A 57,671-nucleotide genomic window follows, 5' to 3' on the forward strand; every position below is an offset into this window, starting at 1 on the left:
CATCTCCAGGGCGGTCGCGACCGCGTCGCGGCACGCCTCGGGGTCGGTGTTCTCCCAGGTGCCGAGCCCGAGCGTCGGCATGCCGTTGGCGGACGGAACGTCGTCGGGACCGATCGACTGCTGGTCTGTCATCGATCGAACGGACGCGGCTCGCGCGAAAAGGCGTTGTGGCAGGCGCGCGGACTGCCGGTATGCGGGTGCGTCCCGTCGTCGCCGCGACCGCGCTCGATTCGCCGTGGTCGGTCTCCGTCCGTGCTCGGCCCGAGTGGGGTCAGCCGATGTAGCGCAGTTCGTCCTCGCTGGGCATCCCGCCGCCGCCGCCCTGCATCTCCTGGATCTTGCCGACGACCTCCTCCATCTCCTCGGCGCGGTCCTCCAGGTCCGAGAAGTCGACCTCGACGTCGAGCAGGTCCTGCAGGACCTCGAGCACGGCCTGCGCGCTCTTGGGGTCGACGAGGTAGCCGGAGGTCTCGCCCATCAGGCACGCCGCCGAGAGCCCGCGCCGTGCGCCAAGCCCGAGCACCAGCCCGGAGACGCCGACGATGCCGCCGGCGGGCTCGTTCTCGCGGAACTCGACGCCGGCCGCCTCCAGCTCCTCGCGGTCGGTGTCGTCGGTCCGCGCGCCGAGCACGTCGTACTCGTCGTCCTCGATGAGTTCCCCCGTGGGAACGCCGCCGAGCGCGAACGCGCGCTCGCAGCCGAACTCCTCGGCGACGTCGAGGAACGCCGTCGTCAGGGTGAAGTGACCCTCGTTGCTGGCGGCCTGATGGTCGCCGGTCAGCACGACGAGGTCCTGCCCGTCGGCGTCGACGTGGTGGAACTCCGCGTGCGTCAGCTCGGCGACGCCGTCGTCGTCGACGGTCACCTGTGGCGGGAAGTCGGTCGTGTACACGCGCCTGACGAGGTCGCCGTCGAACTCCTCGACGAGGTGCTCGGCGACGAGCTTGCCGACGTGGCCGACGCCGGGAAGGCCCTCGATGAAGACGGGGTCGGTGAGATCGGGGTCGCTCACGACCTCGATGTCGATGTCGTCCATGTGCGTGGAGACGGGGCGGGGGAGATAAAGACGCGTCGGCTCGACCCGTTCGATCCGCTGGTGTCGTCACCAGATGGTCCCGAGGCCACCGCCGCTCCGGCGACTGCCCTGGATATCACTGCGGAAGTCCCACCCGTGGGTCGGACGGCCGCCGCCGTAGCTGTCTGCACGGTGTGCACGCGCGCGGCTGGTCGGGATCGAGGTCGGCAGAAACGCGGTTTCGTTACTCGCCGCCGTCGCGGTCTCGAACCCGCACGCGTCGCCGGTACTCCCCGTACGGGTCCTCGGGGTTGAACGGCGCGGGCGCGGAGTTGACCGCGTCGGCGCCGCACTCGGGGCAGGCGTCACCGATGGTGTAGACGGGGCGCTCGTGAGCCGTCTCCCAGTCGCCGCACACCCGGATGTCGGACTTCACGCGTCGTGATCCGCGGGGGTTACTCGTCCTCGGTCTCGCGCTCGCGGTGGAAGCGACCGGTGCCGCCCGCCGCCTCGATCGCCTCGCGGGCGCGCTCGGCGGACGCCTCCAGTTCGGTCTCGGCGACCTTGTAGTCGGGCGCGCGAACGCGGATTCGGTACTCCGGGGAGCCGACGTACGACACGTCGAGTTCGATCTCGTCGGGCACCTCGCCGTTGCCCTCGGCGGCCTCCAGCGCCTCGCGCACGTCGTCGACGCCGTCGTGGCCCGGCGACTCCAAGTCGACGTAGCCGGTGACGTTCACGTACGGGACCGAGACGTTCTCGCGGGCGGTCTCGACGATGGCCGAGACCTGCTCGTCGGTGAGGTCGACGTCCTCCAGCGCCTCCTCGCCGTGGATCGCCGCGGCCTCGAAGCCGTCGTACATCGACTCGAACTCGGCGTACAGCGCCTCGGCGACGGCGGTGTAGGTGTCGTCGTCGACGTCCTCGCCGAAGGCGATGCCCATCCAGTTGTCGGCCTTGCGCTCGCTCTTCCACTCCTGGATCTTGTCCGAGCGCTGGTGGTCGTTGACGTCCTTGATCGACAGGTCGATCTGCTGGCTCGACGTGTCGACGTCGAGCACCTTCGCGACGACGCGGTCGCCGACGTTCACGTGGTCGCGGATGTTCTTGATCCACCCGGAGGCGACCTCCGAGACGTGACACAGTCCACGCTTGTCCTCGTACTCGTCGAGGTCGACGAACACGCCGAAGTCCGCGATCTCGTCGATCTCGCCCACGACGAGTTCGCCCTGCTCGGGCCAGCCGGTGAATTTCATACGCGAGCATACCCGACCGAGCCTAATACCGTTTGCCAATCGGCGGGGCCGGGACGCGCTCCGGGAGGGACGGAGGGACGAACGCACGGCTCGCGGGGCTGTCGCTCCGGGGCGGGTGAGAGCGGCGCGGAGTGAGAACGGTGAGCCGCGAGAACGCCGAGCGACGAGCGCGGCGTTACCGGGCTTCGACGGTTTCGACGACCTCGCCGGAGAACTCGGCGTCGCCGCCGGTGGGGCGCGCGAGCGTCGTCCCGCAGACGGCGCAGTTGACCTCGCTCGAGGCCTTGCTGAAGACGACCTGTTCGTTCTCGCAGTCCTGGCACGCGACGCGGAAGAAGCTTCCCGCCATGCTTACTCCTGGAACCGGAGGCGACCGGCGCGCCATCCCTCGCGCATGTGGGCCTTTCCGCAGTCGCCACAGCGGTACTTGAGGTGGGTCTTCTTGGTGGGCTTGTCGCCGCCGGGCACCTTCGAGAACTTGCCGGCGTTCCCGATGACGGACGTGCCGCGGGCCTGCTGGCGGTCGGTCCACTTCATGCCGGTCTGGCGGCCGGTTCGGACCTTCTCGACCTCGTGTTCGTGATGAGCGTTACAGTGCGGACAGTACGTGTTCATCCGGCGTGGCATCTCCATAGCGGAATCTCCTCTTGACACCTGCTTCTGCGTCGGCGCTTAAAACCCATACGGTACGGAGTTGTCGGGTGCGAGGGATCCGGTCCTCGCCGGCGGAAGATATCGGGGGAAGCGATCACGGCACGACTACGGCGGGCCCTGCGCGGCGTCAGTACTTCGGGTCCGCGCCGGAGACCGCGTACAGGTCGTCCATGAGCGAGTCGCGGTGCTCCTGCCAGCCGGCGAACGCGCTCGGTCGCTCCGGGTAGCGGTCGTAGTGGTCCTTCAGGTCGCCCGCGATGCCGCGGACCTTGTACAGCTCCCGCAGCGTGTCCCAGTGTCCGTACGTCTCGAACACCGTCTTCAGCTTCAGGCGTAGGCTCATCGAGGTCTCCCCCTTCGTCATCGCGTTCAACAGCTGCTGTGCCGGGAGCGCGGTGACGATGTCGGTGAGCTCGTCGACGTCGTGGGCCGTCCCCCAGATGTTGTACACGTCCATCGCGGCGAAGCGCTTCCCGAAGTCGGTCATCACGTCGTGGTTGTAGCGCCACAGCCGCTCCTCGGTCACGTCGCCCTCGACGACGGCGTCGATCGCGCGCTTGACCGCCCAGTGGGCCGACTTCGCGGCGCCGGGGATCCCGCCGCCGGTGGTGGGGTTGACGTGGCCCGCGGCGTCGCCCACGGCGACGAAGCCGTCGGCGACCGCCGAGTCGTACGGGCGACGGGTCGGAAGCGAGGCCCCGAGCTTGTCCTTCACGGTCGCCCCCTCGAACTCCGGGCGGCGGCTCATGTCGCGCTTGAGGACCTCGACGAGCTTCATCGGCGGCTCGGTCATCTGGAAGCCGAGGCCGGCGTTGATCTCGGTCCCCGTGCGCGGGAAGTACCAGAGGTAGCCCAGCTCCTCGGTCGGCTTGAACACGATGGCGTCCTCGTAGTCGACGGGCTCGGGAACCTCGACGACCTCGCGGTAGGCCGAGCAGAACTGGGAGTACGAGACGTTCGTGTCGAAGCTGGCGTCGCCGAACTCGCCCTTGTCCTGCAGGATCGACAGCGATCCGGCGGCGTCGACGGTGAGGTCCGCCTCGTAGGTGATCGCGTCGCCGTTCCGCTTGGCACGCACGCCCGTCACCGTTCCGTCGTCGTCCTGCAGCACGTCCTGAACGACGGTGTCGTAGTGGATGTCGGCGCCGGCGCGCTCGGTCTCCTCGAGGATCACCTCGCCGTAGCGTTTGCGGTCGATCACCGCACCCGCCTGCCCGAAGGGGACGTCGAGCTCCTCGCCGGTTTTGGGGTTCTCGAACACCGCACGTTGGATGCTCTGGTTGGTGAACGACTCCTCGCGGAGATACTCGAGGTCGATCACGTCGGGGAACGTCGACTTCCCCTTGATCGCGTCGCCGCAGGCGATGTGCCCCGCTTCCTCCTCGGGCTTTCGCTCGAGGACGACGACGTCGAGCCCCTCGCTGGCGGCCGTCGAGGCCGCGAAGGCGCCCGCCGTGCCCGCGCCGACGACGACGATATCGTACGAGTCCGATGCCGCAGACATAGCCCCTTCTTCCCAATCGGCCCTCAAAAAAGGCGCGTATCCACCCGCGGCCGATCCGGGCCGGATCGTCACGGAACCCACCGGTTCGGCTCCCTCGCCGTCGGAACGCGTGGGTCGCGGGGATCGTCGCCGTCAGAGCGCGCGGGTCTCGCCCTCGTGGTCGCCGTCGCCATCGGGCTCCTGCGGGAACCGCGACTCCGCCACCGCGAACGTCAGCGTCGAGAGGACGCCGATCAGCGTTCCGGCGGTGAGCGCGAGCGCGAGTCGCGGGAGCGACAGCGGCGTCGTCCCTCCCGACGGCAGACTCGGCAGGAAGTACCCGGACAGCCCGTATAACACGATCGCGATCGCGACGACGTAGAACGGCGCGTTCAGATACCGCCAGCGGAACCGCTCGGAGAGGTACTCGTCGGTCACCTGCCCCAGCGAGGAGGTGATGCCGGCGGCCGCGACCCACTGGACGGACGCGTAGACGAACACCGCCAGGCGCTGGGTGATCGAGATCCCGTCCGGTGCGCCCGCCGCGGCGGCCTCCAGCGCGTCGAGACCCTGCACCCCGCCGATGACGATCAGCGCCGCCGCGACGAGGTAGGTGACGATGGTGACGCGCCCGGCGTACAGGCTGGTGCGGACGCGCTCCGCGACCCCGTCGACGGTCTCCTCCAGTCCGAGCCCGCGCCACAGCGAGTACAGCCCCAGGAGCGTGGAGATCGAGCCGAACACGACGGCACCGGGAAGGTCCAGTATCCCGGCGATCACCGAGAAGGGGTACACGAGCAGCAGGACGCCCAGCGGGATGAGGATCGTCCCCCTCGTCTCGGGGTCCGACAGCACCTGCTTCATCGTGTAGTAGATCGACTCGAGGTCCTGCGCCTGCCGGACGACCACGCGGCGAACGCCGTCCAGCGGGACGCGCGAGCGGATCACCGGGAGCACCGACTCGTCCTGAGCGCCGTCGGTGATCACGATGGCCCGGACCTCCTCGCCGGTCGACAGCGCCGCGAGGACGGTGTCGATCTCCTCGCCGACGGCGCGGTTCGCCTTCACGTCGCCCTCGTTGACGCCGGTGACGGCCGCGACGGCGACCTCCTCGTCGACGGCGGGGTCCGACCGGAGATCCTCGTAGGCGTTGATCGCCTGAAAGAGGACGTTCACGTCCGAGTCCTCCGGGTCCGCGGTGGCGAGCTGCACCGCCGCGTCCTCGACGGCGTCCCGACCGATGACCGGCGTGCGCACGCCGGTCTTGCGGCCGAGATCGTCGTCGAGGTCGACGGGGAGGACGAGGATCATTGCCGTGCGGCGCGTTGTCCCTCCGAGTATATCTGCCTTCGGGGGCGACCTGTCGAGTCCGGGTTCCGACCCGGCGTCGCCGTCGACACCGTGAGTGTAGCCGAGGCGGTCGCTGCGACGGGGACGGTGGTGTTGACTTCGAAAGCCGTCCGCTCAGATACGAGCGAGAGAAGGACAACGACAACGGATCCGTGGAACCGACGCAGTCAACAGGCCGCCCGCAGAAGCGACATCCAACGACATGAGAGCGGCGCTCGTCATCCTCGACGGCTGGGGCCTCGGGGACCACGACAGACGCGACGCGGTGAAGGCCGCCGACACCCCGAACTTCGATCGGCTCCGCGAGGCGGGCGCGTTCGGGACGCTCACCGCCTGGGGTCGCGACGTTGGGCTGCCGGACGACCAGATGGGCAACTCCGAGGTCGGCCACATGAACATCGGCGCCGGGCGTACCGTCTATCAGGAGTACACCCGGATCAACGACGCGATCGAGGCCGGCGAGTTCGTCGAGGGCACCGCGATCGAGCGAGCGTTCGACAACGTCGAGGCGAACGACGGCCGCCTCCACTTCCTCGGGCTCGTCAGCGACGGCGGCGTCCACAGCGATCAGGCGCACCTCCACGCGCTGATCGACGCCGCCGCCGACCGCGGGATCGAGGCCGTCACGCACGCGTTCACCGACGGGCGCGACACCGCGCCGAGGTCCGGTCGCGGCTTCCTCGCCGAGCTGGAGGCCCACGTCGCCGACCGCGGCACCGGCGACGCCGCCACCGTCTGCGGGCGCTATCACGCGATGGATCGCGACCGCAACTGGGAGCGCACGGCGCGTGCCTACGACGCGATCGTGAACCGCGAGGCCGACCACACTGCCGCCTCCGCCGTCGACGCCGTCGAGGCGAGCTACGAGCGCGGCGACACCGACGAGTTCGTCGAGGCGACCGTGATCGACGGCGAGCCGGGGATCGAGGACGGCGACGGGGCCGTGTTCTTCAACTTCCGCGCCGACCGCGCCCGCCAGCTCACTCGCATGCTCGCCGGTATCGACCCCGCGGATTGGGCGGTGGAGGGGATCGAGACGAGCCCGCCGGACGTCGAACTCGTCACGATGACCGAGTACGACGAGGAGTTCGGCCTCCCGGTCGCGTTCCCGCCGGTCCAGCCCGAGGACACCCTCGGCGAGGTGCTGTCGGCGGCCGGCCTGACGCAGCTGCGGATGGCCGAGTCCGAAAAGTACGCCCACGTCACCTATTTCCTCAACGGCGGCCGGGAGGTGGAGTTCGACGGCGAGTTGCGCCGGATAATCGAGAGCCCGGACGTGCCGACCTACGACGCGACGCCGGAGATGAGCGCCGCGGAGCTCACCGACACCACGATCGATCTGATCGGGAGGGAGGACCCGGACGTGGTCGTACTCAACTACGCGAACCCGGACATGGTGGGCCACACCGGCGACTTCGAGGCCGCCGTCGCTGCCGTGGAGGCGGTCGACCGCGAACTCGGGCGACTCGCCGAGGCCGTCCGTGACGCCGGCGGGCACCTGCTGGTCACGGCCGACCACGGCAACGCCGACGACATGGGGACGCCCGAGGACCCCCACACGGCGCACACGTTCGCGCCCGTGCCGTTCGTGTCGGTCACGCCCGCCGGCGACGACGGGGGGATGACCGTGCGGGAGGGCGGCTCGCTGGTCGACATCGCGCCGACCCTGCTCTCGATCGTTGGGGTCGAACAGCCGACGGCGATGACCGGGGAGTCGCTGCTGCGGTGACGGGAGCGTCACCGTGGGTCGAGGCGGACGACGACCGTCTGGAAGAGGAGACCGTCGGAGTCGGTCCGGCCGTTCCGGAGCCTACGCCGACAGCAGCTGTTCGGCGGTCACGACGCGGACGCTCGCGGGCCGTTTCACGTACTCCCCCTCCGACTCGGCGACGATCCGGTCGATCCCGCGCTGGGCGGCCACGTCGAGCACGCGCTGGCTCAACTCGCCGTCGAGCACGAGCGCGACCGGCGACCCGTCGGCGCCGGAGACGGCGTCGAACACGTCCGCCGCGGGAACCTCCGCGACGACGCCGCAGTCGGCGTCCAGCAGGCGGGCACGGTTCGAGCCCTCGGTGACGACGGCCGCGACGTGGTCCCGTAGCGACCTCGGGCGGTCGTCCGTGCCCGTCGTCTCCGCGGCGGCCGTCTCCGTGGTATCCGTCTCGGAGGTATCCGTCTCGATGGTATCCGTCTCGATGGTATCCGTCTCCGCGGCGTCGTCACTCGATTCGTCGTCGCCGACCTCGTCGCCGTCGACGGTGTCGTCGGACACGCCCGGCGTCCCGGGCGTCGCCGGCGACTCGTCCCCGACGGTCGGGTCGATGTCCGGCGCGGGCGTGGCGCTGCCGTCGGTGGCGGCGACGCCGGCGCCGGCCGCGTCGTCGTCGCGCCCCTTCGCGAGGGCGTCGTCGCCGTCCCCGTCAGTCCCCTCCGCGGCCGCGTCGAGATCGAGCGAGTCGAACGGCGCCTTCTCGCGCAGCGCGGCCATCAGCTCGTGACGCGAGAGGTCCTCGACGGAGTGTCCATCGGGCGCGAACGCGACGTAGTCCACGTCGCCCACCTGCGCGAGCTCCCTGAGGATGAGCTCGCCGCCGCGGTCGCCGTCGAGGAACGCCGTGACCGTCCGCTCGGCCGTGAGGTCCGCGACGGCGTCCGGGACGTTCGTCCCCTCGACGGCGACGCCGTTCTTGATGCCGTACTTCAGCAGCGTGAGCACGTCCGCCCGCCCCTCGACGACGACGATGGCGTCGGAGTCGTGGACGCGGGGCCCCGCCGGGAGCCCCCGGTACTCGTCGATGCGCTCGACGCGGTTGGCCTCGCGGACCTCCGAGAGGATCTCCGTGGAGTCCATGACCGACTCGTCGAACGAGGACGTGAGCAGCTCCTTCGCGCGCTCGACGACCTCGCGACGCTTGGCCGTGCGCATGTCCTCGATGTCGGCGACCTCGACGCGCGCCTCGCAGGGGCCGACGCGCGTGATCGCCTCGAGGCTGGCCGCGAGGATGGAGGTCTCGACCTTGTCGAGCCCCGACGCGATGGTGATCTCGCCGAAGCTCTGCCCGTTCTCGCTGTCTATCTGTACGTCTATTCTGCCGATCTTCGACGACTGTTGGAGGTCGCGGAGGTCGAGCTCGTCGCCGAGCAGGCCCTCCGTCTGTCCGAACACGGCGCCGACGACGTCGCTCCGCTCGACGACGCCGTCGGCCGTGATCCTGGCGTGAATGAGGTATTTGGCTGAATCGTTCATGAGATGTCCCCTCCGTGGGGCGTGATGGTGATGTGAGGGCGGCTGGAACCGCCGACGAGTATATAAGTACCGGCGGATGGAAATACCTGTCGTAAGGCGGCGGAATCGGCCGGACGTCAGGGTCTCACGGGCGCGGATCGCGCCGATCGACCGACGGTCGATCCCGAGGCAGTGTGCCGGACGGCGCTGGCGCACCTCCGGGGGGGGGGGGAGTTCGCGTCGCTCTCGACGACCGACGAGGTGCTGGCGTCGCTGACGGCGGAGTGAACGTCGGCGGTTGCGTCCGCCCGATCCGCGCGGCGTCGGCTACCCGTCGTAGCTGATGTAGCCCGCGGCGTCGTCGGCGAAGTCGACCGCGCCGGGTCCGAAGGAGTCCGCATAGCGGACGACGAGCGAGATGACGACCTCCGGGCGGGCGACGCGATAGCCGTCGTCGGTTCGAAGCAGTCCGGCGTCCGCCAGCTCGCCCGCGTACGTCGAGATCGTCGGCCGGGACACGTCGAGCGAGCGGGCCAGGTCGGCGCCGGAGGCGTCGGGGTCCCGGAGCAATCCGAGGACCATCCCCCGCGGCGTCTCCCGTCGGAGGTAGCCGAGCGCGCGGCGCTCGAACGCGGAGAACCGCCCCGCGGGGAAGTACCGGCGGTAGTCGCCGTCCTTCTGTGAGACGACCTCGTCGGCCGACTCCAGTCGCTTGAGGTGGTGTTGGGTCTCGCCGGTCGCCAGCGAGAGGTCGTCCCGGAGCTTCGAGAAGTGGGCGCCGGGCGTCGTCGCGAGGTAGCCGCGGATCGCGTCTCGGGGGGCCGACTCGTCGGTGTCGCCGTCGGCCGCGCTCGCGCGGGCGCTGGCCGCAAGCGGCGTCGCGGCCCCCAGCGCGGCGAAGCGCCGGAGGGTTGCGCGCTTGTCCGCGTCGACCTCGCGTGTCACGCCGTACTGTAGCGAAGTTGCGGGCAAAAGGGTGTCGTTGTGTGGGGCGGTGACAAACCGTCGAACGACCGGTAGCGACCCTGCAACAACCGGATAACCGATGTCGCCGGGTCGGCGTCGGCGGCGTCGGCTACTCCGTTTCGGGCTCCGCCTCGGGGTCGTTCGACGCGACCGCCTCCTCGTCGTCGGCCTCGGCGACGACCTCGTCGGCGGGTTTGATCGAGCCGCCGATGTCCCCCTCCTTCACCGCGGCGGCCTCCTGTTCGAGCGCCTCCGTGTCCATCTGGGCGGCCTCGTCGATCTCGCCGAGGATGTCCTCGATGTCGTCGAGCCCGAGCATCTCGCGGGTCTCCGCGTCGAAGTCGAGCGAGTCGAGCCCCTCGGAGTCCTGCACGTCCGAGCCGGTCAGCTGCTTGCCGTAGCGGCCGACGAGGCTCGTGAGCTCCTGCGGGAGGACGAACGTCGTGGAGTCGCCCTGGCCGATGCGCTCCAGCGTCTCCATTCCCTTGTCGATGATGGCACGCTCGCCCATCGACTCGGCGGACTTCGCGCGGAGGACGGTGGAGATGGCGTCACCCTGCGCCTCGAGGATCTGGCTCTGCTTCTCCCCCTGCGCGCGGATGATGTTCGACTGCTTCTCACCCTCGGCGGACTCGACGGCGGAGCGCCGCTCCCCCTGCGCCTCGAGGATCATGGCGCGGCGACGGCGCTCGGCGGAGGTCTGCTGCTCCATCGCCTGCTGGACGTCCTTCGAGGGGTTGACCTCGCGCACCTCGACGGACTCGACGCGGATCCCCCACTCGTCGGTGGGCTCGTCGAGCTCCTTCCGGATGCGGGCGTTGATCTCCTGTCGCTTGTTCAGCGTGTCGTCGAGCTCCATGTCGCCAAGCACCGCACGGAGCGTCGTCTGCGCGAGGTTGGAGACGGCGGTCTTGTAATCCTCGACCTCGAGGAACGCCTTCTTCGCGTCCATCACCTTGATGTACACGACGGCGTCGGCGGTCACCGGCGAGTTGTCGCGGGTGATCGCCTCCTGACGAGGCACGTCGAGCGTCTGCGTGCGCATGTCGAACGTGTACGTCCGGGAGACGAACGGCGGGACGATGTTGATGCCCGGTTCGAGCAGCTTCCGGTACTCGCCGAAGACGGTGAGCGCCTTCTTCTCGTAGGCGTCGACGATGACGATCGCCTGATAGACGGCGACGATCGCGACGATCAGGAACAACAGCCCGATCACCGCCGGGCCGAGTCCGAGGAACTGCAGTGGGAGGACCATGGCTGTGGCTTCGGCCGATGGGGATTAAAGCGTTCGGCCGCTGTCACTCCGGAACCCGACGACGGCAGGTCACTCCCGTTCCGTTTCGAACTCCGTGTCGTCGTCGCGCGTCCCGTCGTCCGCGTCGAGGTCCCGGTCGTCCGCGTCGATGCTCTCGTCCGACGGCGCCGCATCGCGCCGCCCCTTCGCCAGCTCCCGATCGATGTCGTCGATTCCCCCCGCCAGCGACTCGACGGTGAGGACGTTGCCGCCGCCGGGGTCGACGACCATGACCTCGGTGCCGACGGGGATCTCCCCGTCCACCGACCGCGCGGAGTAGTACGGGCTGAACCCGCCCTCGTCGAGCTTCACCTCGCCGCCGGTCGGCGTGACGGTCTCGGTGACGCGGGCGTTCGACCCCCTGAGCGACCCCGAGTCGGAGGTCTGGGCCTGTCCCTTGCCGCCGTAGAGGTCGAACTCGTGGTAGCCGTAGAACGCCAGCGCGCCGAACACGAGCACTAGGAGTCCGAGCACGAACGGTCCGGCGAGGGGGCCGAGTGCGAGTCCGACGAGCCCGGCCGCCAGGAGCGCCACCCCGATGACGATGAACTGTGCGCCGGGAACAACGGCCTCGGCGATCGAGAGCACGAGCCCGGCGGCGACCAGCAACAACGGGAGGGTTTCGGGGGTGAGGAGCCCCGACTGAAGCAGCATGGACTGGCTTTGGGGCCGGCGGGGTTAAAGCGTCACCGAGAACACTAACAGGAGCGTCCCGAGGACGCCCGCGGCGACGAACAGCGCGTTCTCGGCGTCGATCGACTCCGGCTCGATCGGCGGGTTCCGTTCGGCCTCCCGTGCGGCCTCGGCCTCGGGGCCGACCTCGTCGATGCCGAAGCGCCACTCGTCGCCGCCGGAGTCGACATCGGGGTCGGCGGTGGCGTCCGTGCGGGGATCGTCGGGCATGGACCTGAGTAGCTGTCGGGGCGGTAAAGAGGTGTCGGGCGCTCGGGAGGACGCGGTCAGCGACGCTTCGCGTGGCCGATCACGTCGCCCTCGTAGACGACCCCGCGCTCGGCGTCGACCGTCACGGTGGTGTCGTCGGTCACGTCGGCGGCCAGCGGCGCGCCGGAGACCATCGGGATCCCGATCTCGCGGGCGACGAGCGCCGGGTAGCCGGTCATGCCCGGACGGGCGTCGATGATGCCCGCCAGCTTCTCGGTGTCGCCAGTGAACTCGGCGTCGAAGTGCGCCGGGAGGTACGCGATCGTCCCCTGGGGCACGTCGGCGAGGTCCCCGTCGGGGAGCCGGCGCAGCGGGCCGGAGACGCGCCCGCCGACGACGTGGCGCCCCGTGGCGATCGTCTCGGCGGCGACGTGGAGCTTCAGGGTGTTCGTCGTGTTCGTCCCCTCCAACTCCGTCATCATGCCGGAGAGCACGACGATCGTGTCCCCGGACTCGGCGGCGCCGGTCTCGAGGGCCGCCGACACGGCCGCGTCCATCACCTCCTCGATGCTGCCGTGGTAGTCGGCGGACATCGGCTGGACGCCCCACGACAGCGCGAGTTGGCGGCGGACGCGGTCGTTCGGCGTCGTCGCGACGACGGGGACCGCCGGGCGGAACTTCGCGGTCTTGCGGGCGGTGTAGCCCGACTCGGAGGCGGCGACGACGGCGGCGGCGTCGGTGTCGCGCGCGAGGAAGCGCGCAGAGCGCGCCAGCGGCTCCGTCCGCGACTCCGTCTGCGCCAGCGGGACGCGGTCCTCGCGCGTCTCCGCGTACTCGTCGCTCGCCTCGACCCGGCTCACGATCCGGTCCATCGTATCGACGACGTGTACGGGCTGGTCGCCGATCGCGGTCTCGCCCGACAGCATGACCGCGTCGGTGCCGTCGAGCACCGCGTTCGCCACGTCCGACGCCTCCGCGCGCGTCGGCCGCCGCGAGCGGACCATCGAGTCGAGCATCTCCGTCGCGGTGATGACGGGTGTGCCCGTCTCCATGCACTTGCGGATGATGCGCTTCTGCACCATCGGCACGTCCTCCAGCGGGCACTCGACGCCGAGGTCGCCGCGCGCGACCATGACGCCGTAGGCGGCGTCGATGATCCCGTCGAGGTTCTCGACGGCGTCGGCGCGCTCGATCTTCGCGACGACGGGCACGTCGCCGGCGCCCCGCTCCTCCAGGGCGTCCGCGACGGCGTAGACGTCGCCCGCGTCGCCGATGAACGAGGCGGCGACGAAGTCGACGTCGTGCTCGGTGACGAGGTCGAGTTCGCGCTCGTCGGCTTCGGTGATCGTCGGGAGGCCGAGGTCGACGCCGGGGATGTTGACCCCCTTGCGCGAGCCGAGCTCGCCGCCGGAGTCGATCCGGGCGCTGACGCCGTCGTCGGCCACTCCGGTCACGGTCGCCTCGATCCGCCCGTCGTCGAGGAGCACGCGGTCGCCCGGCTCGGCCCCGGTGATCCCGTGGCTCACGCCGATCCGATCGGGGGTCGCGGTGTCGCCCTCGGCGAACACCACCTCGGAGTCGGTCGCGACCTCGATCGGCTCGTCGATCTCGGCGGTCCGGACCTCGGGACCCTGGAGGTCGAGCATCGCCGCGAGCGGCTGGTCGATGGCGTCGTCGACCGCGCGGATGCGGTCGATCACCTCGCCGCGGTGGTCGGTGTCGCCGTGGCTCGCGTTGAGTCGGGCGACTGACATTCCGGCGTCGGCGAGCGCCCGTATCGTGGCCCGGTCGTCGGAGGCAGGACCGAGCGTACAGACGATCTTGGCTCGTCGCATAGTCTTACCCGCACGTCTCGCGGGCGAGTATAAAGGCCTGCGGAGAAAACTCGGTTTCGAGTGAACAGTTCGGCGGGGCGGTCGACGACGCGTCGCCCGCCGGCTACCGCGTCACCATCCACGTCGTTCCCGAGGAGTAGCCCCACTTCTCCACGTCGACCTCGACGGCGGCGTCGACGATCGCCGACATGTTCGCGCCGACCTCCTTCGCGGACAGGCCCAACTCCTCGGCGATGAGTCGGGACTTGAAGTACGTCTGCTCGGCGGCGTGCTCGCGAAGGTATCCGAGGATCCGGCGTTGCTTGTCGGTCAGGTCGGCCGTCGCCTCGCCGGCCGCGGCGTTCCCGGTCTCGATCGACTCAGCGGTGCTCGTCGCGCTCATACCTCACACGTCGGGCTATCGCCTCATAGGGGGTTTGGTACACGGAGTTAACACGTCGCAGTCGGGCGATCTCGCGCCGATGTCGACCGCGATCGAGGGTCCGGACTGGCCGCGTCGGTACGGTCGCCTAACACGCCGGCGAGCCGCTGGAATGACAGAAGGTTCTTACCCGGCGGCCGGCCATCGAGGAGGTAATGAGCAGTCCGGACGGACGCCCCGGGTCCGCCTCCGACGGCGGCGACGCCGCCGACGCCGTCGATCGGACCCGCGTCAGCGTCGTCCTCCCCGCGTACAACGAGGCGGCGACCATCGAGGGGACCGTCCGGACGACCATCGAGGCGTTGGAGGAGTTCCTCCCGAGGGACGCCTTCGAGGTGATCGTCGCGGAGGACGGCTGCGAGGACCGGACCCCGGAGATCGCGGACCGACTAGCCCGCGAGGACGACCGGGTGAAGCACTTCCACAGCGACCGTCGGCTGGGTCGCGGCGGCGCACTGGAGTTCGCGTTCGAGCGCGCGGCCGGCGACACGCTCGTGTACTTCGACACGGACCTCGCGACGGACATGCGTCACTTGGAGGAGTTGGTCGCGAAGATCGACCGCGAGGGGTACGACGTCGCCACGGGATCGCGGTGGATCCCCGGCGACGAGGCCGACCGGCCCGCGAAGCGGGGGGTGCCCTCGCGCGGGTTCAACCTCCTCGTTCGGACCGTCCTGCGCTCGACGGTCCGCGACCACCAGTGCGGGTTCAAGGCGCTCTCCCGTGAGTCGTTCGCGGAGCTGCACGACGCCGTCGAGGACGACCACTGGTTCTGGGACACGGAGCTGCTCGTCCGGGCCCAGCGACGCGGCCTGCGGGTCGCCGAGTTCCCCGTCGAGTGGGAGCCGAAGGGCGACTCGAAGGTCGACCTCGTCCGCGACGTGTTCGGCATGGGCAGCCAGATCGTCCGGCTGTGGTGGCAGCTGTCGGTGTCGTCGCGGATCACCCGCACCCGTACCGTCGCGGCGGGGGCGGTGCTCACGGTCGCGGCGCTCGCACTGATGACCGTCTACCTCGACCCGTCGGCGGTGCTCGACGCGTTCCGGGACGCCGACCCGGTTCCCGTCGCCGCCGCGACGCTCGTGTACCTCGTCTCGTGGCCGCTGCGCGGGCTTCGGTACCGCGACATCCTCGAGGAACTCGGCTATCGCGAGAAGCTCGGCTTCCTCACGGGCGCGGTGTTCATCAGCCAGACCGGGAACCTCGTGTTCCCGGCCCGGGCGGGCGACGCGGTGCGCGCGTACGTCGTGAAGGCCCGCCGCGGCATCCCGTATCCGACCGGCTTCGCCTCGCTGGCGGCGGAACGGGTGTTCGACCTGCTCACGATCACCGCGATGGCCGGCGCGGTGCTGGCGGGCCTGCTCGCCACCGACGGGACGGGCGCGGTCGCGACGGCGGTGTCCGGAAACGTGCCGGGGGTCCCGCCGGCCGCCGTCTCGCGTGCGATCCAAGTCGCCGCCGCCATCGGCGTCGTCGCGGTCGTCAGCCTCCTGCTCATCGTCGCGACCGCCCGCAGCGACCGGAACTACGTCCGAGCGGCGGTCTCGCGGTTCTCCTCGGACTCGTACGTCGACTACGTCGCCGGCGTGATCGAGGAGTTCGCCGCCGGCGTCCAGACGGTCGCCGGCACGCGGGCCTCGTTCGTCCGCGTCGGGGGCGTCTCCGTGGTCGTGTGGTCGCTCGACGTGGCGACGGCGCTGCTCGTGTTGGCGGCGTTCCCCGGGGCGACCGACGCCATGACGCTCACGCAGCTCGTCGTCGTCGGCTTCTTCGCCGTCTCCGTCGGCAACCTCGCGAAGGTGCTTCCCCTGTCGCCCGGGGGGATCGGCCTGTACGAGGCCGCCTTCACCGCCCTCGTCGTCGGGCTGGGCGGCGTCCCGGCGGCCGTCGCGTTCGCTGCCGCCGTGCTGGACCACGCCGTCAAGAATGCCGTCACCGTCGTCGGCGGCGTCGCGTCGATGGTCGGCCTCAACGTCTCGCTCACGGACGCCGTCGACGAGACGTCGGAGCTGGACGAGGAGGCCGAACTCGAGGGCGCCGAGTTCCCGAACGACGACTGAGGTCCCGCCCGGACCGCGTCGAGCGTCCGCGCGGATCGGTCCGGGATCAGTACGGACCTGAGGGGATCAGTACAGATCGGTCACGAACGGCCCGAGCGCGCCCGCAACGGCGGTTCGGAGCGCGTCGGTTCGGTCGACCCGGCCACCGGTGAGCGCGCCCGCGGCGCCCTGCTTCCTCGCCACGTCCGACTCCCCGAGCACGTCGTCCATCACCGGGCCGAGCTCCTCGCCGTCGCGGACGCGCGTCGCGATGCGTCCGGGCAGCGCGAGGCTCGGGCCGGCGCCGTCCCCGACGCGTTCGCCGTCCGTGACGGCCGCCCACATGACGAGATAGAGCCCGTCGTCGCCCTCGTACTCCGCGACGCCGCCCTCGATCCCCACGCCGAGATCGTACGGCTCGTCGGCCGCATCGAGCACGGCGTTCGCTCGGTTCACCGCTCCCGCGCGGGTTTCGTCGTGCCCGGACGGCTGCTCGGACACGCCCGACGGGACGGGACACGCCTCGACGACCGCGTCGTCGCCGAAGCCGTCCTCGCCCGTCACCGCCCGTTCGGTCGCTTCACGTTTCACCGGGTTGCCGGAGCCGACGCCGATGCGCATACCTGGGGATCCGAACGACCGCAGGTGTGTCTTGCCTTCCGCGACGGGGAGCGTCCGAGGGTTGATAGCCGATGCCGGGACCAGCAGCGACGATGACCGCACAGTCGCCGGCCGCCGAGCGCGTCCGCGAGGCGCTTCGGGCCCTCGCGGTCGACCCGCACTGTGGCACCAGCGATAGCGACCGTTCGACCCGGCGACCGACCGACGCACGGCGCGATCTCGTCGCCGAGGGCGAGCGGGCGCTGGCGAGCGTCCGGGCCGCGGCCGCGTTCGCGGACGACGACGGGTTCCGGCGGACGGGGACGGTCGCCGAGACGACGGCCGACCCCGCGTTGGCTCGGCGTGCTCGCGGGGTCGTCGAGACGGTCGAGCGTTACCGGGCGGCCCACGAGGACGCGGCTTCCGGGGTCGCTGTGGACCCGACGGATTCAGCCGACACTGAGTCCCTCGCCGACACCGAGGACCCCGCAGATCCCGCGAACCACTTTCACTCCGCTCGCGATAGGCATATCCCGACGGCGGAACAACCGGAGGGCAACTGATGACGCGGGTTATCCACACCGGCGACACCCACATCGGGTACCGCCAGTACCACTCGCCCGAGCGGCGAGCGGACTTCCTCGACGCCTTCGAACGGGTCGTCGCCGACGCGGTCGACGCCGACACGGACGCGGTCGTCCACGCCGGCGACCTGTTCCACGACCGCCGCCCGGACCTCCCCGACCTGCTCGGCGTCCTCTCGGCCCTTCGGACGCTGGACGACGCCGACATCCCGTTCCTCGCGGTCGTCGGCAACCACGAGTCCACGCGCGGGGGCCAGTGGCTCGACCTGTTCGAGTCGATGGGGCTGGCGACCCGGCTGGACGGCGAACCCACCGTGATCGGCGACACGGCGTTCTACGGGCTCGATCACGTCCCCGAGAGTCGACGCGACGCCCTCGAGTACGAGTTCGCGCCCCACGACGCCGAGGTCGCGGCGCTGGTGAGCCACGGGCTGTTCGAGCCGTTCGCGTACGCCGACTGGGACACCGAGGAGCTGCTGCGGGAGTCCACCGTGGACTTCGACGCGGTGCTGCTCGGGGACAACCACACGGCCGACACCGCACAGGTCGAGGGCGCGTGGGTGACCTACTGCGGGTCGACCGAGCGCGCCTCCGCGAGCGAGCGCGACCCCCGCGGCTACAACCTCGTCCGTCTCGGCACGGACGCCGACGACGGCGACGATCCGGTCGACATCCGCCGGCGAACGCTTGAGACGCGTCCGTTCGTCTTCCTCGACGTGGAACTCGGGGAGGGCGAGGGGCTCGACCGCGTCCGCGACCGCGTCCGCGAACGCGACGTGGCGGACGCTGTCGTCATCGTCCGGATCACCGGCGATGGCGAGGCGATCGCGCCGGCGGCCGTCGAGGAGTTCGCCGCCGAGCGCGGCGCGCTCATCGCTCGGGTCACCGACCGCCGCGAGGTCGAGGCGGAGACGGAGCTGTCGGTGAGCTTCGCCGACCCCGACGAGGCCGTCCGCGAGCGCATCGGCGACCTCGGGCTGTCGGAGGCCGCCCGCGAGGTCGACGACGTGGTCCGCGGCGACCTGCCGGACTCGAACGTCCGCGAGGAGGTGAACCGACGGATCGAGGCGCGGTTCGACGGAGACGACGACGGCAACGGCGCCGCAGGCGACGGTGCGGACGCGGCCGAGGAGGGTGATGCGGACGCGGGCGAGGAGAACGGTGCGGACGACGGTGCCGACGGAGAGAGCGGGGAGATACCGAACGGCTCGGACGACGACGGACAGCTCACGCTGGGTGATTCGCGGTGATCTTCGACCGGATCCGCCTCCGGAACTTCAAGCCGTACGCCGACACCGACCTCCGGCTGTCGGACGGCGTGACCGTCATTCACGGGCTCAACGGCAGCGGGAAGTCCTCGCTGTTGGAGGCGTGCTTCTTCGCGCTGTACGGATCGAAGGCGCTCGACGGCACGCTTGGGGACGTGGTGACCAACGGGGCCGAGGAGAGCGAGGTCGAGCTGTGGTTCACGCACGACGGCCGGTCGTATCACGTCCGCCGGGAGCTGAAACGCTACGGCGATCAGATCCAGACGACGACGTGTACCCTCGATTCGGACGACGAGACCGTCCACCGCGACGGCGCGACGGACGTGCGGGCGTTCGTGTCGGACCTCCTTCGCATGGACGCGGAGGCGTTCGTCAACTGCGCGTACGTCCGACAGGGCGAGGTGAACAAGCTCATCAACGCCACCCCGACCGAGCGACAGGACATGATCGACGACCTCCTCCAGCTCGGCACCCTGGAGGAGTACCGGGACCGCGCCGGCGACGCCCGACTCGGCGTCGAGGACGTCCGCTCGACGACGCGGGGCGCGCTGGAGAACGTCGAGGAACAGGTGGCCGAGAAGGAGGACCGCGGCCTGCACGGCCGGCTCAACTCGCTGGAGTCGACGCTCTCGGAGGTCAACGAGAAGATCGAGAACTACGAGGCGCAGCGTGAGAAGGCGGCGTCCACGCGCGAGGAGGCCCGCGACGTGCTCGACGAGTACGAGGAACGCCGCGAGGAGCTGACGGAGCTGGAGTCGGACATCGAGGACCTGGAGGCGACGATCCGCGAGGACGAGGCCGAACGGGAGCGGATCGGCGACCGGATCGCGGACCTCCGTGACCGCGTCGACGACGCCGAGGCGACCCTTGCGGAACGGCTCTCGGCCGTCGCGATCGACGACGCCGACCCGGAGACGCTCGACGCGCGCCGCGATCACCTCGACGACCGCGAGACGGACCTCCGCGAGGAGCTTCGCGAGACACGCTCGGAGGTGAACGCCCTCACGAACCAGTCGGAGAACCTCGCGGAGAAGGCCGACGAGGCCGCCGACCGGGCCGACGAGAAGCGTACCCGTGCGGCCGAGCTCGACGAGGACGCCGAGGCGGCCGCGGAGACGCTCGCCGAGCGCGAGGAGTCGCTCGCGGAGCTGGAGACGGAGCGCGAGGAGCTCCGTGCGACGTTCGAGGACGCCCCCGTCGCGGTCGGCGAGGCGTCCGCCCATCGCGAGTCCGTCCGCGAGGAACTGGAGGCGGTGCGTGCGGAGGTCCGGGAGACGAGCAACGAGGCGAGCGCCGCGCGCTCGAGCGTCGAGGAGGCCGAGGAGCTGCTGGCCGAGGGGAAGTGTCCCGAGTGCGGTCAGCCGGTCGACGGCTCCCCCCACGTCGACGGGCTCGACGACGAGCGCGAGCGTCTCGACGAGCTGGAGGCGGAACTCGCCGACCTGACCGAGCGCGAGACGGACCTCGAGGGGAAGCTCGACCGCGCCGAGACGCTCGTGGAGGCGGAGAACCGACTCGGCCAGATCGCCGACACGCGCGAGCTGATCGAGGACGGCATCGCGGAGAAGGAGGACGAGATAGCGCAGGCGCGCGAACGCGCCGCCGAACTTCGGGAGGCGGCCGAGGACCTGGAGTCGCAGTCGACCGAGAAACGCGAGGTCAGCGAGCGGAAGGCCGAAGAGGCCGAGGAGGCACGGGCGGACGCCGAGGCGCTCGAGGCCGACCTCGACGACATCGAGACCGCTCGGGATCGACTGGACGCCGTCGAGGCGGCGCGCGAGGAGATCGCCGACGCGGAGGAGGAGATCGATCGGCTGACGGAGAAGCGCGTGGACGTCGCCGACCGCAACGACGAGCGCCGGGAGTTCCTCGCGACGAAGCGCGAGCGCCGCGACGAGCTCCGTGACGCGTTCGACGACGAGCGGGTGGAGTCGGCCCGCGAGCGGCTCGAGAACGCCGAGGAGTACATCGAGAACGTGGACGACGCGCTCGACGACCTCCGGGAGCGGCGAGACGACCTCACGAGCCGGATCGGCGCCGTCGAGAACGAGCTCGAGGAGCTGGAGGCCCTGCGCGGGCGACGCGACGAGCTGGCGGACCGGCTCGCCGAGCTTGACGCGATCCACGAGGAGACCGAGGACCTGGAGGCGATGTACGGCGACCTCCGGGCGGAGCTTCGACGGGCGAACGTCGAGAGCCTCGAACGGATGCTCAACGAGACGTTCGAGCTGGTGTACGGCAACGACGCCTACTCGCACATCGAGCTGGACGGCGAGTACGAGCTCACGGTCTACCAGAAGGACGGCGAGCCGCTGGACCCCGAACAGCTCTCGGGCGGCGAGCGCGCGCTGTTCAACCTCTCGCTTCGCTGTGCGATCTACCGCCTGCTCGCGGAGGGGATCGAGGGGGCGGCGCCGACGCCGCCGCTGATCCTCGACGAGCCGACCGTGTTCCTCGACTCGGGGCACGTCTCGCGGCTGGCGGACCTGATCGACGAGATGCGCGGCTTCGGCGTCCGCCAGATCCTGATCGTCAGCCACGACGACGAGCTCGTCGACGCCGCGGACGAACTCGTGCGCGTCGAGAAGGACCCCACGTCGAACCGCTCGACTGTCGAGCGGCTTGCGGACCCATCGCTGTCGGCCGTCCGGGCTCGGGCGGGCGACGCCGAGCACGCGGGCGACTGACCGTTCGGCGTCCCTGATCGCTCGTGACGGCGCCGGTCAGTCGCGGAACCGCTCGACGACGTCCAGCGCCTCGTCGGTCGGCTCGTACCCCCGCTCGCCGGCGACGGTCGTCTCCGCCAGCAGCCCCGCCGCGCGAAACTCCGCGAGCAGGCCGTGGAGGTCCGATTCACACAGGTCGTAGGAGTCCAACAGCGTACGCACCGACAGCGCCCCGCGATCGGCGAACTCGACGAGCAGGCCGAGCACGCGCTCGTCGCGACACGCCAGTACGGCCCGGCGCAACTCGGGCGGCAACCCGTCCGCGGCGGCCGACAGCGGCGATTCCCCGTCCGATCGGAGGTCGTCGTTCGGGACGTACCGCTCCTCGCCGGTCGCCGGGTCCCGCACGAGACTCGACTCCGACGATCGCTTGACGAGCAGGTACGGCGTTCCGTCCTCGTCCCGAACCGACTGCATGGTGGACGAAAGCGGACGTGCGCGAAAAGGCGTGTCGGTGCCGGCGGTCGGCGGCGTCGATGTCGATGTCGATGTCGTCGCCGGGGGTCAGGGGTTCTCGGGATCGGAGCTCCCGTCGGTGTCGGCGACGGCGCCGTCGGACGCGGCGGAGACGTCGTCCACCGCGGCGGGAGCGTCTCTCTCCTCGTCTCGGCACTCGGGTCCATCGGCGTCGCCGTCCCGGTCGCGCTGCTTGAACGCTCGAACCGTCTGATACACGCGGACTCCGGCGAGGACGCCGATCACGATCGCCGCGCCGCCGGCCCGCCAGTCGCCGCGAAAGCCCACGAGCATCAGCCCCAGCGAGACGCCGAGGAGCGCGACGTTGGCGTACACGACCCCCGAGAGGAACGATCGCTGGATGGCGGGGTCCACCGTCGACGGGTCGGGCAGCGAGTCCGACGGGTCGTCGACCGACGGGACGTCGACGCGAGGCCCGCGCTCCTCGGCCTCGCCGGCCTGCCGTTCGAGGTCGAACAGCTCCCCGTCGTCGTCCTCGTCGAACACGTGAGCCCGTTTGCGAACGACCGGGAAAAGGGTTGTCAGCCGGCGCAGTTCGTGGGTTCCTCGGTGGATCTCGGTGGACCTCGGCGGCTCTACGCCGCGTCCGTGAGCGTGACCGCCTCGCTCGCCTCGACCCACGCGAGCGGGTTCTCAGCGTCGTACAGCACCGTTCGCCCGTCCTCCTCGTACGCCTCGACCGTCTCGACGGCCTCGTCCGGGGTCCCGCCCGAGCGCTCCAACGGGGTATCGGATGCGTGGGTCATCTCCGAACCGTGGTAGGGAATGGCACGATATATGCCTTTCCGTGGCGGTGGTCCTCGCCATCGTCGCCAGGGCGGGCGGATCGCGCCGGAGATCGAGCCGTGAGGACGCGGCCGTATACGTCGAAGCTACCGACTGGAACGGTCACCGTACCCGGTCGGTCCGTCGGGGGCGGGCGCACGACGGGGCGGCCTGTGACCGAAAGGGAGGTTTTTACCGGCGAACGGCAAAGGCCCGACAATGAGCGATTCGCAGGCGGGCCTCGATCAGTTCGCCGGCGGCGGGGACGCCGACGACGGGACTGGGCACGGGGACCGCCCCGACGAGGAGGCCGCACACGTCGCGGGGACCGGGCAGGGGCGCGTGAGCGCGGTCGTCGACCGCGAGGACGTCGTCGTCCCCGACTCCGAGGGAACTGTCGAGTTCATGGTCACCGCGGTCGACTACACCGTGGAGGGCACCGGGGCCGAGGAGTACCCGGTCGTACACGTGTTCGGCCGAACCGCCGACAACGAGCCCGAACACGTCCGTCTGCTCGGGACCGAACCGTACTTCTACGTCCCGACGGCCGACATCGAGGGGCGGACCCTCACGGAGGAGTACGACGTTGTCCTCGACACCCGTGAGGAACGGCCCGACGGCGACCGCTTCGAGTCGATCCGCGGGGAACCGGTGACGAAGGTCGTCGCGCGCACGCCGCGAGACGTGGGGCAGATCCGCGACGACTTCGAGCGCACCTACGAGGCGGACATCCTGTTCCCGAACCGCTTCCTCATCGACCACGGCGTCACCTCTGGGCTGCGTGTCGAGGAACGCCGGTTGGACGCGCGCGACGGCGAGGAGCGCGGCCGCCTGCAGGTGACGCCCGACCACCTCGAACCGTGTGACGTGGACGCGGACATTCGCGTGAACACGTTCGACATCGAGGTCGACGACCGCAACGGGTTCCCGGAGGACGGCGAGGAGCCGATCGTCTGTCTCACCTCCCACGACTCCTACCGCGACGAGTACGTCGCGTGGCTGTACGATGCGCCCGTCGGCGGCGTCGACGCGCCCGCCGTCCTCGAGGACTACGAGCAGATCGGCGACCGCGACAGCGACGTGGAGGTCCGGACGTTCGCCGAGGAGGACGCCATGCTCGACGCGTTCGTCTCGTACGTCGAGGAGACCGACCCGGACGTACTCACGGGGTGGAACTTCGAGGACTTCGACGCGCCGTACTTCATGGACCGCTGTGAGGTGCTCGACGGCGCCAGCGAGTACGACCTCTCGCCGGATCGCCTCTCCCGCGTGAACGAGACGTGGCGCTCCGGCTGGGGCGGTCCCGACGTCAAGGGCCGCGTCGTCTTCGACCTGCTGTACGCCTACCAGCGCACCCAGTTCTCGGAGCTGGAGTCGTACCGACTCGACGCGGTCGGCGAGCTCGAACTCGACGTGGGGAAGGAACGGTACACGGGCGACATCGGCGATCTGTGGGAGCAGGAGCCCGAACGCCTGCTGGAGTACAACGTCCGGGACGTGGAGCTGTGCGTCGAGATCGACCGCAAGCAGAACATCGTCGCGTTCTGGGACGACGCGCGCAAGTTCGTCGGCTGCCAGCTCGAGGACGCGCCGACCCCCGGCGACGCCGTCGACATGTACGTCCTGCACAACGCCTTCGGCGACTTCGTCCTCCCGACGAAGGGGCAACAGGAGGGCGAGGACTTCGAGGGCGGCGCCGTCTTCGAGCCGATCTCCGGGGTCGAGGAGATGGTCTCCGTGCTCGACCTCAAGTCGCTGTACCCGATGTGCATGGTGACGATCAACGCCAGCCCGGAGACGATCGTCGACGACCCCGAGTCCTTCGACGGCGAGACGTATCGGGCTCCCAACGGCACGCGGTTCCGGAAGGAGCCGGACGGGATGATGCGCGAGATGGTCGACGAACTGCTCACCGAGCGCGAGCGCCTGAAGGGCGCCCGCGACGAGCACGACCCCGGATCGGACGCCTACGAGCAGTACGACCGACAGCAGGCGAGCGTCAAGGTGATCATGAACTCGCTGTACGGCGTGTCGGGCTGGGATCGGTTCCGCCTGTACGACAAGGACAACGCCGCGGCGATCACCGCGATGGGTCGGCGCGTGATCGAGTTCACCGAGGAGGCGGCCCGTGAGATCGACCACGAGGTGACGTACGGCGACACCGACAGCATCATGCTCGCGCTCGGGAGCGACATCTCGACCGAGGAGGCGATCGAGCAGTCCTTCGAGATAGAGGAGCACATCAACGGGCGCTACGACGACTTCGCGCGCGAGGAGCTCGACGCCGAGGAGCACCGCTTCGAGATCGAGTTCGAGAAGCTGTATCGCAGGTTCTTCCAGGCGGGCAAGAAGAAGCGCTACGCCGGCCACATCGTCTGGAAGGAGGGGAAGGACGTCGACGACATCGACATCACCGGCTTCGAGTACAAGCGCTCGGACATCGCGCCCGTCACGAAGCGCGTCCAGAAGCGCGTCATCGAGATGATCGTCCACGGGGAGGACACCGAGGACATCGCCGACTACCTCCACGAAGAGATCCAGAGCTTCCTCGACGGCGACGCCGACCTCGACGAGGTGGGGATCCCCGGCGGCATCGGCAAGCGGTTGGAGAGCTACGACACCGACACCGCGCAGGTTCGGGGCGCGAAGTACGCGAACCTCATGCTGGGCACGAACTTCCAGCGCGGGTCCAAACCCAAGCGGCTCTACCTCGAGAAGATCCACCCGGACTTCTGGACCCGCATGGAGAACGAGCACGGACTCGACCCACAGACGGACCCGCTGTACGGCGAGTTCAAGCGCGACCCCGACGTGATCTGCTTCGAGTACGCCGACGAGGTGCCCGAGGAGTTCGCGGTCGGCTGGGACAAGATGCTGGACAAGACCCTCAAGGGGCCGATCGCCCGGATCATCGAGGCGCTCGGGATGTCCTGGGAGGAGGTCAAAAGCGGACAGGAGCAGACCGGCCTCGGCAGTTTCATGTGAGCCCGACGGGGCTCCCGGACCCCTCGGGATTTCGGATTCGAAAAACGATTTTTCTATAGCGAAAAGGACACGCGTGCGGATGCGAAACCTTCATGCGTCGAACGACCCCATTCACTCGTAGAGGCGTATACACGAACATGGCCACACTCGAACTCAAGGACCTCCAGGCGGAGGTCGCAGACACGGGCGAAGAGATCCTCCGGGGCGTCGACCTCGAAGTGAAGAACGGCGAGATCCACGCCCTGATGGGGCCCAACGGGTCCGGGAAGTCGACGACGGCGAAGGTCATCGCGGGCCACCCGGCCTACGAGGTCACCGGCGGCTCGGTGACGCTGACGCTCTCGGAGGCCGACGTCGAGGACATCGACGCCGACATCGACGAGGAGGACCTCAGCTGGGAGCTGCTCGATCTCGAACCCAACGAGCGCGCGGCGCTCGGTATCTTCCTCGGGTTCCAGTACCCCGCCGAGATCGAGGGCGTGACGATGGTGAACTTCCTCCGGCAGGCGCTCAACGCCAAGCTCGACGAGCGCGAGGAGCTCTTCGAGGACGAGGACGACGAGGAGGCCGAGGCCGAGGACGACGCGGGCTACGACACCTCCCCGATGGAGGGCCCCGCCGACGACGGCGACGTGGGCGTCGCGGAGTTCCAGCAGCTCCTGAAGGAGAAGATGGAGCTGCTCGACATGGACGAGAAGTTCGCCGAGCGCTACCTCAACGCCGGCTTCTCCGGCGGCGAGAAGAAGCAGAACGAGGTGCTGCAGGCCGCGATCCTCGAGCCCTCGATCGCCGTGCTCGACGAGATCGACTCCGGGCTCGACATCGACCGCCTGCAGGACGTCTCGAAGGGAATCAACGCCCTCCGCGACGAGCAGGACACCGGCATCCTCCAGATCACCCACTACCAGCGCATCCTCGACTACGTCGAGCCCGATCACGTCCACGTGATGATCGACGGGAAGATCGCCAAGTCCGGCGGCGCCGAGCTCGCCGAGGAGCTCGAGGACAAGGGGTACGACTGGGTCCGCGAGGAAGTCTACGAGGCGGCGTAACTGAAAATGATTACTGAACAGCCTAATGGGTGTACACCCGTAAACACGATCAACACATGAGTTCGGACCAGGACCACCTGCAGAAGACCGACACCGAGGAGCGCTTCGACTTCAAGAAGGAGTCGAAAGCGGCGTTCGCGGCAGAGAAGGGCCTCACCGAGGAGACGATCCACGCGATCTCCGAGGACAAGGACGAGCCCGAGTGGATGCTGGAGCGGCGCCTCCGCGCCCTCGAGCAGTTCCAGGAGATGCCGATGCCGACCGACTGGCCCGGCCAGCCGGACCTGAGCGAGGTCGACATCGACGAGATCGTCCCGTACATCCGCCCCGACGTGGACGTCCGCGCGGGCGTCGACGACTGGACGGAGCTCCCCGACGAGATCAAGGACACCTTCGACAAGCTGGGCATCCCCGAGGCCGAGAAGAACGCGCTCTCGGGCGTCGGCGCCCAGTACGAGTCGGAGGTCGTCTACCAGAACATGCAGGAGCGGTGGGAGGAGAAGGGCGTCATCTTCTGCAACATGGACGAGGCCGTCCGTGAACACGAGGACATCGTCCGCGAGCACTTCATGACGACGTGCGTCCCCCCGAGCGACAACAAGTTCGCCGCGCTCCACGGCGCCGTCTGGTCGGGCGGCTCGTTCGTGTACGTCCCCGAGGACGTCACCGTCGAGATGCCCGTGCAGGCGTACTTCCGAATGAACTCCGAGGGGATGGGCCAGTTCGAGCACACGCTCATCGTCGCCGAGGAGGGCTCGGAGGTCCACTACATCGAGGGCTGCTCGGCCCCGAAGTACTCCGCGATCAACCTCCACTCCGGCGGCGTCGAGGTGTTCGTCGGCGAGGACGCCCACGTCCAGTACTCGACCGTCCAGAACTGGTCGAAGAACACGTACAACCTCAACACCAAGCGCGCGCTCGTCGAGAAGAACGGCCGGATGGAGTGGATATCCGGCTCGATGGGGTCGAAGGCGACGATGCTGTACCCCTCGTCGATCCTCAAGGGCCGCGGCGCCTCCGACAACCACATCACCATCGCCTTCGCGGGCGAGGGCCAGAACATCGACACCGGCGCGAAGGTGTACCACAACGCGCCGGACACGAAGTCGACCATCGAGTCGAAGTCCATCTCGAAGGACGGCGGCCGCACGAACTACCGCGGCCTCGTTCACATCGCCGACGGCGCCGAGAACTCCTCGACGGCCGTCGAGTGTGACGCGCTGATGTTCGACAACGAGTCGACCTCCGACACCATGCCGTACATGGAGATCAACGAGTCGAAGGTCGACGTCGCCCACGAGGCGACCGTCGGGAAGATCGGCGACGAGGACGTGTTCTACCTGCAGTCGCGCGGCCTCGACGACGACGACGCCAAGCAGATGATCGTCTCGGGCTTCATCGAGCCGATCACGGAGGAACTGCCCATCGAGTACGCCGTCGAGCTCAACCGGCTCGTCGAACTGGAGATGGAGGGCTCGCTCGGGTAATCCCCGGCGCTCCGTCACCATCCATTCACCACACACAATGAGCACACAGCTACCCGCAAGCATCTCCGAGGAGACGGTGCGAACCATCTCCGAGGAGCGCGACGAACCGGACTGGCTCCTCCAGACGCGCCTCGAGGCGCTGTCGGCGCTGGACGAGCTGGAGATGCCGAGCGTCATCGAGACGCCCGGCCGGCGCTGGACGAACCTCGAGGGCCTCGACTACGAGTCGATCGTCGACCCCCTCGACCAGCGCGACGAGACCGAGCGCGTCTCGGCGGAGGGCGCGGAGGTCCTCGACTTCGAGACCGCGCTCGACGAGCACCCCGAGCTGCTGGAGGAGCACTTCGGCTCGGTCACCGACCCGCAGACGAACTACCTCACCGCGCTGTCGACGGCGCTGTTCACCACGGGGACGGTCATCTACGTCCCCGAGGGCGTCGACGCCGAGGACGTGAAGGTGCGCGCCGAGATGAACAGCACCTCGCTGTTCAGTCACACGCTCGTCGTCGCCGAGGACAACGCCTCCGCGACGATCCTCGAGCGGATCTCCAACGGCTCCGCGGTCGACGGCGACCGCTACTTCAGCAACCTCGTGGAGATCGTCACGGGCGAGAACGCGTACGTCCAGTACGGCTCGCTGCAGGACCTCGACGAGGACGTGTACGACTTCACGCTGAAGCGCGGCGACGCGAACAGGTACGCCACGATCGACTGGATCGAGGGGAACATCGGCTCCCGGCTCACCCGCTCGGACATCGAGACGGAGCTGAACGGCGACTCCTCGGAGACGAAGATCGTCGGCGCGTTCTTCGGCCACGACGACCAGCACTTCGACATCAACGCCCGCGTGTGGCACAACGGCGAGCACACCACCGCGGACCTGGTGACCCGCGGTGTCCTCGACGACGAGGCGCGCTCGGTGTACGAGGGCGTTCAGGACGTCGGCCGCGACGCGTGGGACACCAGCTCCTACCAGCGCGAGAACACGCTGATGTTGAGCGACGAGTCGGAGGCCGACGCCTCGCCGAAGCTCATCATTCACAACCACGACACCGAGGCGTCGCACTCGGCGACGGTCGGGCAGGTGGACGCGGAGGACCTGTTCTACATGACCTCCCGGTCCATCCCGGAGACCACCGCGCGCAACATGCTCGTGGAGGGCTTCTTCGTGCCCGTCCTCGAGGAGGTCGAGGTCGACGAGCTCCGCGAGGACATCGACGAGCTGATCGTCGAGCGCCTCGACTGAGGCGTTCACGACCCGCGACTCCCGGTTTCGAACTCCCGCGTTTCTCCGTCCCGCCGCCCACTCGCGAGCGACCGCGTCGTCCGTCTCAGTCCCCGCGTTCGACCGTCTCCACCTCGAAGGAGACGCCCGTCCCCTCCAGTCGCTCGACCAACGGGAGGCCGATCCCGGACGCGGGGGTCAACACGCCGCCGTCGTGGGGGGAGTCGACCTCGCCCCTGGCGAGACACACGGCCGACTCACCGAGCATCCGGCAGGTCGAGCCGTATCCGGGATCGCGGTCGCCGCGGACGGTCACCTCGACGGCGAAGCCGCCGGGATGGTGGTCCGAGGCGCCCGTTCCCCGGAGACGAACCTCGAAGGAGCTCCCCTCGATGGTCGCCTCGTCGGGACCGTCGCCGGAGTCGGGGAGGACGTAACGGTCGAGCGCCTCGCGGACGGGACCGACCGAGAGGGCGCCCGCGAGCAGCCCCTGACCGGCGGCGAGCGCGCCGGCGCGGGCGAGGCCACCGACCCCGTCGCCCGTCCGTAGCGCCTCGCCGTAGCGGAAGGTGTGGCCCCAGGGGTAGTCGAGGAGGGCGTTCGAGCGACTGACGACCGGCTCGTTGATCCGGGCCATGACGAAGGGCGCGGTCCAGGTGTCGGCGTCGCGGTCGCGACGCACCCCACGTTGCGGCCGCTCGGCCGGTGCGTCGCGGCTCTCCGGCGGGTCGAGCGCGCGCGGGTCGGCGAGGAGTCGACGGACCTCGCGGTCCTCGGTCGCGGTCTCGTACAGTTCGACCATGCTCGCGATCGTCCCGCCGCTGAGGGCGCCGCCGCGTATCGAGACGAGCCCACGCACCTCGTCGCAGGGCGTTCCGAACTCCTCCTCGGCGTGCGTCTGGAGGAGGAGCGTGCCGAGGTCGCTCGGCACCGAGTCGAAGCCGCAGCCGTGGACGATCCGCGCGCCGGTCTCGCGGGCCCGCTCGTGGTGTTCGTCGATCGTCCGGCGCATCCAGTGGACCTCGCCCGAGAGGTCGCAGTAGTTCGTCCCGTGTTCGACGCAGGCGGCGACGAGATCGGAGCCGTATCTCGCATAGGGGCCGACGGTCGTGCAGACCACCGCGGTGCGCGCCGCGATCCGATCGAGGCTCTCGCGGTCGAACGCGTCGCCCGTGAGGAGATCGAGCGATGCGAGCGCGTCGTCGCGGGCGGCCAACTCGTCGCGGACGCCGGCGAGTCGCTTCTCGCTGCGTCCGGCCAGCGCCCACTCGAGATCGCTCGCACCGTAGCGGTCGGCGAGGTACTCGGCGACGAGTCGGCCGGTGAACCCGGTGGCACCCCAGAGGACGACGTCGTACTCGCGGTCTGACATTGTTGCGTGGGCGGTCGACGGCCTCGTGCATCAGCCTTGTCCGCCGAGCGCCGGCGTCGGCCGCAGTCGTCGTCCGACGCAGTCGTCGCCTGAGCCGGTCGCTCCGCCGCTGGGTCACCGCCCGGTTCAGTCGCCGCCGCCGAACACGGCCGTCCGTCCGCTCTGTCGACCCAGTCGGACCAGCGCCGGCAGCGTCACCACCGCGAGGAGGAACTCGCTGCCGCCGGCGACGACGAACGCGGCGGTGAAGCCGAACTCGGCGGCGACGGCGCCGCCGACCAGCGACCCCGCGAGGAAGCCGAGGCTGCCGGCGGCGTTGAACCCCGCGACTGCGGCGCCGCGGCCGTCCTCGCCCCCGAGGTCGACGACGAGCGCGAGCGTCGCCGGCGCCATCAGCGCGCCGAGCACGCCCACGACGACCATCGTCGCGGCGACCGCCGGCACCGACGGCGCGAAGCCGACAGCGATCACCGCGAGGCCGAAGACGGCCGACCCGGCGGCGACGGGGACCACGCGGCCGATCCGGTCCGAGAGGAGGCCGAACGGGTACTGCAGCAGCGCGAACGGCGCGAAGAACGCCGCAAGCAGCAGGCCCGTCGCGCCCGGACCGAGCCCGAACGCCTCACGGAAGTACAGGGTCCCGACGAGCGCGAAGAAGCCGGCGACGAGGCGGTCGGCGAACGCGAACGCGTACGGGACGGCGAGCTCGCGTCGGTCGCGCACTCCCGCCAGCAACGCCCCCAGTCCGCCGTGGCCGCCATCGGCGTCGCCCCCGGAATCGGTCCCGTTTGGCGTCGCCCCCGTCGCCTCCGGCGGTCGGTCGGGGATCGTGAGCGATCCCGCCGCGGCGACGGCGAGCAGCCCCGCGGCGGCGTACAGCGGGACGGTCGCGCCGACCTCGAACAGCTGGCCGCCGATGGGTGCGCCGCTGGCGGTCCCGAGCCCGATCGCGATGCCGGCGACGCCCATGTTCCGTCCGTTGCCGCCGGATCGGTCGGCGAGCGCCGATATCGCGAGCGAGAGCGCGCCGACGGTCATCGCGCCCTGGACCCCCCGAAGCAGCAACGCCACGGGGAACCGGGATCCGCCGTCGCCGCCGCCGCTGGCGACGACCGCGAGCGCGAGATAGCCGATCGCGCCGCCGCCGGCCGCGAGGGCGACGAGCCGCCGCCGCTCGCCGAGCCGGTCCGAAAGGGCGCCCCATGGGCCGGCGAACAGCGCGAAGGCGGCGAACTCGACGGCGAGGAACAGCGTCGGACCGGCGACGCCGCTCCCGCCGAACTCGGCGGTGAGCAGGTCGACTCCGGGGTACACGAGGGTCTGCCCGAGCAACACGGCGTACACGACGAGCGCGAGAGCCAGCCGATCGCGGCGGTCGCTGGCGGGGGACGTCCTCGCCGACGGCGCGTCGCTCGGGGCTGCCATCGGCGGGCGTTGGACCCCGGCCGGCTTGAGCGTTCGGCGTCGGGACGGTCGGCGCCCCCGGTTCCGTCGGCGGCGCCGGGGGACGGGGAGGGGAAGGCTTACGGTCGCCGTCCTCCGACGCCCAAGCGATGACCGTGGAACAGGTCGGCGACCGATTCCTCGCCGTCGTGCGGACGGGTGGTCGGCCGTGAGCGTCGGACAGCGGGTCACCTCCGACCACCAGCTCGCCCGGCTCCTCCAGATCGGCGTGGTGCTCGAGGAGGTCGTGGAGGCCCGATCGACTCAGCACCACCGCGAGATGGACAACGACGTCGACGCCGAGCTCGGGGCGCTGTTGCGCCACGCGGCCGAGGAGTCGGCCGACCACCGCGACCGGCTCGAGGACCTCATCGGCGAACTCGACGCCGAGTCCGTCTCCTACGAGGAGATCGAGGCGCTCGTCGAAGCGCAGTACGGCAACACGAAGCCCGAGGACTTCGACGGCGTGCTGTACGACCAGCTGTGTAACGAGGAGACCGCGTACAAGTTCTACGACGACCTCATCGAGGCGATCGAGGGGAGCGACTCGACGTTCTCCGTCGACCGCGACCGGGTGCTCGACACGCTCCGGGGGATCCGCGCGGAGGAGGAGGAGGGCGTCGAGGAGGTAACGGCGATCATGGAGCGTCGATAACGATGAACACGGCAGACCAGTATCTGAAGGCCATCTACCTCGTTCAGGAGACGGAGGACGGCCCCGCCTCGACGGGCGCGGTCGCGGACGCGCTCGACGTGAGCCCCGCCTCCGCCAACGAGATGATCGGCAAACTCGAGGAGCGCGACCTCGCCGAACACGAGAAGTACAAGGGCGTCTCGCTCACCGACGAGGGGATCGTTCGGGCCCGCGAGGCGCTGTCGAACTACTGCATCATCGAGCGGTTCCTCGCGAACGTGCTCGAGGTCGAGGAGTTCCGCGCGGAGGCGCGCTCGCTGGAGGCGGTCATCGACGACACCGTCGCCGAGCGCCTCGACACCATCATCGACCGCTCCTCGGAGTGTCCGGACTGCTTCGACGCCGAGACGGACGCCTGCAAGTACCTCGCGGAGGTCGAGTCGGAGAACCCGGCCGACTGACCGGGTATCGTCGTCGTTCTGTTCGAAGAGCGGCCCGTCGCAACCACCCGCCAGAGTTACCCGTTTCCCCTCGGTAGACGGGTCCCACATGGGTGCTGGTGTGACCGATCGGATCAAGTCGCTCGTGGGGGCGGGCGCCGACGATCCCGATTTCGAGTGCGGGGGGTGTGGGCGCGGATTCGAGGCGAACAGGCAGCAGTGCCCCGACTGCGACGGGTTCGACATTCGACGGGCGTGACCGGTGGCCGGGAACGATGGGGTCGGTCCGACCAGTGCGGAAGGCAATCCTATTGTACGTCGGTCCAGTACGGCCGAACGCGCAGTCCCGTGGTGTAGTGGCCAATCATGAGGGCCTTTGGAGCCTTCGACGGCGGTTCGAATCCGCCCGGGACTATACAGCGGCGCTTTAGCATCCTTCATCTGTTGACTGTTGTTGAGCAGCAAGGGGGCCCCTCGTCTGTGGGTTGATCTAAGTAGTATGTGGCACGAACCACACCGAAGCCGACAGAGGTGTACCGGCGATGAATCGCGGCACCGACCCACGAGTGACCGGGCCGCATGCCTTTCTGATCTCGAATGGTACCAGACTGGTCTGGCGGTGTGAGATCTGCGGATACGAGTCCGCCGACCCCGCACTTCGCTTGGGCTGTCCTGAGTGCAACCGTCAAGTCGGGTGGTGGCCATGACCGACAGGCAGCGATTCCCGGAGCCACTCGCTTCAATCGTCGTCTGGAGTGCGATAATGAGTCGCGCGAAACGTGAAAAGTACAAGCAGGGAGTATTAGTTGTCGATGTCCTCGACAAAGCAGAGGAAATCGGGGTAGCGCGTCACCGCGCAGCAGATATTCTCGTCGAGTGGGTTAGCGAGGGGAAAGTCGAGAAATCCGAAGACAGGAACCGTATCGACTGGTCGAGTAATGGACAGTCGATAACGTAGCGACGTCCTCGCTCCCACTTCGCCACCATCGTCTTTCTTGCAGGGGTCTGTATCGTTGGCTCGCCGTCAGCGGATCTCCGACGCTGGTGTTATTACATCGGAAGGGTATCGCTGTCCTATGGCTGAACAAGACCAGGCGACGCTGCCTGGAACGGAGCCGGATCTACTCACTCTCGATATACTCGAAAACCATCTGTGGGCAGCCGCAGACAAGCTGCGCGGGAGCATCGACTCGGCCGACTACAAGAACTACATCTTCGGGCTGCTCTTCCTCAAGCGCGCCAACGACCGCTTCGAGGAGGAGACAGAAGAAGTCGCTGAGGAACTCGGGATCGACGTTGAGACGGCCAGGGACGACCGGGACCTCCACGAGGAGTTCTGGATCCCGGAGCGCGCCCGCTGGGACCACATCAAGGCACAGGAGACGGACGTCGGCGCGGCGCTGAACAAGGCGCTCGCGGCGGTCGAAGACGAGAACGACCCGATCGCCGACCGCGTGCTCACCACAGTCGATTTCAACGACAAAGAGCGGTTGCCCGATTCACTGCTATCCGATCTCGTCTCGCACTTCTCGAAGCACCGCTATCGGAACGAGGATCTCGAAGATCCCGACATCTTCGGACGGGCCTACGAGTACCTCATTCGCGAGTTCGCCGACGACGCCGGGAAGAAAGGCGGCGAGTTCTACACGCCGCGTGAGGTCGTCCGACTGATCGTCAAGTGCGTCAACCCGGAACCGGGCCATCGTGTCTACGACCCCTGCTGTGGCTCCGGCGGGATGCTCATCTACTCCGCCGAGCACATCCGTGAGTTGGGCGGCGACATGGAAGACATCTCGCTGTATGGTCAGGAGAAGAACCTGAATACGTGGGCCATCGGCCAGATGAACGTCCTGCTCCACGAACTATACGACGCCAAGGTCGAGAAGGGTGACACCATCACCGACCCGAAGCGCGTCACTAAGCACGACGAGCTGGAGGTGTTCGACCGGGTCATCGCGAACCCGATGTGGAACCAGAAGGAGTGGAACAAGGACTGGGTGCAGGACAACGAACCGTACAACCGCTTCCCGTACGGGCTTCCGCCGTCGAACCGTGGTGACTGGGCGTGGATTCAGCTCATGATCGCGTCGCTCAACGAGACTGGAAAGGCTGGTGTCGTGATGGACAATGGCGTGCTGTTCCGCTCGCGCTCGGAAAAGAAGATCCGCAAGCCGATTCTGGAGAACGATCTCGTTGAGGCCGTGATCGCACTTCCGGAGAACCTCTTCTACAACACTTCGTCGCCCGGCTGCATCCTGATCCTGAACAAGAACAAGCCCGAGGAACGCGAGGGGAAAGTTCACTTCATCTATGCCGAGGACCAGACGCTTCGCGAGTCGAGCGTGCAGGTGTTCAAAGAACTCTCGAACCAGAACCAGCTGACCGATGAGGGCGTCGAGTACATCTCCGAGACGTTCCGTACTGGGCGTAAGGAGGATCACCACAGTCGGCTCGTCGATCTGGAAGAGATCGAAGAGAACGACTGGAACCTGAACGTGCCGCGGTATATCGATACAACCGAACCTCAAGAGCCGGTCGACGTGAGCCAGAAGCTACGGGAACTCGACAAACTGGCTGAACAGCGGCGTAAGACCAACAAGGAATTGCAGCGGTACATGGAGGAGTTGGAGTACTAATGAGTGAATCGTCTAAACTCTCGAAGCATAGTGAGGAGGGCAAAAGGGTCAAGATGGGACCTCGAACCCTCATTATTCCGGAGGACTGGGAGGACGTAGCGTTCGAGGATGCCATTGAACTGAATCCAAGCTACGACAAGCCCGATCGCGAGTCATTTGCATTCCTCCCGATGGACGCAGTAGATGAGGACAAGCAAACAATCGAGTACTGGATGGAACGCGAAAGGGACGACTGTACGTCAACGTGGTTCACGAACGGCGATACCGTCTACCCGAAAATCACGCCCTGTACCGAGAACGGGAAAATCGCACTCATCGAGGGGGTGGAGACGGAGTTCGGTTCCGGTTCCACCGAGTTTCTGGTTTTTCACCCCCGAGAGGGCATAACTGATGATCGGTTCGTATACTACCTTTCGAACCTTCCGGATTTCCGTGCAGTAACAATTTCTCTCATGGAGGGGTCGACGGGTCGTCAACGGGTGCCGAGTGACGTTTTCGAGGGGGGAATACATATTCCACTTCCGTCGCTTGCCGAACAGCGCCACCTCGCTGATATTCTCTCAACAGTTGACGAGCAGATTCAACAGACAGCTGAAATAATCGAAAAGCGGGATGAACTGCTCACAGGACTGAAACAGGATCTCCTGCTCGGTCGCAGTGGAACTGATCAACAGGAAATCCAGATGGGTCCGAAATCAGTATGGATTGATTCGAGTTGGGATGTATCGAAACTTGGCGACGTAGGGCACGACGGCGAGAAGTCGTTCGTTGATGGTGACTGGGTAGAGAGTGATGATATGGTTGCCGACGGTCCATACCAACTTATTCAACTGGGGAATATTGGAATTGGAGAATTCAAGGGAGAATGCGATAAGTTCGTCTCTGAAGGATTCTTTCAGGAAAATAACTGCACACTCGTTGAAAAGGGAGACCTCCTTATTTCACGGCTCGCCGACCCAGTCCTCCGCACAATTGAGGTTCCGGAGTTTGAAAAGAAATCTATCACTGCTGTAGATATCGTCGTCGCAAAAGTAGACGAGTCGGCGTGGGACAAACGCTATCTAAGATTCTTGCTGAATTCAAAAGTGATGAGCGATGTCGGTGGAGCGCTGGCTACCGGTTCAACGCGACAGAGGATCAGCCGAAAAAACATGGAGACGATAACAATTCCTAAACCTCCGCGTGAGACTCAAACACAAATCGCTGATGTTCTTGAAACAGCGCATACCGAGGTAAAAGCCGAAAAAAGGTACAAAGAAAATCTTCAAGATCTTAAACGTGGGCTCATGCAGGACCTTCTTACTGGAAAGACCCGTGTAAACATCAACTAGTCCCATGCCCGACGAGTACGCCGAGTCTGAACGGCCTGCACTCGAAACCCTCCAGCGGCTCGGCTGGGAGGTCGTCGATCAACAACAGTCCACTTGGATCGACCCTCGCGATACGGGATCCTCGGCTGTACTCGAACCACGCCTCCGTGACGCTGTCGATCGCCTGAATCCCTGGATCAACGAGAACAATCTGAACAAGGCCGTCCGGGATATCACGCAAGTCGCCGGAACGAGCACGATGGACGAGAACGAGCAGATCCACGAGAAGCTCGTCCGCCACACCTCCGTGGAGCAGGACCGCGGCCACGGGAAGCAACATCAGACCGTCCAATACATTGACTACGAAAACCCAAAGAACAACGACTTCTTTGCGCTCAACCAGTTCCGGGTGGCGGGGCCGGTCGAGGTCGTCAAGCCCGACATCGTGCTATTCGTCAACGGAATCCCGCTCTGCGTTGTCGAGTGCAAGAGTCCCCTGATTCCGGAGCCGCGCTCGGAAGCACTCGATCAGCTCACCCGCTACCAGAACGAGCGAGACGGGGAGTCGGAGGGCGCGGAAGAACTCTTCCGGTACAACCAGTTCTCGGTCGCTGCTTGGATGGAGGGTGCGGTCATGGGTACCTACGGAACTCCGAAGGACCAGTACAAGCCGTGGCGGGACGCCTACCCGCTTGAGGACGACGAGCTGGCCGAGCTGTTCGATCTCGACGGCTACCTCCCTGATCAGTACCGGATGCTGTATGCGCTGTTCGAGCCCGAGCGCCTGCTCGACCAACTGCGGCACTTCACAGTGTTCGAGAACAAGCAGAGCGGTGCGGTGAAGATGGTCGCCCGCTACCAGCAGTACCGGGCAGTCCGGAAGGCGCTCGAACGGATCGACAAGCGCGGTCGCCGCGAGGCGCAGGGCGGTGTCGTCTGGCACACCCAGGGGTCGGGCAAATCGCTCACGATGCTGTTCCTCGCACTGAAGCTACGCCGACTCAAAGACGACCCGACGCTCCTGCTGGTCACGGACCGCCGCGCGCTCAACGACCAGATTCACGCGACGTTCGAGCGGTGTGGCTTCCCGAATCCGAAGAAGGCCGAGAGTATCGAGGACCTCCGTGACCGACTGGGTTACGACGCGGGCGAGACGATCACGACGCTGATCCACAAGTTCCAGACAACGGATGACGAGGACGACTTCCCGGTGCTCTCCCGCAACGAGAACATCTACGTGATGGCCGACGAGGCCCACCGGACGCAGGACAAGGAGCTTGCGAACAACATGCGGACGGCGCTCCCGAACGCGTTTTACGTCGGGTTCACTGGCACCCCCATCGAGAAGGACGAGCGCAACACCCGCCGGACGTTCGGGAACTACATCGACACGTACACCATCGACCAGTCGCTGGAGGACGGCGCGACCGTAGAGATCCTGTACCAGGGGCGGCTCGCCGACATCCACCTCGAAGGCGAGACGCTCGACCGCCTGTTCGATCGCATCTTCTCGAACAAGACAGACGAGGAGAAGGCGGAGATCCAGAGCCGGTACGCCCGCACGCAGGACCTCGCCGAGGCCCAGCCGCGGATTGACCGAGTCGCGCTGGACATCATCGAACACTACGAGGAGGACGTCCCGTCGCCGTTCAAGGGCATGGTTGTCACCACCAGCAAGGAGGCGGCGATCCGGTACAAGGAGACGCTCGATAGCCTGAACGGGCCGGAGTCTCGGGTCGTCGTCTCCGAGGGACACAACGACCCCGAACACATCAAGAAGTGGACGCCGAGCGATTCCGAGAAGAGCCAGTACAAGGAGTCGTTCGTCGATCCGAACGGTGAAGTCGAGCTGCTCATCGTCTGCGACATGCTCCTGACGGGGTTTGACGCCCCCGTGGCGCAGGTGATGTATCTCGACAAGCCACTGCGGGAACACAGCCTGTTGCAGGCGATCGCTCGCGTGAACCGACCGTTCGAGGAGAAGACCCACGGGCTCATCATCGACTACTACGGCGTCTCCGACGAGTTGAAGGAGGCACTCGCGATGTTCAGCTCGAAGGACGTCGAGCGGGCGATGGTACCCGTCGAAGACAAACAGCCAGATCTTGAGGCGGCCCACAGCAAAGCGATCTCGTTCTTCGATGACCTCGACGAGGTCGAGCAGTGTGTCCAATCTCTAGAGCCTGATGACCGCCGGATCGAGTTCAAGAACGCGTTCAAGCGCTTCTCAAAGCTCATGGACGTAGTCCTGCCCGACCCAATGGCGAATCCATACTTGGAAGACCTTGAGCGGCTCTCCACGATCTACGGGACTGCGAAGGAGCGTTATCGCGACGAGACGATGAACCTCGAAGGCGCGGGGGCAAAGGTCCGGAAGCTGATTCAGGATCACATCACGTCGCGCGGCATCGAGGTCCTGAACGACGAACCGGTCTCGATCATGGACGAGGTCGAGTACGACGCGAAAGTTGAAGACCTGGAAAGCGACGAAGCCCGCGCGAGTGAGATGCAGAACGCCATCAAGCATGAGATCAACGTCCGATTCGACGAGGATCCGGTGCAGTATGGGTCACTCCGGGAGCGGCTTGAGGACCTCATCGAGGAGTATCGCGAGGACCGCCTCAGCGAGCGCGAGACTATCGAGGAACTCCGGGCGCTGATGGACGAGATTCGCTCCCGCGACAGGGAGGCCCGGAACAAGGGACTACGTGGCGAGACCGACCTCTCGTTCTACCACGCTGTTGAAGACGTCCTGGATGACCACGACGCTGAAGAGGAGGAGGTGGTCGAACTGACGGGAACACTGGTCGAGACCGTCGAGGGGTTCGTCACGAAGGTCGAGTGGAAAGAGCGTACGCACTTGCAGAACAAGATGCGGAAGGAGGTGACTGGCGACCTCTATCGGTCCAGTGTCGACCTGTCTGGAGACCAGCGCCGGGAGCTCACGAACCGCGTCATCGAACTGGCGCGAGCTCACTACCAATGAGCGAGCAATTGAAACGCCACCACCACATCGGGCAGACGGTCGTACCGTATGCTGTCGATTGGTCGGAGGACCGTGAGACGATGTCGCTCTCGATCGACGAATCGTTGGAGCTGACCGTCACGGCGCCCATGACCGCTACCTCCGATGATATCGAGGCCGTGCTGGAGTCACGACAGGAGTGGATCCTTCAGAAACTCTACGGGCTGAAAGAGCAGGAGGGTCCGCCGTATCCGCAGGAGTACCTGACTGGCGAGAAGCTCCAGTATCGGGGGCGGCAGTACCCGCTGGAAGTCGTTGAGGCGGATGTCTCTCAGCCCGTACTCTCGTTCGACGAACAGACGTTCACGCTCCGGACGCACCGGTACGATGGGGGCGGTGATCGCGTGAGTGTTCACCGCAAGCGTCAGGCAGTAGTTGACTGGTTCATCGAACAGGCCAGAGCGGAGCTACCGAAGCGCGCGACCGATTTTGAATCGAGGCTGGGGCTGGATGACGTCGACGTGGAGGTCAGCGAGATTGAGGGCCGGTGGGGCGAGTACGATGACGGCGTGGTGCGTCTGAACTGGCGACTGGTGCGGGCCCCTGTCCGGATTCAAGATTACGTCATCGCGCACGAGTTAGCGCATTCGGCGCACGACGAACATTCGGATTCCTTCTGGAACACAGTGGGCGCGCTTGTTCCTGACTACGAGGACCGGCGCGAATGGCTCCGATTAAACGGGAATACACTGGCAGTCTGACTCTCTGCTGACGACTGCGGAATGTCGCTACCAGTCGTAATCGTACGTCGCGCGTAGGTATCGCTTCCACGTCTCTTTTTGACTACCAGACAACCCACCAGTCATTTCGCTGGTGTTGTTCATCCGATCTTCTGGTTCGAGGAAGTCCCATTGGAAAAAGCCGTGCCCTGGACCGACTGTGCTTGCTGTTTCTACCAGAGAGGAGAGAACTGGCTCGTCTCGAGTATCTCCTGCCAAGTCTATCAACGCCAGTACGTTTGAGACGTAGGCAGCCTGGCTCCCAAGCCTATCTGCCAGCCAGCCGTAAGTAACGGTGGGCCGTTCTCTCGTTATCAGGTGCTCGTCGCCTGGATTACCCTCTTCGGCTTTGTCTATCAACAGCGGCCGAGCCTGCTTCGCGTACGGGACTACCGTCTCCTCGCTGACTTCCTTGTTCTGAAAGTGGTGCTTGTAGACCTTCCTGAGCTGTTCATCGTAATCCCCGTTCATCGTGAGCAACCTGTGATCGTACCGGTATAATTACTCGGCAGATCGTTCCCTGGCGTTGCCCACGACCCTTTCTCGCTGGCTCGCGCTTTGGTCACGTTGGCGCTCGGGGTCGGAGCGGTGGCGCGGCCCTCACAGCGGGTACGAGGCCAAAAGCGAGCTGGGCTCGTGGCCCTGTAGGCACGGACGGGCGCTACTGCCGGTGCTCCCGCATGTTGACAGAACATAAGCACAGTCTCACCAGAACTCCTCGAGTACGGATTCGGTGACGAGAGCGGGTTACCCCACCCTCGGATGCGCGTCCAAGAGTATGAACTGGATGCAACGAACCGAAGCACCCGAGCGAGACCCAGACGACGAATTGCGAACACCGCAGAGCGCAACCGACCTCGCGGGGGAAGCATTGACCCCCGCGTCGGTGGTTGAGCGACACAGGACCGCGCTTGAGCAGCACGCTGACTCAGATAAGCGCTCCGCGTGGGTCGCGGCGGTGCTACTCGCTGAGCACGGCGATTCGGGGGCGGACGCGTGAGTCCTCCCGCAGCTCTCCGCCCTGACCCCACGAACCGCAGGACAGCGCGGGGATGGTCTACCCTTCACCAAAGTCCCTGTTTAAAAATAAAAAGAGGCGCTTTGGTGAAGCATGGACTGACCTGGAGCCGTCTGGCGGTTGGTGGTCGACATGACCGGTCCGCTGGCAGCTCACTGGGGGTCGGGCAGCGATGACGGCCGATGACGACCGGTGGGCCAAGTACGAGACGCAGCCCGACGAGATCGACACCGACGCGCCCGATGATATGGTAGTCTGTCGGGTTTGCAGCGGTACCTACGGCCAGATCACGGCCCAACACCTCCGCGTGCACGGAATGACCCTGAAGGAGTACAGGCAGGAGCATTCGGACGCGCCGATCTACCCGGACCACCCCGATCGGCAACCTGGCGGGGGTTTCGAGGAACACACCGAGGAGTCGAAAGAGAAGATCTCGGAGGCGATCTTCGGCCTGCATCAGGAGGGGCACTACGAATGAACCAGATCGGAAACTCCGACTCGTGGAGTCGGGCCGACGCTGTCCTCGTTGGCACAGTCCCCCAGATCCGTCGAGCGGTCCGGAGAGTGTTGGAAGAGCACCCGACACCAAACGACAAAGACCAGCGTGACCCCTGGGCGCGTCCACTGGGCTACGACGCTGATAAGGCAGTCTGCCGGTGTTGCCTCCGCGCCTTCGACGAGATTACCGACAGACACCTTGCTCAGGCACACGGAATCCGGGCTTCAGAGTACGCCGACCAGTACGATGACCCGGTCAGAGACCCCGAACCGCTCGGCGAGGACGAACTCACAACAGCCGAGTGGAAGGGCTGGGCTCACTCCATTGGCGGTGGTCCAAAGTGACCGATGACCGCGGCGCCCCCTATGTGAAGCGGATCACTCACGAAGTCCCACAGTCGATAAGGCCGCGCTGGGAGTCGGGCGAGGAGATCCCGCCTGAAGAGATTCAGGACGCCTTCGACCCCACGGTCGAGCAACTGGTCGAGGCAGAGAGCTCTGGGGTAGATCTCGTACCGGTCCAGGGCCCGATCTCGTCCGGGAAATCGTGGCTTCTCGCTGCGACAGCAAGACGTTTCCAACGGTTGGGGAAGGAGGTGCTGGTGCTTTCGCCCCAGAAGCAGAACCGGAGGGAGCTAGTCGGTAGGCTCGGATCGCTCGGCGCAGACGTCATCGAATGCCCGAGCAACCGCGACCTCTGTCTTTGGGACAGCTGGAAACGAAGCTCAAACCGGTTCGATCACGGCGTCTGTTCGTGTAACGGGTGTCCGTACTACCCCGAGAACTGGGACGAACTTCACGAGCACGTACTGAATGGCTTGTCCGAACACATGGACGACGAGTCGCCGGTCGTTCTCTCCCAGCGTGAGCTCATCGAGTTAGCTGAAAACGGAGTAGTCGGGAACTGCCCGAAGTACTTGATAAGAGCCATAGATGGTTGTAGCGAGTTCGATCACGCTGTTCGGGTGGCAACCCACCAGAAAGCGCTACCAGATTCGTTGGTTGGAGACGGAGGCGGGCCGTTCGACCCAGACGTGGTTCTGGTAGACGAGGCGCATAGTCTCGCTGCGGACACTGATGTTGTCAGTCAATCCGTGGACACAGACGAGCTGGTTGCCGACCTGAATGCCATCGCTGACGGAGCGAAATACGCTGAGGGACTCGAGAGCGTCCGGTACGGAGACTCAATCGACGATGTGGCGGACGCGCTAATCGACTGGTCCGAAGAAAGCAGTAGGAAGGAGGTAAGCCCAGAGTCACTGCTCAAGCGCGGAGTCGGTGTCGACGATCTCGATGAGACCCTGACGGATGTCGAAGAGGGTCTGCAATCTTGGCTCGGTATTGGCAGCACGCCTGATGACGAAGTCCAAGCGGCCCTTGATGCCGTGGGCAGAATCCGTGAATTCGTAGCCTTGCTTCGGTCCTACTTGGAGGGTGAACACGAGTTCGTACACGCCCGGTACGAACAACAGGGGAACGACCTGAACTGGCTCGCGTTCAGGCGTCTACAGGATGGCCGGGAGAGTAGCGATTACTCAGGCGAAGAGGTATTCAACCACTGGGAGAAGACGGGGACCCACTACGCAATTAGCGAACGTTGGGGTGGATTCCTGGAGGAACATATCAAGCAGATCTGGGAAGGTTACTCCGTGAGTCGGAGTGAAAAGACGTCAGCCAGTGCCCGCGTCCGGGGACCGCTCGAGTCGCTACAAGTCACCACAGGAGCAGACCTTGTCTGTGGGTTCTCTGCCACGCACAATCAACTGTCCGACCCAAAGCGGCCAGTTGACGACCCTCGTGAGACAGCCCACGACATCGTTGTGGTCGAGCCGAATCTGAGGACAAGTGGAAAAGACATCCAAACAGGAGGGGCGTCTCCGTCACGAGAGTGGTTCCAGAGATCGGTGCGCCAGGCGAAAAATGAGTCAGGGGCGAACCTCGCTGCTGTTCCAATAAACAAACGCAACAGTGATCGGTGGACGAATCTGCCAGTGGAGAAACTGCGCTCAGAAGATCGCCTGGGCAGAGGGACTGAGATCAGCGGACTCGTTCCACATAGCCGGAACGCGATCGGGAACAAGGATTATGAAGAACTTGAGATCGATGCCGTGCTGGCGGGCGTTCAAGTCCAGTCGCCTGCTGACACCGCCAGGAGGCTCATAGACCTCTGGTACTTACTCGCGCCGCGTTATCAGACTCCAGCGGAGGCACTAGAAGAGTCGTGGCGGATGTTGGCACAGGCGGCGCTTTCGGGAACTATTCAGGCGGCCGGTAGGTTCTGCTCCGAGGCACCCACCGTCCTGTTCGATCTCCCCGGCCTCGTTGAGCTCGCAGGCTATGAGTTCGAGCAGGCCTCGACTGAGACGGACGGGTTCCCCGGAGCGTTCACGCGGGCCTTCGAGGAGCGACGAGACCAGTTGAGGGAGGATCGGTCTGTTGACGGTGTGAAGAAGTCGGTTGACCACGTTATGGAACACAACTCTAAGTCACCTACTATCTCACAAACGACTTCGATGTACGAACGTGCCTTTGGTGGCCCAACAAAGCTCTCCGCCGAAGACGCCCTTGAGAGGGCACTTGACCGTGGAGAGCTGCAACTCGTGCGCGGCTATCTCAGATTCCCAAACGGCGCGTAGAGTCGGGATGAGCGGGGGGCGCCGTGCGCGTGCGCGCGAGACCACAAAACAGCGGACATCTCGGAAACACCCCACTTGATACGCGCAATCCCGCTCACGGCCACTCAAAACCTCCCGTAGAGAGCGTCAACGGCAGATTTCGGCAGCGCTTGCTCAGATCGTAACGAATGGATTCAAAAGTGACAAAAAACGAATGAATGCCAGACCTGACCGACATCCACGGCTTCGGTGAGCAGTTCCAGAACCAACTGGCGAAACTTGAGGAGGCCGACATCGACGATGCAGACAGAAAGGCGATCCGGGCGTTCACCCGTTATCAGGACACCCAGCGAGACCTAGCGACGAGCACGCTGGTCAACAACCTCTCGGACTTGCGACTATGTGCCGAGCGCGCCGACCTACCGCTCGTTAAGATGGAGCGCGAAGATGTCGACGAGCTGCTGTTCCGGTACAAGCACGACCGGGGGCTGGCGAAGGGGACGCTCCGGAACTACCGCAAGGCGCTCAAGAAGTTCTTCCGGTACCAGGACTGCGAGTGGGCAACCGAGATCGAGATCGGTGCGAGTCCTGATAGGGAGGTCGACGCCGACAAGACGCTCGAAGAAGAAGAGATCGACGCGCTGCGCGACGCCGCGAACCATCCGCGGGACAAGGCGCTGCTCGAACTTCTGCTCGACACCGGACTCCGGATCAGCGCCGCGGGGACGCTTCGGGTTGGTGATGTCCATCTGGACGGGCGCACCGGCGCGATCACGCTGAACAAGGAAGCAGTGGGTCGGAAGGGAGCGTCCGGCACCCGTCCCCTCGTCTGGAGCAAGCCGTACATCGCGAACTGGCTCGATGTCCACCCTCGCAGTGACGACCCCGACGCCCCGCTGTTCGTCTCACTCAAGAGGCCGGACGACCCCCAGTATGGCGACGGCTCCCTCACCTACTACCGCTACCAGCAGATCCTCAAGGAGCTCGCCGAGGACGCGGGAGTAGATGGCGAGAAAGTCAACCCCCACAACTTCCGCAAGAGCGCGATTTCGCGGTGGATCCGCGAGGGGTTCTCCGAACAGGAGATCAAACACCGCGCGATGTGGGTGAAGGACAGCCGGCAGTTCGAGACCTACTCGCAGGTCACGGACGAGGAGATGAACGACCAGATCCTCGGGAAATACGGGATGTCGGACGAGGGAGAGGACCACAGCCCGAAGATCGAAAACTGCCCGCAGTGCCAGACACCGCTTCGAGAAGACGCGAGCTTCTGCCCCGGATGCGGATTGCCGCTCAGCCAGACCGCAGCTCGCGACATGGAGGAGGCGGAGGACGACTTATTCGCGGATCTCGCGGATGCTCAGAGTCCGTCAGACATTGGGATGCTCCAAGACCTGCGCTCCGTCATCAAGGAGCATCCTGGACTGTTGAGTGACTGAATCACGGCGCGTACCTGTAACTGCTCTTCGGAATGCCGGCGCGTTGAGTTGGGCCTATTGCGGGGAACCACAGTACTCGATGCTCTCTACCTCATGACCGCTCGTCATAGGGTTACTGCCACTCGGGTGGATCCAAGCAGTCTCCACATCGTGCGATGGGTTCCAAGAGAGAACCTGCTCAGAATTGTCTCGGGCAAGCGTCAAGTAGTAGACCGACTCCCCGGGCGATGGTGATCGAGCCTCCTTGTCGGCCACATCGTATCCGTCATCGTTCACGGTGAGTCGGTCCCCGACCTTGATCTCCTCGAAGTCGGGCAACTTCTCTCGCAGGTCATCGATCGTGACTGTCACTGGTCAGTTGTAATCGCCTCTGGAGAAAGAAGTTGTGAGGTTCAGAGTAACCCTCGCTGGTTCTGCGACACAGTTAATCCAGACCAATCTCAGGTCTACTGCATAGATGGCGGACATCTTTCTCGTACCCGTTGGCGACGGTTGGATAGAGGAGTTCCGAGATACAGTCGAATCACCGGTGCAGTTGGATGGAGAACAGACCATCGAGGAGCTTTCCGACCACGAGGAAGCGCGAATCTGGGGGACCACCAGAGGCGGCTTCAAGCAGGATTACTACGAGAGTATGGAGCCTGATGATGTACTCTTGTTCTATTCTGCTGGTGAATACTTCGCCACAGGCAGGGTCGGTGAGCGTTTCGAGAGCTCTGGAGTCGGCGAGTGGCTCTGGGACAACCCAGAAAGCCGGTTCAACTACACGATCACCGATTTCGAGCCAGTCTCTCTATCGCGGGAGGATCTGAACTCGCTCCTCGGATATGAGGAAAACCATTCGCCCCAAGGATTCCTCCGTGTATCGGATACCGCCCGCACGAACCTACTGCAGCGGTATAACTCGGTCGAGGCAGCGTTCCAAGACATTCGTGACGGCGGTTTAGAACTCGAAGGACGTGACGATGGCAAAGAAGACGATGAAGATGAGCCAGATGACTCTCCGCGCGAACACACTGAAATCCAGTGGCACCTCGTCCAGTTGGGACTGAAGCATGACTATGAGGTCTACGTCGCGAAGAACGACCAGAACCTCACCTACGACGGTCGGCGGCTCGCCGATGGATGTATGGAAGATTTGGAACTCACAGGTTTCAGCGATGCAGCGATGCGGATTATCGAGTATGTCGATGTCATCTGGCTTGACGGAGACTACATAGCGAAGATGTTCGAAGTCGAAAGTACGACGAGTGTCTACAGCGGTATTCTCCGGATGTCCGATTTCGTTGTGAAGGTGCCAAATCTCGCCGTCGAGATGCATATCGTGGCGTCGGAGGAGGACGAGCAGAAGGTCCGACGTGAGATGGAGAGGCCCACCTTCCAGCGAGTCATGGGGATGCCCGACCACTCGACCCTTCGATATACCTCGTTCGAGGAGGTGCGAAAGAAGCACCAGACGGTTCAGGACGCAGGCCCACTCCAATCAGTCTTCTGAGTTTATACTGGCGTTCAGCACCTGAGTGGTCAGAAAGCATACGAGGACGGATCCGGTGCTGAACCGCACTGTCAGTCTCCCCCCGACCAAGTGCCTGTAACTATTCACAATACTTTCAGTGTTTGACTGTGTTGACAGGTGGCATGGCTACGGATTTAGAACCGGTCTGGACGACGACCCTCCCGCAGGCCTCAAGTCGGGATCCGCTTCGCGTCGATGGCGCTCGTGGGAGTATTCGAAATCAGCTATTTCCTCATTTGACTGCGGTCGCGAGTCGGACGCGGCTTCGGTATCTCTCGTTCCTCGCGTGGTGTCTCGACAACCGGGCACATGAGTTGGACTGTTCGCTGGAGTTGTTCGAGGTCCAGTTCCTGCTCGGGTCGATGGCCTGTGACGCCGATATTGGCCCGCTTGGTGGCAGCGGATTCGTCGGTGTAGGACGCGACGTTTCAGGAACCGACATCACCATCAGTGACCTCGTTAACCACGAGACACCACCGATCGATATCTCGCCCGAGCGTGTTCGGATTCATAGCGGCAGCCCGACGTTCTCTGAAAGATACGCTCGAATGGCGACCGACCTCGCCCTCGTTGAACCGAACTCGGACGAGCTTACGCCGCTTGGCGAGGCAGTGGCGACCGCCTACGAGGACGCCATTGATATCTCGTTCGACACGTTCATCGAACAAGCTCGTGATCAAACGGTCTCGGGGAGTTTCTTGACCGCGTTTTCGGGCAGTGGCTGTGCCTGTAGTCTGTCGGCAGCCGAAATCCAACTCTTCCGACGCCTCTTCTTCGGGTTATCCGAACTATCACGAACCGGTAATGACCAGACGCTCACGTTCACGGAGACCCCACCAAGCCACCCGGCCGATCTGGAGCCGGTCTTCGAGCGCTATCGTCGAGCGACCACGGATGTGGGGGTTGATTCCGTTCTTGATGTAGTAGCGGTTCAGGGCGACGTAGAGTTCGACACAGAGGTGACATCAGCGCTGGTTTCCCGCTTCGCCGAGGGCCAGCCCATCTTCGCTCGGGGGTCATTGCTATTCGTACTCGGGCTTGGCGCCCAACACAACGCAGACCGTGATATGCCAGTCATGGGCGATCTCGACCAGATCGCCGACGTGTGGGCACTCCACAATCTTGCCCGGCGGTTCGTCGGAGTCAACGAACAACTGCTTGAGCTCCTTATCGAGGTGGTACGCCTCCTCGAACCGGCTACGCCACAAGACGTCGCCCGGACGGTCGTCTCCACGGATGCCTTCACTCAGACGTTCGCGGCCGTCCCCGCTGATGTGACGATCACGCTGCCGGACAGTGATACTCAGACGACCGGTCTCCAACCCCTCTGGCAGGCCGCGACGTACGGGGAGTGGTTCCTTACCCAGCCGACAGTATCACTTGAGCCAGCCGGTGATGCAATCCATAATGAGGCATCGGAAGCTGTGCTCTCATGGACCGACATCCGGACGCGGCTCGAACGTGGGAACGATCAACCTCGGTTCTCGCTTGATAAGCGAGCTCCCTGGGCACTCTTTCATCTGTTCGATACCGCGGTCGATCGAGCCACGAGCGCCGCGCAAACCGGTGATAATAGGTCGGCACTCGCTGCGGCCGGGGAAGCCGTCTCGTTAGCTGCCCAGCTGTTCGCCAGGTGGCAAACGTGGCACGATACCTATCTCGCTACTCCAGAGCGGGAGGCGCTTGCAGCCTGGGTCGAGGCCCAGTTCGCTGCACCGCCGGCAAACGCCACACAGCCGACGGATCAACCCCTCTCACCGCGATTTCTCTGGGCGTTCCCTTACGATACCACACAGCCGGTCGCGGATATCATGGCAGCCTATCTCGAAACGTGGATCGTCCGCAGGTATGTTCGTGTCATGTACCGGAAATACCGAAACAATGGTCGGGCACCGACCTTCCTAACGATGAATGAGGTCGGTGAGCTGTTTTACGAGCAGTCATACCGGACGGCCGGTCCAAACCCGAATATCTACAAGCAGGTTGCTGACGTACTCTGTGAGCTCGACCTCATTGAGACAAACGATCGAAACGACATCCAGGTGACCGGTGAGGGGCGAGCGATCGTCGATCGGCTATGTTCGGAGGTGCCCTGTGAATGAACCTGATCCAGGATCTCCGAGATGGGCAGGCGGGTCTGACCGGGGCGCTCTTTTCGACGTACACCTTCGCACCGGAATATTTCGAGCAGATGGTCCGCTACCACGTCGCCGATCGCGGGGCGGGCACGACGGTTGTCGTGTTCACGGATGCAGAGACATATCAAACGACGCTTGAAGAGGAAGCAGTTAGTATCGGGAATCAATATCAGCTTGCTCCAGTCACGGTTCCAAACCGAACGTATCATCCGAAGCTGTGTTACCTTGCGGGCGAGGAGTACGCGGTCGGGTATGTTGGCAGCGTGAATCTCACCCAGCGAGGGATCAACAGCAACCGGGAGTTACTGACGAAGGTCCGCTGTACCAGTGGAGATGTTAAAGCACTCGGAGATGCACTAGCCAGTGGAGGGGAGTTGGACGCTGATGAGCAGGCGACGGCCCGCAAGGTATCGGTTCTCTACGGCGTCCATCAATTCTATGCACAGCTGCTTGAGGTCTCGAACGGCGACCGGATCGGACAAGTGGCCCGCTCCCACGTCGGTGATGTTCTTGAAGCAGCATCGTGGCTTGCAGAGATCGGCTCGGAGCTATCCGATTACTCACAGGTCAATACTACGAGCAGTCTCGTCCACAATTTTGAGACACCGCTGTGGCCACAGGTTAAGGCCGAACTCGATAGGCGTGAAGAGTCGTTCCGGCAGGTGGACATCGCCGTGCCATACTACGGTCAGACGCTAGATGTCCCCGAACGGATCATGGATGTTAGCGATAGTGTGACGCTGTGGCTCCAGCGTGGATCAACTAGCATCGATACAGACCAGTTGGCCGACCTGGTTGACCGACCCGGACTCACGCTCCGTGTATACGACGAGTCACGATTCGTCCATGGCAAATGGCTGCGGATTGAGACCGACACGGCGACCTATAGCCTACTGGGCAGTCAGAATGCGTCGCGATCGGCAATGTTAGAGTCAGCCAGCCGACCAAAAGACGGTGCCGGTGGCACCGGTAACGTGGAGGTCAGCCTCCTCCAACGGCGTGGGTCGACGGACGCGTTCGACGACATCATTGGGGATACACAGTTCGAGAACATCGAGGAATACACGGGCGAGCTGCCATCCGCGTCTTTCCGTGATCCTGGTAACCCGCAAGCTGCGCCCACCGACGGGACCGTTTTGGAGCTTGATTCCGTTAGTTTCCGGCCGGATCTGACCGAATCTGCGGGCACCCTACGGATTGCGGCACGCCGGCGATCAATCCTGCCGGCGGATCCCGATGAACGCTGCCTTGAGGTCGCGCCGGATATGTCCGACGAGATCGTAATTCCGCTCCGGTCAATTCATGCAGTCGAATCGGAGACAGCAGCTCACTCCGTGGATGACTGGCGGACAGCGATCTACGAACGGCCCATACATCGAAGCAAATGGGTGGACGCGCTCTCAGGAAGTGTGACGGCTCAGCTGCGGTGGAGCGATGAGCGGTCGGCTCAGCGGTGGGTCGAGTACCATGCCGTTGAGGCGGGTGAGAATGCGCGGGCAGCAGAGGACGCCGGCGCGAATGCCATCATTACGAACCTATCGCGACTGCTGCAGGGTGACCAAGACGAAATCGAGGACGCGCTTGCAAGCCTCCAGAGTGTCGTGGCCAGTTTGGATGCACTTTCAGGCGAGCCGTTGTACTCAGTGGAGAGCGGACAGCTTCAGACACCGTTACCAACCAGCGAAGCGCCTGATAGTGACGACGGGTCAGTCACGCCCACGGCAACGCACCCGTCATGGAGTGGATCAACGAATGAGGAGGATGCCGAATCGCTCGTTGAATCCTTCCTCGATGGGTGGGCAGGTGAGGTCAGCGTGCATCGCGACCAACTCCTACAAGAGCGCGATTTCACCGAGTCCATGCCGCCGGATCCGGAGACAGTCACGAACCAGAATATCACCGTTACGCAACACCTCGCGAGCCGCCTCGGGGCGCTTAATACTGTCACTCCCTATCTTGATGCGCTCGATACCCATCTTCAACGGCAAAGCGATGTAGATGTCTCGCTCGATGCGGTCGTTCGTGACCTCCCCGAACGATACCGTAGTCTCTACCTCGAACGAACGACCGTCGGAAGTGGCGAAACATTTCTTGACTCCCAACTTTGGGGCTTCCTGGATAGGGCGGGCAGGGTTGCAACTGACGAGTATTGTGGAACCGAGCGCTTTCACATGGCACTCCACGACTCGATCGGGGCGGCAATTGTGACGGCAGCCGTCATCTGTGAATCGCAATTGGACTGTTATGATCCTCTCGCCGATGAGTCGGCGAATTGGCCGCTGGCGAGACAATATTTGATGACGCTTCCAGAGTCTGCGCCTCCTGAACTTGACCAGCCAATACTCGAATGGGGCGTGGCACAAGTGGACGCGGCAATGGACCCGATCGAAGTGACTATGACAGAGAGTGGGACCAAAGAACTCTGGTCACTCGTTGCGGATGCACTCCAGTACGAATCCGACCTTCGAAGTGTCGTGGGGCGGTTTTATGCTCGGGTAATATTGCTGGGAACCGACACGAGAGGGAAGTGGACAGACATGGAGATACCGATTGAAGTACTCGAGTCGATGCAGATGTATGCGGACGAACTCGGTCGGTCGATCCCCGAGACGACGCTTTCGACGTGGGAGTTGTCAAGTACGCATTGAGGATTGATGGTGGCTCTATTGCCAGAATTATAACCCAATTGTGGCTCGTCCTCGCCGCCACCGACCCGTTTTTTCAGGAAACGCTCGTTCAGCCACGAGACTTTACTGAGGCGCAACCGCTAAGCCCGAGAAGTTCCTGGTCGGAGACTTGTATTGGGGGAGTGCATCGATCCTGAACGAGGCAACTGGGGGCGCAACCGCGGCAATCCGAAGCGAATGACTCATTCTCTAGCCGTCGTTGCCGTGACAACGCTCAACACGCTGCCGTGTGTCTACATCTGGGCACCTTTCACTCATCCAAACAAACTGAGGACCTCATCGGCTTGCCTGTCGCTCACTTTGCGGGTTTGAATACGCGGCCTGCAGCTATCGTCGCACATTTTGATTGGACTGGCAACCATGCTAAATGTGCGCTCTGTATTCAGCACGACAGTTAAAAATTATAACTGGTTGGGTGTTTCAACAGAGCCAGCCAATCCGAACATTCCCTCTGAAAAGCGCTCAAGGATGCGAAAATCGAAGATTAGGGCCCGCCCGGGACTATTCTTCCGACACCGATGCCGTCGTCGCCGCCGGCGATGTCGATACCTCGTAACAACTCATTAGTGTCGAACTAGTGAAGGGTTTGCCATGGTCGCGTTCTCCGGGGTCACGCAGACAGTCAAGCGGGTCGTGTCCGACTTCTCCGACAAGAACGTGACGTTCATGGCGGCCGGTATCGCCTACAACGCCCTCGTCTCGCTGGCCCCGCTGGTGATCCTGTCGCTGCTCCTCGTCTCCGCGGTCGGCGGCGGGCTGGAGGAGCGACTGCTCGCCGTGGCCACCGACTCGCTGCCGGGCCCGATCGCCGACGCGATCGTCGGTATCGCCGGGAGCCAGCCGTCGCTCGCCGGCGTTTCCGTCGTCGGGGTCGTCGTGCTCCTGTGGGGGACGCTCAAGATATTTCGCGGGCTCGACACGGCCTTCTCGGAGATCTACGAGACCACGGTGGAGAACTCCCTTCGCGATCAACTCGTGGACGGAGCTGTCGTGTTCGCCGTACTCGTCGCCGCGATCGTCGCGACCGTCGGCGTCACCGCCCTCTTCTCGGTGCTCTCCGAGACGATCCCGCTCGTCGGACTGTTGACCCCGGTCGTGCTGATCGCCGGACTCGTGGCCGCGTTCCTCCCCATGTACCGGCGGTTCCCGGACGCCGATCTCGAGTGGCGGGAGGCGCTCCCGGGTGCGGTCGTCGGCGCGGTCGGCTGGGCCGTGCTGCAGGGGATCTTTCAGGTGTACCTCACGTTCAAGGGCGACGGCTCTGGCGGCTTCTTCGGCGGCGTGATCGTCGTCGTGACCTGGCTCTACTTCTCGAGCCTCGTGCTCCTGCTCGGGGCCGTTCTCAACTCGGTTCTCGGCGGACACTCGACGGGACAGCCGGGCGGCGTCGGCGCCAGCGTCGCTCAGCGCGGCACGGACACGGAGCTGGACACCGCGATGGATCGGGACGAGCTGTCCGGGTACCTCCGCGACCTCCGCGAGCGACTCACCGGGCGCTACGAGGAACTCGACCCGTCGGACGAACCGGCGGGTGCGGCGTCGAACGGCGAGACGGTCGGGTCGAGGGCGTCGAGTCCCCGTCCGACGGGTGCGGGCCCGGAGAACGACGACGGCGCCGCCTTGTTGGCCGACGAACCAGTGACGAAGACGGGCCGACGCCGGGGAAGCGACGGTGGGGTTCGGGAGGATCGAGAGGTCAGGGAGATCCGGGGGACGCTGCGGACGTTCCGGCCGCGTTCGCTGGAGGGGGATCCGGTGGAAGTGATCGAGCGGTCGCGCGTCGACTGCGACGAGCGAGTCCACGAGATCACGATCACCTGGCGGACCGCCGAACCGGAAGTGGAGGACGACACGTCGGACCGGCGCTGACGCGAACGCTCGGCCATCGCGCGCCGAACCGACGGGTGGGGTTCCGTCGTCTCGTTCCGGGGACATCGCGTGGAACGTGCCCGCTCGTCCTCGCGTCGGTTGCCGGCGACGTTTTCACCGTCGGCGTCAACCTCTCACCGTGACACTCACCGTTCACGACATCCGCAACGGCATCAGGGGCGGTGTGGGCCGGTTCAAGCGCGAGACGACCGCGACGTTCACCAAGGAGGAGCTGGCGGCGCTCGCGGACGCGCTCGACGTGCCTGCGCGGCACCGGTCGACGAACGAGACGACTCGTGCGGCGATCAGGGTGGCCGTCGGGGTCGCCGAGGCGTTCGACGGGGCCGACCCGGGGAGCTTCTCGAAGCCGGAACTGAAGGCGATCGCGGACGCGCTCGGCGTCGAGCCCGTCGAGGGCGACGACCCGGATCCGCTGTACTGAACGGAGTCAGAGGAACGAGACGGCGTACGCGAGCGACGAGAACACCATCAGGCCGACGAGAAACAACGCGAGCATCTGCTGGCGATCCATACCGGTATCTCCGCCGGGACCGACAAAACGGTGACGCTCAGAGACTGAACAGGAGGTACGGAACGCCGAACAACAGGAGCGTCATGACGGCGAGGATCGCGCCGTAGCCGGCGGCGGTGCCGACGGCCGCGCGAAACGACTCGTGATCGAGGGCGCCGAGACCGATGTTCATACCTCCCGATTCGAGGGGCTCGACTAAGTCGTTACCCTCGACGCTGCGAGGCGGCGACGCCCGGGACGCCCATCGAGACCTGTCGGGTTCGCCACAGTCAGAGTGCCGGGTCCGAACCGTTGAAGCCCGCGGCACCGCAGGGTCGACTATGGGAACGCCGCTGAAGTCTCGTGAGGCGCAGGTCGTCGAGGTACTCGACCGGCTGTACGAGGAGTACCCCGACACGGACATCTCGCTGAACTTCTCGACGGAACTGGAGTTGCTCGTCGCGGTCGTCCTCTCGGCGCAGTGCACCGACGAGCGGGTGAACGAGGTCTGTGCGGACCTGTTCGAGAAGTATCGGACCCCGGCGGACTACGCCGAGGCGAGCGAGGAGGAGCTCGCCGACGACATCTACGGGATCACCTTCCACAACAACAAGGCCGGATACCTGAAGGGGATCGGCGAGATCCTCCTCGATGAACACGACGGCGAGGTCCCCGACACGATGAGCGAGCTGACCGACCTCCCAGGGGTCGGCCGAAAGACCGCGAACGTCGTCCTCCAGCACGCACACGACGTGACCGAGGGGATCGTCGTCGACACGCACGTCCAGCGCATCTCGCGGCGTCTCGGGATCACCGAGGAGGAGCGCCCCGAGGCCATCGAGGAGGACCTCGTCGGGGTCGTCCCCGAGGAGGACTGGCGGATGTTCACCCATCTGTTCATCAGCCACGGGCGAGCGACCTGCACGGCGCGGACTCCCGACTGCGACGACTGCGTGCTCGCGGACGTCTGCCCGTCCCAGCGGGGCGACGCCGATGTCGACCTCGCCAGCGGCGAGGCGTGGTGACCCCCCGCCCGAACCGAACGGCCGTCGGCTTCGGTCGAGCTGAGGCGTCCCGGCGGAGCGTGACGGGGCGACGGGACCGCTCCGCCCCACTGGCGGCTCAAGCGACGTACAGCCCGTAGTAGCGGTACAGGCCGATGACGTAGGCGAGGATCCAGAACACGACGTACCCGAACACACCGATCCGCAGGCGACCCCGCCACGCGGCCATGTTCTCGTGGAGGTCGTTGAGGTTCGTGTCGGGGTCCTCCAGCTCGTAGAGGTCGGCGTCGCGCTTCACCTGAAAGATTCGGACGATGCCGGTCAGTCCGAACGCGAGCAGGGCGTACGCCTGCAGCCCGAGGAACGCGTGGAGCGCCGCGACGCCCCCGAACTGGTCGAACAGCCGCGGCGCCATCCAGAACGCGACCGGGACCGTGTTGAGTACCAACCCCGGGACGATGATCCGGAGGTGACGCATGAGGCGGTCCCAGGTGACGTGATCCTGATCGCGCCCGACCATGATCCACGCCCCGTAGAGGTAGAACGGCAGGCTGGCCGTCACCATCGTCGCGGCCGCCGTCGCCGTCATCACATCGGAGGCCATCCGTCCGGCCATCGGAGCGGGGAACTCCTAAGCCCTCCGACGGCGGTCTGATCCTCGCGGCGGCGGTCGACCGCCCGGTTCACCGCCGAACGTCGCGGCGCTTATGCGCCTACAGCACCGACATCGAGACGATGACCGACGCCTCGGACGAGCCGACGGGTGCGCGCGCCGTCGACGGCGGATCGGCGGACGACGGGGCCGCCGACGATTCCATCGAGGCGCTTCGCGCCGAAGTCGAGGAGAAGTACGACTTTGACGACTTCGGACCGGCCGACATGGCCGAGATGACCGCGGCCGAGTGGGACGCGGCGTTCGACCCTGACGCGTGGATCACCGGGCGGGATCTGCTCGACCGCGTCGAGCGGGACCTCCGGAACCAGATCGCCTCCCGGGAGGTGTTCGCGGTGCTCGACCGGCGGAACGACCCACCCTCGGTCGTCGCCTACTCCGACGAGGGGTGGGCGGTCGTCCACGAGGACGGGAGCGTCGAGGGGGAGGGAACGGTGCTCAGGGACGTGAAGCCAACCGTGGCGCTGTGCTCGATGGACTCCTACGAGGTCCGCGACCCGCCCGAGGAGTACGAGCTCCCGACGCCCGAGGAGG

52 protein-coding genes and 1 tRNA gene (2 of these 53 only partly in view) are annotated in these 57,671 nt (G+C 65.8%); 28 read left to right on the plus strand and 25 right to left on the minus strand.

What is annotated here, in order from left to right; all coding sequences use genetic code 11:
• The 8 genes from GRX01_RS07625 to GRX01_RS07660 all read right to left on the minus strand — a co-directional run.
• On the minus strand, window positions 1-132 hold the beginning of the coding sequence (locus GRX01_RS07625; RefSeq protein ID WP_394351375.1) for an aldo/keto reductase. Its footprint begins 705 nt before the window's first position; the window shows 132 of its 837 coding nt (coding positions 1-132); it begins with the start codon at window positions 130-132; its stop codon lies beyond the left edge, outside the window.
• Between the two features lie 139 nt (window positions 133-271).
• On the minus strand, window positions 272-1,036 hold the full coding sequence (locus tag GRX01_RS07630; RefSeq protein WP_159665176.1) for a proteasome assembly chaperone family protein: 765 nt from the start codon (window positions 1,034-1,036) through the stop codon (window positions 272-274).
• 223 nt (window positions 1,037-1,259) lie between these two features.
• Window positions 1,260-1,451 (minus strand): RNA-protein complex protein Nop10, encoded by a 192-nt coding sequence (locus tag GRX01_RS07635; protein WP_321167962.1) that lies wholly within the window; start codon window positions 1,449-1,451, stop codon window positions 1,260-1,262.
• A gap of 19 nt (window positions 1,452-1,470) precedes the next feature.
• The gene (locus GRX01_RS07640) at window positions 1,471-2,271 is read right to left on the minus strand and encodes a translation initiation factor IF-2 subunit alpha (protein WP_159665178.1); all 801 of its coding nucleotides are present in this window, start codon (window positions 2,269-2,271) and stop codon (window positions 1,471-1,473) included.
• 175 nt (window positions 2,272-2,446) lie between these two features.
• A complete protein-coding gene (locus GRX01_RS07645; RefSeq protein WP_159665180.1) occupies window positions 2,447-2,620 on the minus strand; it encodes a 30S ribosomal protein S27e in 174 nt (57 codons plus the stop codon).
• A 2-nt stretch (window positions 2,621-2,622) separates the two neighbouring features.
• On the minus strand, window positions 2,623-2,904 hold the full coding sequence (locus GRX01_RS07650; RefSeq protein WP_159665182.1) for a 50S ribosomal protein L44e: 282 nt from the start codon (window positions 2,902-2,904) through the stop codon (window positions 2,623-2,625).
• Between the two features lie 148 nt (window positions 2,905-3,052).
• Window positions 3,053-4,429, minus strand: a complete 1,377-nt coding sequence (locus tag GRX01_RS07655; RefSeq protein ID WP_159665184.1) for a geranylgeranyl reductase family protein — start codon at window positions 4,427-4,429, stop codon at window positions 3,053-3,055.
• 132 nt (window positions 4,430-4,561) lie between these two features.
• Window positions 4,562-5,719 carry a DUF373 family protein gene (locus tag GRX01_RS07660; RefSeq protein WP_159665186.1) on the minus strand — a complete coding sequence of 386 codons (1,158 nt, stop codon included), beginning with the start codon at window positions 5,717-5,719 and terminating at the stop codon, window positions 4,562-4,564.
• A gap of 241 nt (window positions 5,720-5,960) precedes the next feature.
• On the opposite strand from GRX01_RS07660, the gene gpmI reads away from it, so the two are divergent.
• On the plus strand, window positions 5,961-7,487 hold the full coding sequence (gene gpmI / locus GRX01_RS07665; RefSeq protein ID WP_159665188.1) for a 2,3-bisphosphoglycerate-independent phosphoglycerate mutase: 1,527 nt from the start codon (window positions 5,961-5,963) through the stop codon (window positions 7,485-7,487).
• An 81-nt stretch (window positions 7,488-7,568) separates the two neighbouring features.
• Here gpmI and dnaG read toward each other — a convergent pair whose 3' ends face one another.
• From dnaG to GRX01_RS07700, 7 genes are all read right to left on the minus strand, one after another.
• On the minus strand, window positions 7,569-9,005 hold the full coding sequence (gene dnaG, locus GRX01_RS07670; RefSeq protein ID WP_159665190.1) for a DNA primase DnaG: 1,437 nt from the start codon (window positions 9,003-9,005) through the stop codon (window positions 7,569-7,571).
• A 306-nt stretch (window positions 9,006-9,311) separates the two neighbouring features.
• Window positions 9,312-9,929, minus strand: a complete 618-nt coding sequence (locus GRX01_RS07675) for a winged helix-turn-helix transcriptional regulator (protein WP_321167963.1) — start codon at window positions 9,927-9,929, stop codon at window positions 9,312-9,314.
• Between the two features lie 130 nt (window positions 9,930-10,059).
• Entirely contained in the window at window positions 10,060-11,205 is a 1,146-nt protein-coding gene (locus GRX01_RS07680) for an SPFH domain-containing protein (protein WP_159665194.1), read from the minus strand.
• A 69-nt stretch (window positions 11,206-11,274) separates the two neighbouring features.
• Entirely contained in the window at window positions 11,275-11,898 is a 624-nt protein-coding gene (locus GRX01_RS07685; protein WP_159665196.1) for an NfeD family protein, read from the minus strand.
• Window positions 11,899-11,922: 24 nt separating this feature from the next.
• Window positions 11,923-12,147, minus strand: a complete 225-nt coding sequence (locus GRX01_RS07690; RefSeq protein WP_159665198.1) for a DUF7312 domain-containing protein — start codon at window positions 12,145-12,147, stop codon at window positions 11,923-11,925.
• A 56-nt stretch (window positions 12,148-12,203) separates the two neighbouring features.
• A complete protein-coding gene (gene pyk, locus GRX01_RS07695) occupies window positions 12,204-13,961 on the minus strand; it encodes a pyruvate kinase (RefSeq protein WP_159665200.1) in 1,758 nt (585 codons plus the stop codon).
• 103 nt (window positions 13,962-14,064) lie between these two features.
• On the minus strand, window positions 14,065-14,343 hold the full coding sequence (locus tag GRX01_RS07700) for a DUF7123 family protein (RefSeq protein WP_159665202.1): 279 nt from the start codon (window positions 14,341-14,343) through the stop codon (window positions 14,065-14,067).
• A gap of 194 nt (window positions 14,344-14,537) precedes the next feature.
• Between GRX01_RS07700 and GRX01_RS07705 the strand changes: the two genes are divergently transcribed.
• On the plus strand, window positions 14,538-16,442 hold the full coding sequence (locus GRX01_RS07705; protein ID WP_159665204.1) for a flippase-like domain-containing protein: 1,905 nt from the start codon (window positions 14,538-14,540) through the stop codon (window positions 16,440-16,442).
• A 66-nt stretch (window positions 16,443-16,508) separates the two neighbouring features.
• Here GRX01_RS07705 and yjjX read toward each other — a convergent pair whose 3' ends face one another.
• Window positions 16,509-17,042 (minus strand): inosine/xanthosine triphosphatase, encoded by a 534-nt coding sequence (gene yjjX, locus GRX01_RS07710; protein ID WP_159665206.1) that lies wholly within the window; start codon window positions 17,040-17,042, stop codon window positions 16,509-16,511.
• A 92-nt stretch (window positions 17,043-17,134) separates the two neighbouring features.
• On the opposite strand from yjjX, the gene GRX01_RS07715 reads away from it, so the two are divergent.
• Genes GRX01_RS07715 through rad50 form a run of 3 tightly spaced genes read left to right on the plus strand, consistent with a single transcriptional unit; the run spans window position 17,135 to window position 21,560 of the window.
• The gene (locus tag GRX01_RS07715; RefSeq protein WP_159665208.1) at window positions 17,135-17,584 is read left to right on the plus strand and encodes a hypothetical protein; all 450 of its coding nucleotides are present in this window, start codon (window positions 17,135-17,137) and stop codon (window positions 17,582-17,584) included.
• Entirely contained in the window at window positions 17,584-18,855 is a 1,272-nt protein-coding gene (mre11, locus tag GRX01_RS07720; protein ID WP_159665210.1) for a DNA double-strand break repair protein Mre11, read from the plus strand. The genes GRX01_RS07715 and mre11 overlap by 1 nt, the downstream gene beginning before the upstream one ends.
• Window positions 18,852-21,560: a DNA double-strand break repair ATPase Rad50 gene (gene rad50 / locus GRX01_RS07725; RefSeq protein ID WP_321167964.1), complete on the plus strand. Its 2,709-nt coding sequence runs from the start codon at window positions 18,852-18,854 to the stop codon at window positions 21,558-21,560. Before mre11 ends, rad50 begins: the two co-directional genes overlap by 4 nt.
• A 36-nt stretch (window positions 21,561-21,596) precedes the next feature.
• On the opposite strand, the gene GRX01_RS07730 is transcribed toward rad50, so the two are convergent.
• The 3 genes from GRX01_RS07730 to GRX01_RS18790 form a co-directional block, all read right to left on the minus strand.
• Window positions 21,597-22,016: a DUF7346 family protein gene (locus tag GRX01_RS07730; RefSeq protein WP_159665212.1), complete on the minus strand. Its 420-nt coding sequence runs from the start codon at window positions 22,014-22,016 to the stop codon at window positions 21,597-21,599.
• An 87-nt stretch (window positions 22,017-22,103) separates the two neighbouring features.
• On the minus strand, window positions 22,104-22,562 hold the full coding sequence (locus GRX01_RS07735) for a DUF7322 domain-containing protein (RefSeq protein ID WP_159665214.1): 459 nt from the start codon (window positions 22,560-22,562) through the stop codon (window positions 22,104-22,106).
• 89 nt (window positions 22,563-22,651) lie between these two features.
• Window positions 22,652-22,822, minus strand: a complete 171-nt coding sequence (locus tag GRX01_RS18790) for a DUF7331 family protein (protein ID WP_201289539.1) — start codon at window positions 22,820-22,822, stop codon at window positions 22,652-22,654.
• A gap of 238 nt (window positions 22,823-23,060) precedes the next feature.
• Here GRX01_RS18790 and GRX01_RS07740 point away from each other — a divergent pair, with 238 nt between their 5' ends.
• From GRX01_RS07740 to sufD, 4 genes are all read left to right on the plus strand, one after another.
• The gene (locus GRX01_RS07740) at window positions 23,061-25,826 is read left to right on the plus strand and encodes a DNA-directed DNA polymerase (RefSeq protein ID WP_159665216.1); all 2,766 of its coding nucleotides are present in this window, start codon (window positions 23,061-23,063) and stop codon (window positions 25,824-25,826) included.
• Window positions 25,827-25,963: 137 nt separating this feature from the next.
• Window positions 25,964-26,878 (plus strand): ABC transporter ATP-binding protein, encoded by a 915-nt coding sequence (locus tag GRX01_RS07745; protein WP_159665218.1) that lies wholly within the window; start codon window positions 25,964-25,966, stop codon window positions 26,876-26,878.
• A 56-nt stretch (window positions 26,879-26,934) separates the two neighbouring features.
• Entirely contained in the window at window positions 26,935-28,365 is a 1,431-nt protein-coding gene (sufB, locus tag GRX01_RS07750; protein ID WP_159665220.1) for a Fe-S cluster assembly protein SufB, read from the plus strand.
• A gap of 37 nt (window positions 28,366-28,402) precedes the next feature.
• Entirely contained in the window at window positions 28,403-29,611 is a 1,209-nt protein-coding gene (gene sufD, locus GRX01_RS07755; RefSeq protein WP_159665222.1) for a Fe-S cluster assembly protein SufD, read from the plus strand.
• An 85-nt stretch (window positions 29,612-29,696) separates the two neighbouring features.
• Here the strand turns inward: sufD and GRX01_RS07760 are convergent, their stop codons facing one another.
• Window positions 29,697-30,962 carry a saccharopine dehydrogenase family protein gene (locus GRX01_RS07760; RefSeq protein WP_159665224.1) on the minus strand — a complete coding sequence of 422 codons (1,266 nt, stop codon included), beginning with the start codon at window positions 30,960-30,962 and terminating at the stop codon, window positions 29,697-29,699.
• A 126-nt stretch (window positions 30,963-31,088) separates the two neighbouring features.
• Window positions 31,089-32,387 (minus strand): MFS transporter, encoded by a 1,299-nt coding sequence (locus tag GRX01_RS07765; RefSeq protein WP_159665226.1) that lies wholly within the window; start codon window positions 32,385-32,387, stop codon window positions 31,089-31,091.
• 187 nt (window positions 32,388-32,574) lie between these two features.
• Between GRX01_RS07765 and GRX01_RS07770 the strand changes: the two genes are divergently transcribed.
• From GRX01_RS07770 to GRX01_RS07805, 8 genes are all read left to right on the plus strand, one after another.
• Window positions 32,575-33,060: a ferritin-like domain-containing protein gene (locus GRX01_RS07770; protein ID WP_321167965.1), complete on the plus strand. Its 486-nt coding sequence runs from the start codon at window positions 32,575-32,577 to the stop codon at window positions 33,058-33,060.
• A 2-nt stretch (window positions 33,061-33,062) separates the two neighbouring features.
• Complete coding sequence (locus tag GRX01_RS07775; RefSeq protein ID WP_159665228.1) at window positions 33,063-33,500, plus strand: metal-dependent transcriptional regulator; 438 nt, start codon at window positions 33,063-33,065, stop codon at window positions 33,498-33,500.
• A gap of 321 nt (window positions 33,501-33,821) precedes the next feature.
• Window positions 33,822-33,894, plus strand: a tRNA-Gln gene (locus tag GRX01_RS07780).
• A gap of 288 nt (window positions 33,895-34,182) precedes the next feature.
• Window positions 34,183-34,437, plus strand: coding sequence for a hypothetical protein (locus GRX01_RS07785; RefSeq protein WP_159665230.1), 255 nt, complete (start codon window positions 34,183-34,185; stop codon window positions 34,435-34,437).
• A 118-nt stretch (window positions 34,438-34,555) separates the two neighbouring features.
• The gene (locus GRX01_RS07790; protein WP_159665232.1) at window positions 34,556-36,115 is read left to right on the plus strand and encodes a type I restriction-modification system subunit M; all 1,560 of its coding nucleotides are present in this window, start codon (window positions 34,556-34,558) and stop codon (window positions 36,113-36,115) included.
• A complete protein-coding gene (locus GRX01_RS07795) occupies window positions 36,115-37,446 on the plus strand; it encodes a restriction endonuclease subunit S (RefSeq protein WP_159665234.1) in 1,332 nt (443 codons plus the stop codon). The genes GRX01_RS07790 and GRX01_RS07795 overlap by 1 nt, the downstream gene beginning before the upstream one ends.
• Before the next feature lie 4 nt (window positions 37,447-37,450).
• Window positions 37,451-40,411, plus strand: coding sequence for a type I restriction endonuclease subunit R (locus GRX01_RS07800; protein ID WP_159665236.1), 2,961 nt, complete (start codon window positions 37,451-37,453; stop codon window positions 40,409-40,411).
• A complete protein-coding gene (locus GRX01_RS07805) occupies window positions 40,408-41,151 on the plus strand; it encodes a M48 family metallopeptidase (protein ID WP_159665238.1) in 744 nt (247 codons plus the stop codon). Before GRX01_RS07800 ends, GRX01_RS07805 begins: the two co-directional genes overlap by 4 nt.
• Before the next feature lie 27 nt (window positions 41,152-41,178).
• Here the strand turns inward: GRX01_RS07805 and GRX01_RS07810 are convergent, their stop codons facing one another.
• A complete protein-coding gene (locus tag GRX01_RS07810) occupies window positions 41,179-41,640 on the minus strand; it encodes a hypothetical protein (protein WP_159665240.1) in 462 nt (153 codons plus the stop codon).
• 719 nt (window positions 41,641-42,359) lie between these two features.
• Between GRX01_RS07810 and GRX01_RS07815 the strand changes: the two genes are divergently transcribed.
• The 4 genes from GRX01_RS07815 to GRX01_RS07830 all read left to right on the plus strand — a co-directional run bounded on the left by GRX01_RS07815 (window position 42,360) and on the right by GRX01_RS07830 (window position 46,739).
• Window positions 42,360-42,665, plus strand: a complete 306-nt coding sequence (locus tag GRX01_RS07815; RefSeq protein ID WP_159665241.1) for a hypothetical protein — start codon at window positions 42,360-42,362, stop codon at window positions 42,663-42,665.
• Window positions 42,662-43,030 (plus strand): hypothetical protein, encoded by a 369-nt coding sequence (locus tag GRX01_RS07820; RefSeq protein ID WP_159665243.1) that lies wholly within the window; start codon window positions 42,662-42,664, stop codon window positions 43,028-43,030. The genes GRX01_RS07815 and GRX01_RS07820 overlap by 4 nt, the downstream gene beginning before the upstream one ends.
• Window positions 43,027-45,321 (plus strand): hypothetical protein, encoded by a 2,295-nt coding sequence (locus GRX01_RS07825; protein ID WP_159665245.1) that lies wholly within the window; start codon window positions 43,027-43,029, stop codon window positions 45,319-45,321. Before GRX01_RS07820 ends, GRX01_RS07825 begins: the two co-directional genes overlap by 4 nt.
• A gap of 197 nt (window positions 45,322-45,518) precedes the next feature.
• Complete coding sequence (locus GRX01_RS07830) at window positions 45,519-46,739, plus strand: site-specific integrase (protein WP_159665247.1); 1,221 nt, start codon at window positions 45,519-45,521, stop codon at window positions 46,737-46,739.
• Between the two features lie 54 nt (window positions 46,740-46,793).
• Here GRX01_RS07830 and GRX01_RS07835 read toward each other — a convergent pair whose 3' ends face one another.
• Window positions 46,794-47,090, minus strand: a complete 297-nt coding sequence (locus GRX01_RS07835; RefSeq protein ID WP_159665249.1) for a hypothetical protein — start codon at window positions 47,088-47,090, stop codon at window positions 46,794-46,796.
• Window positions 47,091-47,196: 106 nt separating this feature from the next.
• Here GRX01_RS07835 and GRX01_RS07840 point away from each other — a divergent pair, with 106 nt between their 5' ends.
• From GRX01_RS07840 to GRX01_RS07860, 5 genes are all read left to right on the plus strand, one after another.
• Window positions 47,197-48,234, plus strand: coding sequence for a hypothetical protein (locus GRX01_RS07840; RefSeq protein ID WP_159665251.1), 1,038 nt, complete (start codon window positions 47,197-47,199; stop codon window positions 48,232-48,234).
• 335 nt (window positions 48,235-48,569) lie between these two features.
• Window positions 48,570-50,357: a hypothetical protein gene (locus tag GRX01_RS07845; RefSeq protein WP_159665253.1), complete on the plus strand. Its 1,788-nt coding sequence runs from the start codon at window positions 48,570-48,572 to the stop codon at window positions 50,355-50,357.
• Complete coding sequence (locus GRX01_RS07850) at window positions 50,354-53,041, plus strand: phospholipase D family protein (RefSeq protein WP_159665255.1); 2,688 nt, start codon at window positions 50,354-50,356, stop codon at window positions 53,039-53,041. The genes GRX01_RS07845 and GRX01_RS07850 overlap by 4 nt, the downstream gene beginning before the upstream one ends.
• 630 nt (window positions 53,042-53,671) lie before the next feature.
• Window positions 53,672-54,949: a YihY/virulence factor BrkB family protein gene (locus GRX01_RS07855; protein WP_159665257.1), complete on the plus strand. Its 1,278-nt coding sequence runs from the start codon at window positions 53,672-53,674 to the stop codon at window positions 54,947-54,949.
• A 139-nt stretch (window positions 54,950-55,088) separates the two neighbouring features.
• On the plus strand, window positions 55,089-55,391 hold the full coding sequence (locus tag GRX01_RS07860) for a hypothetical protein (RefSeq protein WP_201289540.1): 303 nt from the start codon (window positions 55,089-55,091) through the stop codon (window positions 55,389-55,391).
• A gap of 127 nt (window positions 55,392-55,518) precedes the next feature.
• Here the strand turns inward: GRX01_RS07860 and GRX01_RS19355 are convergent, their stop codons facing one another.
• Window positions 55,519-55,653, minus strand: a complete 135-nt coding sequence (locus GRX01_RS19355) for a hypothetical protein (RefSeq protein ID WP_267903193.1) — start codon at window positions 55,651-55,653, stop codon at window positions 55,519-55,521.
• Between the two features lie 148 nt (window positions 55,654-55,801).
• Between GRX01_RS19355 and nth the strand changes: the two genes are divergently transcribed.
• Window positions 55,802-56,485 (plus strand): endonuclease III, encoded by a 684-nt coding sequence (gene nth, locus GRX01_RS07865; RefSeq protein ID WP_159665259.1) that lies wholly within the window; start codon window positions 55,802-55,804, stop codon window positions 56,483-56,485.
• A gap of 97 nt (window positions 56,486-56,582) precedes the next feature.
• Here the strand turns inward: nth and GRX01_RS07870 are convergent, their stop codons facing one another.
• Window positions 56,583-57,068 (minus strand): DUF7321 family protein, encoded by a 486-nt coding sequence (locus GRX01_RS07870; protein WP_159665762.1) that lies wholly within the window; start codon window positions 57,066-57,068, stop codon window positions 56,583-56,585.
• Window positions 57,069-57,199: 131 nt separating this feature from the next.
• Between GRX01_RS07870 and GRX01_RS07875 the strand changes: the two genes are divergently transcribed.
• On the plus strand, window positions 57,200-57,671 hold the 5' portion of the coding sequence (locus tag GRX01_RS07875; RefSeq protein WP_201289541.1) for a DUF7319 domain-containing protein. It continues 422 nt past the right edge of the window; only the first 472 of its 894 coding nucleotides appear in the window; it begins with the start codon at window positions 57,200-57,202; its stop codon lies beyond the right edge, outside the window.

This window comes from Halobaculum saliterrae, from assembly GCF_009831625.1.
GTDB classification, from domain to species: Archaea; Halobacteriota; Halobacteria; order Halobacteriales; family Haloferacaceae; genus Halobaculum; species Halobaculum saliterrae.

Excerpts from the sequence above, each read along its gene's own strand:
- GRX01_RS07840 (WP_159665251.1), top strand. The coding sequence starts at position 47,197 with ATGGCGGACATCTTTCTCGTACCCGTTGGCGACGGTTGGATAGAGGAG.
- GRX01_RS07830 (WP_159665247.1), top strand. The coding sequence starts at position 45,519 with ATGCCAGACCTGACCGACATCCACGGCTTCGGTGAGCAGTTCCAGAAC.
- pyk (WP_159665200.1), bottom strand. The coding sequence starts at position 13,961 with ATGCGACGAGCCAAGATCGTCTGTACGCTCGGTCCTGCCTCCGACGAC.
- gpmI (WP_159665188.1), top strand. The coding sequence starts at position 5,961 with ATGAGAGCGGCGCTCGTCATCCTCGACGGCTGGGGCCTCGGGGACCAC.
- GRX01_RS07630 (WP_159665176.1), bottom strand. The coding sequence starts at position 1,036 with ATGGACGACATCGACATCGAGGTCGTGAGCGACCCCGATCTCACCGAC.
- GRX01_RS07790 (WP_159665232.1), top strand. The coding sequence starts at position 34,556 with ATGGCTGAACAAGACCAGGCGACGCTGCCTGGAACGGAGCCGGATCTA.
- GRX01_RS07850 (WP_159665255.1), top strand. The coding sequence starts at position 50,354 with ATGAACCTGATCCAGGATCTCCGAGATGGGCAGGCGGGTCTGACCGGG.
- GRX01_RS07730 (WP_159665212.1), bottom strand. The coding sequence starts at position 22,016 with ATGCAGTCGGTTCGGGACGAGGACGGAACGCCGTACCTGCTCGTCAAG.
- GRX01_RS07815 (WP_159665241.1), top strand. The coding sequence starts at position 42,360 with ATGACGGCCGATGACGACCGGTGGGCCAAGTACGAGACGCAGCCCGAC.
- GRX01_RS07745 (WP_159665218.1), top strand. The coding sequence starts at position 25,964 with ATGGCCACACTCGAACTCAAGGACCTCCAGGCGGAGGTCGCAGACACG.
- GRX01_RS07650 (WP_159665182.1), bottom strand. The coding sequence starts at position 2,904 with ATGGAGATGCCACGCCGGATGAACACGTACTGTCCGCACTGTAACGCT.
- GRX01_RS07760 (WP_159665224.1), bottom strand. The coding sequence starts at position 30,962 with ATGTCAGACCGCGAGTACGACGTCGTCCTCTGGGGTGCCACCGGGTTC.
- GRX01_RS07680 (WP_159665194.1), bottom strand. The coding sequence starts at position 11,205 with ATGGTCCTCCCACTGCAGTTCCTCGGACTCGGCCCGGCGGTGATCGGG.
- GRX01_RS07715 (WP_159665208.1), top strand. The coding sequence starts at position 17,135 with ATGACCGCACAGTCGCCGGCCGCCGAGCGCGTCCGCGAGGCGCTTCGG.
- GRX01_RS07740 (WP_159665216.1), top strand. The coding sequence starts at position 23,061 with ATGAGCGATTCGCAGGCGGGCCTCGATCAGTTCGCCGGCGGCGGGGAC.
- GRX01_RS07640 (WP_159665178.1), bottom strand. The coding sequence starts at position 2,271 with ATGAAATTCACCGGCTGGCCCGAGCAGGGCGAACTCGTCGTGGGCGAG.
- GRX01_RS07785 (WP_159665230.1), top strand. The coding sequence starts at position 34,183 with ATGACCGACAGGCAGCGATTCCCGGAGCCACTCGCTTCAATCGTCGTC.
- GRX01_RS07820 (WP_159665243.1), top strand. The coding sequence starts at position 42,662 with ATGAACCAGATCGGAAACTCCGACTCGTGGAGTCGGGCCGACGCTGTC.
- GRX01_RS07705 (WP_159665204.1), top strand. The coding sequence starts at position 14,538 with ATGAGCAGTCCGGACGGACGCCCCGGGTCCGCCTCCGACGGCGGCGAC.
- sufD (WP_159665222.1), top strand. The coding sequence starts at position 28,403 with ATGAGCACACAGCTACCCGCAAGCATCTCCGAGGAGACGGTGCGAACC.
- dnaG (WP_159665190.1), bottom strand. The coding sequence starts at position 9,005 with ATGAACGATTCAGCCAAATACCTCATTCACGCCAGGATCACGGCCGAC.
- GRX01_RS07765 (WP_159665226.1), bottom strand. The coding sequence starts at position 32,387 with ATGGCAGCCCCGAGCGACGCGCCGTCGGCGAGGACGTCCCCCGCCAGC.
- GRX01_RS18790 (WP_201289539.1), bottom strand. The coding sequence starts at position 22,822 with ATGACCCACGCATCCGATACCCCGTTGGAGCGCTCGGGCGGGACCCCG.
- GRX01_RS07685 (WP_159665196.1), bottom strand. The coding sequence starts at position 11,898 with ATGCTGCTTCAGTCGGGGCTCCTCACCCCCGAAACCCTCCCGTTGTTG.
- GRX01_RS07645 (WP_159665180.1), bottom strand. The coding sequence starts at position 2,620 with ATGGCGGGAAGCTTCTTCCGCGTCGCGTGCCAGGACTGCGAGAACGAA.
- GRX01_RS19355 (WP_267903193.1), bottom strand. The coding sequence starts at position 55,653 with ATGAACATCGGTCTCGGCGCCCTCGATCACGAGTCGTTTCGCGCGGCC.
- GRX01_RS07660 (WP_159665186.1), bottom strand. The coding sequence starts at position 5,719 with ATGATCCTCGTCCTCCCCGTCGACCTCGACGACGATCTCGGCCGCAAG.
- GRX01_RS07805 (WP_159665238.1), top strand. The coding sequence starts at position 40,408 with ATGAGCGAGCAATTGAAACGCCACCACCACATCGGGCAGACGGTCGTA.
- GRX01_RS07690 (WP_159665198.1), bottom strand. The coding sequence starts at position 12,147 with ATGCCCGACGATCCCCGCACGGACGCCACCGCCGACCCCGATGTCGAC.
- sufB (WP_159665220.1), top strand. The coding sequence starts at position 26,935 with ATGAGTTCGGACCAGGACCACCTGCAGAAGACCGACACCGAGGAGCGC.
- GRX01_RS07775 (WP_159665228.1), top strand. The coding sequence starts at position 33,063 with ATGAACACGGCAGACCAGTATCTGAAGGCCATCTACCTCGTTCAGGAG.
- GRX01_RS07795 (WP_159665234.1), top strand. The coding sequence starts at position 36,115 with ATGAGTGAATCGTCTAAACTCTCGAAGCATAGTGAGGAGGGCAAAAGG.
- GRX01_RS07870 (WP_159665762.1), bottom strand. The coding sequence starts at position 57,068 with ATGGCCTCCGATGTGATGACGGCGACGGCGGCCGCGACGATGGTGACG.
- GRX01_RS07855 (WP_159665257.1), top strand. The coding sequence starts at position 53,672 with ATGGTCGCGTTCTCCGGGGTCACGCAGACAGTCAAGCGGGTCGTGTCC.
- yjjX (WP_159665206.1), bottom strand. The coding sequence starts at position 17,042 with ATGCGCATCGGCGTCGGCTCCGGCAACCCGGTGAAACGTGAAGCGACC.
- GRX01_RS07700 (WP_159665202.1), bottom strand. The coding sequence starts at position 14,343 with ATGAGCGCGACGAGCACCGCTGAGTCGATCGAGACCGGGAACGCCGCG.
- GRX01_RS07800 (WP_159665236.1), top strand. The coding sequence starts at position 37,451 with ATGCCCGACGAGTACGCCGAGTCTGAACGGCCTGCACTCGAAACCCTC.
- mre11 (WP_159665210.1), top strand. The coding sequence starts at position 17,584 with ATGACGCGGGTTATCCACACCGGCGACACCCACATCGGGTACCGCCAG.
- GRX01_RS07655 (WP_159665184.1), bottom strand. The coding sequence starts at position 4,429 with ATGTCTGCGGCATCGGACTCGTACGATATCGTCGTCGTCGGCGCGGGC.
- GRX01_RS07810 (WP_159665240.1), bottom strand. The coding sequence starts at position 41,640 with ATGAACGGGGATTACGATGAACAGCTCAGGAAGGTCTACAAGCACCAC.
- nth (WP_159665259.1), top strand. The coding sequence starts at position 55,802 with ATGGGAACGCCGCTGAAGTCTCGTGAGGCGCAGGTCGTCGAGGTACTC.